The 54,200-nt window shown below is 68.4% G+C and carries 69 protein-coding genes (2 of these 69 cut by a window edge); 63 read left to right on the top strand and 6 right to left on the bottom strand.

The features are described 5' to 3' along the window. The 43 genes from BLU02_RS06760 to rplQ all read left to right on the top strand — a co-directional run. Positions 1-505, top strand: the final stretch of a protein-coding gene (locus BLU02_RS06760; RefSeq protein WP_060921241.1) for an ABC transporter permease subunit. It extends 1,100 nt beyond the left edge of the window; only the last 505 of its 1,605 coding nucleotides appear in the window; its start codon lies beyond the left edge, outside the window; it ends in the stop codon at positions 503-505. 1 nt (position 506) lies between these two features. After that, positions 507-1,421, top strand: a complete 915-nt coding sequence (locus BLU02_RS06755; RefSeq protein WP_025102417.1) for a sugar ABC transporter permease — start codon at positions 507-509, stop codon at positions 1,419-1,421. Positions 1,422-1,469: 48 nt separating this feature from the next. Continuing rightward, positions 1,470-1,796, top strand: a complete 327-nt coding sequence (locus BLU02_RS06750; protein WP_025102416.1) for a PadR family transcriptional regulator — start codon at positions 1,470-1,472, stop codon at positions 1,794-1,796. 2 nt (positions 1,797-1,798) lie between these two features. Further along, entirely contained in the window at positions 1,799-2,449 is a 651-nt protein-coding gene (locus BLU02_RS06745) for an HAAS signaling domain-containing protein (RefSeq protein WP_060921242.1), read from the top strand. A 64-nt stretch (positions 2,450-2,513) separates the two neighbouring features. Beyond that, positions 2,514-2,666: a hypothetical protein gene (locus BLU02_RS17560; protein WP_167627836.1), complete on the top strand. Its 153-nt coding sequence runs from the start codon at positions 2,514-2,516 to the stop codon at positions 2,664-2,666. 112 nt (positions 2,667-2,778) lie between these two features. Then, positions 2,779-3,879, top strand: a complete 1,101-nt coding sequence (locus BLU02_RS06735) for an acyltransferase family protein (RefSeq protein WP_060921244.1) — start codon at positions 2,779-2,781, stop codon at positions 3,877-3,879. A 71-nt stretch (positions 3,880-3,950) separates the two neighbouring features. After that, positions 3,951-4,379, top strand: a complete 429-nt coding sequence (locus tag BLU02_RS06730) for a DUF6121 family protein (protein ID WP_060921245.1) — start codon at positions 3,951-3,953, stop codon at positions 4,377-4,379. Positions 4,380-4,428: 49 nt separating this feature from the next. Further along, entirely contained in the window at positions 4,429-5,076 is a 648-nt protein-coding gene (locus tag BLU02_RS06725; protein ID WP_060921268.1) for a hypothetical protein, read from the top strand. A gap of 227 nt (positions 5,077-5,303) precedes the next feature. Beyond that, complete coding sequence (rpsL, locus tag BLU02_RS06720) at positions 5,304-5,672, top strand: 30S ribosomal protein S12 (RefSeq protein WP_018187369.1); 369 nt, start codon at positions 5,304-5,306, stop codon at positions 5,670-5,672. Positions 5,673-5,677: 5 nt separating this feature from the next. Then, positions 5,678-6,148 carry a 30S ribosomal protein S7 gene (gene rpsG, locus BLU02_RS06715; protein WP_017201608.1) on the top strand — a complete coding sequence of 157 codons (471 nt, stop codon included), beginning with the start codon at positions 5,678-5,680 and terminating at the stop codon, positions 6,146-6,148. A 96-nt stretch (positions 6,149-6,244) separates the two neighbouring features. Next, entirely contained in the window at positions 6,245-8,359 is a 2,115-nt protein-coding gene (gene fusA, locus BLU02_RS06710; protein ID WP_025102411.1) for an elongation factor G, read from the top strand. A gap of 166 nt (positions 8,360-8,525) precedes the next feature. Beyond that, positions 8,526-9,719, top strand: a complete 1,194-nt coding sequence (tuf, locus tag BLU02_RS06705) for an elongation factor Tu (RefSeq protein WP_025102410.1) — start codon at positions 8,526-8,528, stop codon at positions 9,717-9,719. A 147-nt stretch (positions 9,720-9,866) separates the two neighbouring features. Further along, positions 9,867-10,079 carry a hypothetical protein gene (locus BLU02_RS06700; RefSeq protein ID WP_025102409.1) on the top strand — a complete coding sequence of 71 codons (213 nt, stop codon included), beginning with the start codon at positions 9,867-9,869 and terminating at the stop codon, positions 10,077-10,079. Between the two features lie 858 nt (positions 10,080-10,937). Continuing rightward, positions 10,938-11,246 (top strand): 30S ribosomal protein S10, encoded by a 309-nt coding sequence (gene rpsJ, locus BLU02_RS06695; protein WP_017201594.1) that lies wholly within the window; start codon positions 10,938-10,940, stop codon positions 11,244-11,246. An 8-nt stretch (positions 11,247-11,254) separates the two neighbouring features. After that, positions 11,255-11,914, top strand: coding sequence for a 50S ribosomal protein L3 (gene rplC / locus BLU02_RS06690; protein ID WP_025102408.1), 660 nt, complete (start codon positions 11,255-11,257; stop codon positions 11,912-11,914). Between the two features lie 2 nt (positions 11,915-11,916). Continuing rightward, positions 11,917-12,579 carry a 50S ribosomal protein L4 gene (gene rplD, locus BLU02_RS06685; protein ID WP_025102407.1) on the top strand — a complete coding sequence of 221 codons (663 nt, stop codon included), beginning with the start codon at positions 11,917-11,919 and terminating at the stop codon, positions 12,577-12,579. Next, positions 12,576-12,899, top strand: a complete 324-nt coding sequence (gene rplW, locus BLU02_RS06680) for a 50S ribosomal protein L23 (protein ID WP_025102406.1) — start codon at positions 12,576-12,578, stop codon at positions 12,897-12,899. The genes rplD and rplW overlap by 4 nt, the downstream gene beginning before the upstream one ends. 20 nt (positions 12,900-12,919) lie before the next feature. After that, entirely contained in the window at positions 12,920-13,759 is an 840-nt protein-coding gene (gene rplB / locus BLU02_RS06675; protein ID WP_025102405.1) for a 50S ribosomal protein L2, read from the top strand. Positions 13,760-13,771: 12 nt separating this feature from the next. Next, a complete protein-coding gene (gene rpsS, locus BLU02_RS06670) occupies positions 13,772-14,053 on the top strand; it encodes a 30S ribosomal protein S19 (protein WP_017201589.1) in 282 nt (93 codons plus the stop codon). Between the two features lie 25 nt (positions 14,054-14,078). Continuing rightward, complete coding sequence (rplV, locus tag BLU02_RS06665) at positions 14,079-14,477, top strand: 50S ribosomal protein L22 (protein WP_025102404.1); 399 nt, start codon at positions 14,079-14,081, stop codon at positions 14,475-14,477. Next, positions 14,477-15,229, top strand: a complete 753-nt coding sequence (gene rpsC, locus BLU02_RS06660; protein WP_025102403.1) for a 30S ribosomal protein S3 — start codon at positions 14,477-14,479, stop codon at positions 15,227-15,229. Before rplV ends, rpsC begins: the two co-directional genes overlap by 1 nt. Then, positions 15,229-15,648 (top strand): 50S ribosomal protein L16, encoded by a 420-nt coding sequence (rplP, locus tag BLU02_RS06655; RefSeq protein ID WP_025102402.1) that lies wholly within the window; start codon positions 15,229-15,231, stop codon positions 15,646-15,648. The genes rpsC and rplP overlap by 1 nt, the downstream gene beginning before the upstream one ends. Continuing rightward, complete coding sequence (gene rpmC, locus BLU02_RS17855; protein WP_025102401.1) at positions 15,648-15,965, top strand: 50S ribosomal protein L29; 318 nt, start codon at positions 15,648-15,650, stop codon at positions 15,963-15,965. Before rplP ends, rpmC begins: the two co-directional genes overlap by 1 nt. Then, complete coding sequence (rpsQ, locus tag BLU02_RS06645) at positions 15,965-16,282, top strand: 30S ribosomal protein S17 (RefSeq protein ID WP_025102400.1); 318 nt, start codon at positions 15,965-15,967, stop codon at positions 16,280-16,282. The genes rpmC and rpsQ overlap by 1 nt, the downstream gene beginning before the upstream one ends. After that, on the top strand, positions 16,279-16,647 hold the full coding sequence (gene rplN, locus BLU02_RS06640; protein WP_025102399.1) for a 50S ribosomal protein L14: 369 nt from the start codon (positions 16,279-16,281) through the stop codon (positions 16,645-16,647). Before rpsQ ends, rplN begins: the two co-directional genes overlap by 4 nt. Before the next feature lie 2 nt (positions 16,648-16,649). Continuing rightward, positions 16,650-17,009 (top strand): 50S ribosomal protein L24, encoded by a 360-nt coding sequence (rplX, locus tag BLU02_RS06635; RefSeq protein ID WP_025102398.1) that lies wholly within the window; start codon positions 16,650-16,652, stop codon positions 17,007-17,009. Beyond that, a complete protein-coding gene (gene rplE, locus BLU02_RS06630) occupies positions 17,009-17,599 on the top strand; it encodes a 50S ribosomal protein L5 (protein WP_025102397.1) in 591 nt (196 codons plus the stop codon). The genes rplX and rplE overlap by 1 nt, the downstream gene beginning before the upstream one ends. A gap of 132 nt (positions 17,600-17,731) precedes the next feature. Next, positions 17,732-18,130 carry a 30S ribosomal protein S8 gene (gene rpsH, locus BLU02_RS06625; RefSeq protein WP_025102396.1) on the top strand — a complete coding sequence of 133 codons (399 nt, stop codon included), beginning with the start codon at positions 17,732-17,734 and terminating at the stop codon, positions 18,128-18,130. A 6-nt stretch (positions 18,131-18,136) separates the two neighbouring features. Continuing rightward, complete coding sequence (rplF, locus tag BLU02_RS06620) at positions 18,137-18,673, top strand: 50S ribosomal protein L6 (protein WP_025102395.1); 537 nt, start codon at positions 18,137-18,139, stop codon at positions 18,671-18,673. 2 nt (positions 18,674-18,675) lie between these two features. Continuing rightward, positions 18,676-19,035, top strand: a complete 360-nt coding sequence (gene rplR / locus BLU02_RS06615) for a 50S ribosomal protein L18 (RefSeq protein ID WP_025102394.1) — start codon at positions 18,676-18,678, stop codon at positions 19,033-19,035. Then, positions 19,032-19,730 carry a 30S ribosomal protein S5 gene (rpsE, locus tag BLU02_RS06610; RefSeq protein ID WP_025102393.1) on the top strand — a complete coding sequence of 233 codons (699 nt, stop codon included), beginning with the start codon at positions 19,032-19,034 and terminating at the stop codon, positions 19,728-19,730. Before rplR ends, rpsE begins: the two co-directional genes overlap by 4 nt. Beyond that, the gene (rpmD, locus tag BLU02_RS06605) at positions 19,730-19,915 is read left to right on the top strand and encodes a 50S ribosomal protein L30 (RefSeq protein ID WP_017201575.1); all 186 of its coding nucleotides are present in this window, start codon (positions 19,730-19,732) and stop codon (positions 19,913-19,915) included. The genes rpsE and rpmD overlap by 1 nt, the downstream gene beginning before the upstream one ends. Continuing rightward, the gene (gene rplO / locus BLU02_RS06600; RefSeq protein ID WP_025102392.1) at positions 19,915-20,532 is read left to right on the top strand and encodes a 50S ribosomal protein L15; all 618 of its coding nucleotides are present in this window, start codon (positions 19,915-19,917) and stop codon (positions 20,530-20,532) included. The genes rpmD and rplO overlap by 1 nt, the downstream gene beginning before the upstream one ends. Before the next feature lie 153 nt (positions 20,533-20,685). Next, on the top strand, positions 20,686-22,008 hold the full coding sequence (gene secY, locus BLU02_RS06595; RefSeq protein ID WP_025102391.1) for a preprotein translocase subunit SecY: 1,323 nt from the start codon (positions 20,686-20,688) through the stop codon (positions 22,006-22,008). Continuing rightward, positions 22,005-22,628 (top strand): adenylate kinase, encoded by a 624-nt coding sequence (locus BLU02_RS06590; protein ID WP_029989083.1) that lies wholly within the window; start codon positions 22,005-22,007, stop codon positions 22,626-22,628. Before secY ends, BLU02_RS06590 begins: the two co-directional genes overlap by 4 nt. Position 22,629: 1 nt before the next feature. Further along, positions 22,630-23,481, top strand: coding sequence for a type I methionyl aminopeptidase (map, locus tag BLU02_RS06585; RefSeq protein ID WP_060921246.1), 852 nt, complete (start codon positions 22,630-22,632; stop codon positions 23,479-23,481). Then, positions 23,481-24,152, top strand: coding sequence for a DsbA family protein (locus BLU02_RS06580; RefSeq protein ID WP_060921247.1), 672 nt, complete (start codon positions 23,481-23,483; stop codon positions 24,150-24,152). Before map ends, BLU02_RS06580 begins: the two co-directional genes overlap by 1 nt. 173 nt (positions 24,153-24,325) lie before the next feature. Then, a complete protein-coding gene (gene infA, locus BLU02_RS06575) occupies positions 24,326-24,547 on the top strand; it encodes a translation initiation factor IF-1 (RefSeq protein ID WP_017201569.1) in 222 nt (73 codons plus the stop codon). 97 nt (positions 24,548-24,644) lie between these two features. Then, positions 24,645-24,761, top strand: coding sequence for a 50S ribosomal protein L36 (gene rpmJ / locus BLU02_RS06570; RefSeq protein ID WP_005050492.1), 117 nt, complete (start codon positions 24,645-24,647; stop codon positions 24,759-24,761). Between the two features lie 146 nt (positions 24,762-24,907). Next, entirely contained in the window at positions 24,908-25,282 is a 375-nt protein-coding gene (gene rpsM / locus BLU02_RS06565; RefSeq protein WP_025102387.1) for a 30S ribosomal protein S13, read from the top strand. 30 nt (positions 25,283-25,312) lie between these two features. Then, complete coding sequence (gene rpsK / locus BLU02_RS06560; RefSeq protein ID WP_017829189.1) at positions 25,313-25,711, top strand: 30S ribosomal protein S11; 399 nt, start codon at positions 25,313-25,315, stop codon at positions 25,709-25,711. Between the two features lie 130 nt (positions 25,712-25,841). After that, the gene (locus BLU02_RS06555) at positions 25,842-26,831 is read left to right on the top strand and encodes a DNA-directed RNA polymerase subunit alpha (RefSeq protein ID WP_025102386.1); all 990 of its coding nucleotides are present in this window, start codon (positions 25,842-25,844) and stop codon (positions 26,829-26,831) included. Between the two features lie 34 nt (positions 26,832-26,865). Then, a complete protein-coding gene (gene rplQ / locus BLU02_RS06550) occupies positions 26,866-27,438 on the top strand; it encodes a 50S ribosomal protein L17 (protein ID WP_025102385.1) in 573 nt (190 codons plus the stop codon). Positions 27,439-27,493: 55 nt separating this feature from the next. Here the strand turns inward: rplQ and BLU02_RS06545 are convergent, their stop codons facing one another. Next, on the bottom strand, positions 27,494-28,714 hold the full coding sequence (locus BLU02_RS06545; protein ID WP_060921248.1) for a PAS domain-containing protein: 1,221 nt from the start codon (positions 28,712-28,714) through the stop codon (positions 27,494-27,496). Between the two features lie 160 nt (positions 28,715-28,874). Here BLU02_RS06545 and BLU02_RS06540 point away from each other — a divergent pair, with 160 nt between their 5' ends. The 18 genes from BLU02_RS06540 to BLU02_RS06455 all read left to right on the top strand — a co-directional run bounded on the left by BLU02_RS06540 (position 28,875) and on the right by BLU02_RS06455 (position 45,991). Then, positions 28,875-29,894: a Bug family tripartite tricarboxylate transporter substrate binding protein gene (locus BLU02_RS06540; protein WP_025102383.1), complete on the top strand. Its 1,020-nt coding sequence runs from the start codon at positions 28,875-28,877 to the stop codon at positions 29,892-29,894. A 1-nt stretch (position 29,895) separates the two neighbouring features. Next, entirely contained in the window at positions 29,896-30,456 is a 561-nt protein-coding gene (locus BLU02_RS06535) for a tripartite tricarboxylate transporter TctB family protein (RefSeq protein ID WP_082749936.1), read from the top strand. Continuing rightward, the gene (locus BLU02_RS06530; RefSeq protein ID WP_025102381.1) at positions 30,456-32,003 is read left to right on the top strand and encodes a tripartite tricarboxylate transporter permease; all 1,548 of its coding nucleotides are present in this window, start codon (positions 30,456-30,458) and stop codon (positions 32,001-32,003) included. The genes BLU02_RS06535 and BLU02_RS06530 overlap by 1 nt, the downstream gene beginning before the upstream one ends. A 46-nt stretch (positions 32,004-32,049) precedes the next feature. Beyond that, positions 32,050-32,847: a sulfite exporter TauE/SafE family protein gene (locus BLU02_RS06525; RefSeq protein WP_025102380.1), complete on the top strand. Its 798-nt coding sequence runs from the start codon at positions 32,050-32,052 to the stop codon at positions 32,845-32,847. Positions 32,848-33,038: 191 nt separating this feature from the next. Beyond that, entirely contained in the window at positions 33,039-34,043 is a 1,005-nt protein-coding gene (locus BLU02_RS06520; protein WP_060921249.1) for an SIS domain-containing protein, read from the top strand. A gap of 19 nt (positions 34,044-34,062) precedes the next feature. Continuing rightward, entirely contained in the window at positions 34,063-35,346 is a 1,284-nt protein-coding gene (locus BLU02_RS06515; RefSeq protein ID WP_167627835.1) for an ABC transporter substrate-binding protein, read from the top strand. A gap of 65 nt (positions 35,347-35,411) precedes the next feature. After that, entirely contained in the window at positions 35,412-36,293 is an 882-nt protein-coding gene (locus BLU02_RS06510) for a carbohydrate ABC transporter permease (RefSeq protein WP_060921251.1), read from the top strand. A 1-nt stretch (position 36,294) separates the two neighbouring features. Then, positions 36,295-37,137: a carbohydrate ABC transporter permease gene (locus BLU02_RS06505; protein ID WP_060921252.1), complete on the top strand. Its 843-nt coding sequence runs from the start codon at positions 36,295-36,297 to the stop codon at positions 37,135-37,137. Then, complete coding sequence (locus BLU02_RS06500) at positions 37,134-38,048, top strand: PfkB family carbohydrate kinase (protein ID WP_082749939.1); 915 nt, start codon at positions 37,134-37,136, stop codon at positions 38,046-38,048. The genes BLU02_RS06505 and BLU02_RS06500 overlap by 4 nt, the downstream gene beginning before the upstream one ends. Positions 38,049-38,062: 14 nt before the next feature. After that, a complete protein-coding gene (locus BLU02_RS06495; RefSeq protein WP_025102374.1) occupies positions 38,063-38,800 on the top strand; it encodes a GntR family transcriptional regulator in 738 nt (245 codons plus the stop codon). A gap of 93 nt (positions 38,801-38,893) precedes the next feature. Beyond that, a complete protein-coding gene (locus BLU02_RS06490; RefSeq protein ID WP_036292129.1) occupies positions 38,894-39,349 on the top strand; it encodes an FAS1-like dehydratase domain-containing protein in 456 nt (151 codons plus the stop codon). Continuing rightward, positions 39,346-39,750: a MaoC/PaaZ C-terminal domain-containing protein gene (locus BLU02_RS06485; protein ID WP_060921254.1), complete on the top strand. Its 405-nt coding sequence runs from the start codon at positions 39,346-39,348 to the stop codon at positions 39,748-39,750. Before BLU02_RS06490 ends, BLU02_RS06485 begins: the two co-directional genes overlap by 4 nt. Beyond that, positions 39,747-40,877 (top strand): UDP-N-acetylmuramate dehydrogenase, encoded by a 1,131-nt coding sequence (locus BLU02_RS06480; RefSeq protein ID WP_060921255.1) that lies wholly within the window; start codon positions 39,747-39,749, stop codon positions 40,875-40,877. The genes BLU02_RS06485 and BLU02_RS06480 overlap by 4 nt, the downstream gene beginning before the upstream one ends. After that, positions 40,874-41,584: a FadR/GntR family transcriptional regulator gene (locus tag BLU02_RS06475; RefSeq protein WP_025102370.1), complete on the top strand. Its 711-nt coding sequence runs from the start codon at positions 40,874-40,876 to the stop codon at positions 41,582-41,584. Before BLU02_RS06480 ends, BLU02_RS06475 begins: the two co-directional genes overlap by 4 nt. 136 nt (positions 41,585-41,720) lie before the next feature. Then, positions 41,721-43,148, top strand: coding sequence for a four-carbon acid sugar kinase family protein (locus BLU02_RS06470; protein WP_060921256.1), 1,428 nt, complete (start codon positions 41,721-41,723; stop codon positions 43,146-43,148). Continuing rightward, complete coding sequence (locus BLU02_RS06465) at positions 43,145-44,035, top strand: NAD(P)-dependent oxidoreductase (protein ID WP_060921257.1); 891 nt, start codon at positions 43,145-43,147, stop codon at positions 44,033-44,035. Before BLU02_RS06470 ends, BLU02_RS06465 begins: the two co-directional genes overlap by 4 nt. A 39-nt stretch (positions 44,036-44,074) precedes the next feature. Further along, positions 44,075-45,496 carry a GntP family transporter gene (locus tag BLU02_RS06460; RefSeq protein ID WP_060921258.1) on the top strand — a complete coding sequence of 474 codons (1,422 nt, stop codon included), beginning with the start codon at positions 44,075-44,077 and terminating at the stop codon, positions 45,494-45,496. 93 nt (positions 45,497-45,589) lie between these two features. Beyond that, entirely contained in the window at positions 45,590-45,991 is a 402-nt protein-coding gene (locus tag BLU02_RS06455; RefSeq protein WP_060921270.1) for a VOC family protein, read from the top strand. 86 nt (positions 45,992-46,077) lie between these two features. Here BLU02_RS06455 and BLU02_RS06450 read toward each other — a convergent pair whose 3' ends face one another. Together BLU02_RS06450 and ald are read right to left on the bottom strand one after the other, a co-directional pair. Continuing rightward, positions 46,078-47,280: a pyridoxal phosphate-dependent aminotransferase gene (locus BLU02_RS06450; RefSeq protein ID WP_060921259.1), complete on the bottom strand. Its 1,203-nt coding sequence runs from the start codon at positions 47,278-47,280 to the stop codon at positions 46,078-46,080. An 81-nt stretch (positions 47,281-47,361) separates the two neighbouring features. After that, complete coding sequence (ald, locus tag BLU02_RS06445; RefSeq protein ID WP_029989077.1) at positions 47,362-48,456, bottom strand: alanine dehydrogenase; 1,095 nt, start codon at positions 48,454-48,456, stop codon at positions 47,362-47,364. Between the two features lie 106 nt (positions 48,457-48,562). On the opposite strand from ald, the gene BLU02_RS06440 reads away from it, so the two are divergent. Beyond that, positions 48,563-49,081 carry an Lrp/AsnC family transcriptional regulator gene (locus BLU02_RS06440; RefSeq protein ID WP_029989076.1) on the top strand — a complete coding sequence of 173 codons (519 nt, stop codon included), beginning with the start codon at positions 48,563-48,565 and terminating at the stop codon, positions 49,079-49,081. A gap of 16 nt (positions 49,082-49,097) precedes the next feature. Here BLU02_RS06440 and BLU02_RS06435 read toward each other — a convergent pair whose 3' ends face one another. The 3 genes from BLU02_RS06435 to aceA form a co-directional block, all read right to left on the bottom strand. Continuing rightward, a complete protein-coding gene (locus BLU02_RS06435; RefSeq protein ID WP_060921260.1) occupies positions 49,098-49,529 on the bottom strand; it encodes a hypothetical protein in 432 nt (143 codons plus the stop codon). 89 nt (positions 49,530-49,618) lie between these two features. Beyond that, a complete protein-coding gene (gene aceB, locus BLU02_RS06430; RefSeq protein WP_060921261.1) occupies positions 49,619-51,253 on the bottom strand; it encodes a malate synthase A in 1,635 nt (544 codons plus the stop codon). Positions 51,254-51,361: 108 nt separating this feature from the next. Continuing rightward, on the bottom strand, positions 51,362-52,687 hold the full coding sequence (gene aceA / locus BLU02_RS06425; RefSeq protein ID WP_060921262.1) for an isocitrate lyase: 1,326 nt from the start codon (positions 52,685-52,687) through the stop codon (positions 51,362-51,364). A 242-nt stretch (positions 52,688-52,929) separates the two neighbouring features. On the opposite strand from aceA, the gene BLU02_RS06420 reads away from it, so the two are divergent. Beyond that, positions 52,930-54,200, top strand: the 5' portion of a protein-coding gene (locus BLU02_RS06420; protein WP_060921263.1) for a helix-turn-helix transcriptional regulator. Its footprint extends 175 nt past the window's final position; the window shows 1,271 of its 1,446 coding nt (coding positions 1-1,271); it begins with the start codon at positions 52,930-52,932; the stop codon falls past the right edge of the window.

Here is a 54,200-nt window from a genome sequence, read left to right as displayed (position 1 = left end):
CATCAACCAGGTGCTGTTCGGCGGCGCGGCCATCCCGTGGCTCACCGACCCGGTGCTGGCGAAGGTGTCCGTGCTGCTGGTGAACCTCTGGCTCGGCTTCCCGTACATGTTCCTCGTCTGCATGGGCGCGCTGCAGGGCATCCCGGACGACGTGAACGAGGCCGCCGTCATGGACGGCGCGAACGCGTGGCAGATCTTCCGCCGCATCAAGCTGCCGCTGCTGCTGGTGACCGTGGCGCCGCTGCTGATCTCGTCGTTCGCGTTCAACTTCAACAACTTCAACCTGATCTACATGCTGACCAAGGGCGGCCCGCGCTTCAGCGACGTGTCGATCCCCGTCGGCCACACCGACATCCTCATCTCGATGGTCTACAAGGTGGCGTTCACCGGACAGACCCGCGACTACGGACTCGCCTCCGCCTTCACGATCCTGATCTTCGTCGTGGTCGCGACGATCTCGATCATCAGCTTCCGCAAGACCAAGGCCCTCGAGGAGCTGAACTGACATGAGCACCGTCCCCAGCACCGCCACCGCCACCGCCCACCGCACCGCTCCGCGGCGTCGTTCGTTCGGCGCCTGGTTCGCCGACACCGGCTGGCGTCATCTCGTCGCCATCGTGGTGAGCGCCTTCGCCCTCTTCCCGCTGCTGTACGTGGTGTCGGCCTCGCTCAACCCGAAGGGCACGCTCACCGGGTCGAACCAGCTCTTCTCGGCCATCGGGATCGACAGCTACGTGCGCATCCTCAGCGACCCGCAGAATCCGTACGGGACGTGGTTCCTGAACACGCTGCTCATCGCGGTCGTGACGGGCGCGGTCACCGTCTTCATCGGGGCCTGTGCGGCATATGCCTTCTCCCGCATGCGCTTCGCGGGCCGCCGCGTGGGGCTCGTCACCATCGTCGTCGTGCAGATGTTCCCGCAGCTCCTCGCGGTCGTCGCGATCTTCCTGCTGATGTCGACGCTGGGGGACTGGTTCCCGGCGATCGGCCTCAACACGCACACCGGCCTGATCCTCGTCTATCTCGGCGGCGCGCTGGGCGTGAACACCTACCTGATGTACGGCTTCTTCAACACGATCCCGAAGGAGATCGACGAGGCCGCCCGCATCGACGGCGCCGGGCACGCGCGGATCTTCTTCACGATCATCCTGCGCCTGGTCGCGCCGATCCTCGCGGTCGTCGGTCTGCTCTCCTTCATCGGCACGGTGAACGAGTACGTGATCGCCAGCGTCATGCTCGTCGACGTGGATCAGCAGACCCTTGTCGTCGGTCTGACCAAGCTCGTCGCGAACCCCCGCTATGCCGACTGGTCGGCCTTCTCCGCCGGCGCGGTCATGGCCGCGATCCCGGTCATGGTGCTGTTCCTCTTCCTGCAGAAGTACATCGTCGGCGGTCTGACCGCCGGAGCGACAAAGGGCTGACCGAAGAACCGCTGCCGCTATCCTGCGTCACATGCTACCTTGTGAGGCATGACAGCGGACGTCGGTGCGCAGATGCGCAAGGGAGTGGTCGAGTACTGCGTACTCGGTCTGCTGTCGCGCGAGCCCATGTACGGCTGGCAGCTGTCGGATGCACTCACCGGCGCCGGGCTGATCGCCAGCATCGGCACGCTGTATCCGCTCCTCGGGCGGCTGCGCGACAACGGCTGGGTGACGACGTTCGACCGGCCGTCGGAGAGCGGTCCGGTGCGCAAGTACTACCGGCTCACGGATGCCGGTATCGATCAGCTCGCGCGCTTCCGGGCGCAGTGGGCGCCGTTCGCCCGTGCCGTCACGGGCATGGTGGGGGAAGGATGACAATGACCGAGAAGACCGCAGCCGAGCTGCGTGACGACTACCTGGCGCGGCTGGACGAGGCGATGCGCGGACTACCGCACGGTGTCGCGTCGGACATCCGCGGCGGGATCGCGGAGGAACTCGACGGGCTCGATGCGGAGGCGACCGCGGAGCGGATCGACCGGCTGGGGGACCCCCGAGGGATCGCCCGTGAGGCGGAGGACGAGGTTCCGACCGCGCCGCCCGTCGTGCTCCCTGCGCCCACGCCCGCACCCTCGGCTCCGCGCACGCCGACGACCGCGACGCGGGGCTTCGCGATCGCGGCCGCGCTCACCCTCAGCTTCGGCGGGATCGTGGTGCCGGTCGTCGGCTGGTTCGTGGGTGCGGTGCTCGTGAGCCTGAGTGCGATGTGGCGGACCTGGGAGAAGGCGGTTGCGATCCTGGTGCCCTTCGTCGCCACCGGGCTGACCGTCCTGATCGCATCGACGATGACCGGCTTCTCCACCGGATCGGCGTCCGGCAGCTCGACCGGCGGCGAAACCATGCCGGAGGTGGTGAACCCACTCGTCCCCTCCTTCGGGGAGTGGCACCTGCTCCTGCTCCTGGGGTTCCTACTGGTCCCGGCTTCCGGGCTCTGGCTGCTCTGGCGGATGCGCGGTCGTAGCGCCCGTTGAGCGACACCACCTCGACGCGGCGTTGCTCACGACCCTCGCGACGGCTCGGGCCTACGGTGAGACCATGGCACGGGTGGGTGGACGCAACCTCGGGATGAGCTGGTTCGCCGGCATCGTGTGTGCAGGGATCGTCGCCGGACTCGTCTGGCTCTCGCTGCCGATGGTGCCGATCCTCGCGCAGTTCGCCGGGGATGCGCTTCGCAGTACTTTTCCCTGAGCGGCGGAAACCGCGGGACCACGCGTATGGCGACACGACGGCACGCCTCCGGAAGCGCCGGGACAGGCGGCGGTAATCTCGCACTGCACATCCCCGATGAGAGGCGCACCCCATGAGTGATCCCGAGGCTCGTCAGCCCGAGAAGTCGAACGACGTCGACGACGTCGTCGGCAGCGCGAACGCCGGTCTCGACGCCGCGGCGGCGGCCCGCGGAGATGTCCCCGGCCACGCCGACGACGCCCGTGCGGATGATTCCCGCGCCGCAGACGTCACCGCGGCCTCCTCCGAGCCAGTGGCCGACCAGGCCGCGACCCGGCAGGAGTCCGCCGTCGACCCCGATCTCGCCGCCTTCGAGGCCGCCGAGCGGGACCACCCCGGTACTTTCAGCTCCGCCGCCCCGATGCCCTCGAGCACCGACGGCGACCGCCGTGACGCGGACCTCCGCGACGCGGACCGCCGCGATGCGACCCCCGAGACCTCGCTGTACGCGACGCCGGAGACCTCGCTGTACTCCACGCCGAGCAGCCACGCGCACGAGGAGTCGGCCATGGCCGGTGCGGCCTACGCATCGCACGCCGACGACACCGACACCCGCATCGTGCCGTCCGAACCGCTCACGAACGGCGCGGCCGCCGCGCCGCAGCAGCCGCAGCCGATCTTCGTGCAGGCGCCGGAGCCACCGCGCGAGCGTGGCAACCGCGGCCCCGCCGGGGCCATCGGCCTGCTCGCCACCGTCGCCTTCGCGCTGCTCTACCTCGCCACCACACTCGGCCTCGGCGCCCTGGCCGGCGATGTGAACGGGGAGAACATCGGCGAGGCGCTCGTCGCCCCGCTGCTCACCTGGGGGTTCTGGACCCCGGTGGTCGTGTTCTTCCTCGGCTTCTGGCTCCTGGGAGCCATCATCAACCGCGGCCGCTGGGGCCTGTGGGTGGTGTTCGGCATCGTGGTCGGGCTGATCGCCTACGCCGGACACATCCTGGGCCAGCTCTTCGAGGCGCCCTTCTGGAAGCTCACGGCGTCGCAGGGTCTCGAACTCGCGGGCGAGCAGCTACTCGCCCCGCTGGCCATCGCGGCCTTCGTCTTCGCCCGCGAACTCACCATCTGGTTCGGCGCCTGGGTGGCCCGCAGCGGTGCCCGCAAGACCGAGCTGAACGAGGAGGCGCAGCGCGAGTACGAGCGCACCCTCGAGGCCGGTCCCACCCTGTCGAGGTAATCACGAACACCACCACGCCGAACCCCCGCGGGCCCGAGTCCGCGGGGGTTTCGGCTGTCCTGGCGGCGGTCATGGCCACCATCGCCTTCTTCGCCCTCGCGGTCTTCGGCCTCGGCGCCCTCAGCGTCGCCACCGACCGCGACATCATCGACGTCCCGGGCCTGGGGCAGGTCCCCGGGGTGTCCGGCATGGTCGCGGCCGTCGTCGTGTTCGCACTCACGCTGTGGGCGACGGTGCGGAGAGGACATGCCTCCTTCGGCTCCGCTCCCGTGATCGCGCTGCTCACGGCACTCGTGCACTTGGCCACGGTCTGGATCGCCGTGCTCGTCGCGACGAGCGATGTGGTCGTGGCCACGGCCGTCGCCGGAGATCTCGTCCGCGGCGGCGCGAGCCTCGTGCTCCTCGCCGCCGCAGCGGTGGCTGCCTGGGGCGGGATAGCCCTCCGCCGGACGAGGTCCGCACAGCCGCGATGGCCGTGGGAGCGTGACGAGGCGGAGTGACACCCCGTAAATCCGCGCCGTGAGCGGCGACGCGCCGTACGCTGGTGGGGTGGAGCGCTCATTGGAGACGCAGGTCGACCAGGCCGTCGAGGCCTGGTTGCGCTGGGTGCCGCGCTGGGAGCCGGCGACCCACCGCGGAAGGACTGCGCCGTGCCGGCGCTGTCTCGGCTCGCCCGTCCTCGCCGCCGCAGGCATTGCGGGCACCACGCCGCACGGTGTCCAGCATGGGCTGTCGACGCGTGTCAAGACGATCGTCGACCACGCGGTCGCGGAGTACACGGCGCGGAACCTCCCGACCCTGCAGCGCGAGCTCGATCAGCAGGCAGCGCGCAACCGCGCCCGCAGCTACCGGCCGACGGAGGACCTCGACCCCGAGTTCGAGGGCATGCCGCTGGATCCGGAGCCGGTACCCGGCGCCCCCTTCCTCTTCACGATCGCCGGTCTCGCTGACGATTCCGCTGCGGAGTTGCCGCCGCTGCCCCCGCTGTCGGACGAGGCGAAGACCGCTCTCCGGCAGGAGGTCGCCCTGGCCGACGAGTACGCGAACCTCGTCGGGCGCGAGATCTGCGGGATCCTGCTCCGACACCGGATCACGATCCAGGCTGCGGTGTCGCGACATGTCGAGCCGCAGATCGAGGCGCTTCTCGCCGAGCTCACGGAGTCGCTGGACTCGCCGTTCGACCCCGACATCCCCTGACTTCGGGTGGCGCGGGGGAGTGCGACCATCATTTGACCGTCAGGTTACGCGGCATTACACTTGATCAGGTGTGTGCACGTCCTGACGTGCGCGCTGGGCGTCGGCACCTCGCCGGTCCGCCCCCACGGCATACCCACCACACCAAAAGCTCGTCGGTTCCGGCGTGCCGGTGGGTCATGATGTGAAACCCATCACGCTGTCACCGTGCAGCACTATGAGGAGAGAACGTGCCAACCATTCAGCAGTTGGTTCGCAAGGGTCGCTCGCCCAAGGTCACCAAGACCAAGGCGCCCGCGCTCAAGGCGAACCCGCAGCAGGCCGGGGTCTGCACCCGCGTCTACACCACCACCCCGAAGAAGCCGAACTCGGCGATGCGCAAGGTCGCTCGTGTGAAGCTCCGCAACGGGACCGAGGTCACCGCGTACATCCCCGGTGAGGGCCACAACCTGCAGGAGCACTCCCTGGTGCTCGTCCGAGGCGGTCGTGTGAAGGACCTCCCCGGTGTGCGTTACAAGATCGTCCGTGGCGCTCTGGACACCCAGGCCGTCAAGAACCGTAAGCAGGCTCGTTCCCGCTACGGCGCGAAGAAGGGTTGAGTTAGATGCCTCGTAAGGGTCCCGCCCCCAAGCGCCCCGTCGTCAACGACCCGGTCTACGGCGCTCCGATCGTCACCTCGCTGGTGAACAAGATCCTCGTCGACGGCAAGAAGTCGCTGGCCGAGTCGATCGTCTACGGCGCCCTCCGCGGTGTCGAGGCGAAGAACGGCCAGGACGCCGTCGCCACCCTGAAGAAGGCGCTCGACAACGTGCGCCCCACGCTCGAGGTCCGCAGCCGCCGCGTCGGTGGCTCGACCTACCAGGTTCCGGTCGAGGTCAAGCCGCACCGTGCGAACACCCTCGCGCTGCGCTGGCTCGTGAGCTACGCCAAGGGTCGTCGTGAGAAGACGATGACCGAGCGTCTCCAGAACGAGATCCTGGACGCGTCGAACGGCCTGGGTGCCGCGGTCAAGCGCCGTGAGGACACCCACAAGATGGCCGAGTCGAACCGCGCGTTCGCTCACTACCGCTGGTAACCCCTTCGACGGGCTCAGGGACCCTTCCGCGTTCCTGGGCCCGTCGCACCCCCTCTTCGCAGTACACCTGCTGCTCCAAAAGATAAGGACACTCCTGTGGCACAAGACGTGCTCACGGACCTGAGCAAGGTCCGCAACATCGGCATCATGGCGCACATCGATGCCGGCAAGACCACGACGACCGAGCGCATCCTGTTCTACACGGGCGTCAACCACAAGCTCGGCGAAACGCACGACGGTGCGTCGACCACCGACTGGATGGAGCAGGAGAAGGAGCGCGGCATCACGATCACGTCTGCCGCCGTGACCTGCTTCTGGAACAAGAACCAGATCAACATCATCGACACCCCCGGTCACGTGGACTTCACGGTCGAGGTGGAGCGTTCGCTCCGCGTCCTCGACGGTGCGGTCGCCGTGTTCGACGGCAAGGAGGGCGTCGAGCCCCAGTCCGAGACCGTGTGGCGTCAGGCCGACAAGTACAACGTGCCCCGCATCTGCTTCGTCAACAAGATGGACAAGCTCGGCGCGGACTTCTACTTCACGGTCGACACGATCATCAACCGCCTCGGCGCCAAGCCGCTGGTGCTGCAGCTCCCGATCGGTGCCGAGAACGACTTCGTCGGCGTCATCGACCTCGTCGAGATGCGTGCTCTGGTGTGGCCCGGCGATGCCAAGGGCGACGTGACCATGGGCGCCTCCTACGAGGTGCAGGAGATCCCGGCCGACCTCAAGGACAAGGCCGAGGACTACCGCCAGCAGCTGCTGGAGACGGTCGCCGAGACCGACGAGGAGCTTCTCGAGAAGTTCTTCGGCGGCGAGGAGCTCACCGTCGCGGAGATCAAGGGCGCCATCCGCAAGATGGTCGTCGCCAGCGAGATCTACCCGGTCCTCTGCGGCTCCGCCTTCAAGAACCGCGGTGTGCAGCCGATGCTGGACGCGGTCGTCGACTACCTCCCGTCCCCGCTGGACGTGCCCGCCATCGAGGCGCACGACCCGAAGGACGAGGAGAAGATCATCGAGCGTCACCCCGACGCGAAGGACCCGTTCGCGGCCCTGGCCTTCAAGGTCGCCGTGCACCCGTTCTTCGGTCGTCTGACGTACGTGCGCGTCTACTCGGGCGAGCTCGAGTCGGGCGCCCAGGTCATCAACTCGACCAAGGGCAAGAAGGAGCGCATCGGGAAGATCTTCCAGATGCACGCCAACAAGGAGAACCCGGTCGACAAGCTGACCGCCGGCAACATCTACGCCGTCATCGGCCTGAAGGACACCACCACCGGTGACACCCTCGCCGACATCGCGCAGCCGGTCGTCCTCGAGTCGATGACGTTCCCGGAGCCGGTGATCGAGGTCGCGATCGAGCCGAAGACCAAGGCCGACCAGGAGAAGCTGGGTCTCGCGATCCAGAAGCTCGCTGAGGAGGACCCGACCTTCCGCACGGAGCTCAACCCGGAGACCGGTCAGACGACCATCAAGGGCATGGGCGAGCTGCACCTCGACATCCTCGTGGACCGCATGAAGCGCGAGTTCCGCGTCGAGGCGAACGTCGGCAAGCCGCAGGTCGCGTACCGCGAGACGATCCGCAAGGCCGTCGAGAAGCACGACTACACGCACAAGAAGCAGACCGGTGGATCGGGCCAGTTCGCCAAGATCCAGTTCAACATCGAGCCGCTCGAGCTCGACGGCGAGAAGACGTACGAGTTCGTGAACGCGGTCACCGGTGGCCGCATCCCGCGCGAGTACATCGGCTCGATCGACGCCGGTTTCCAGGACGCCATGAACGTCGGTGTCCTCGCGGGCTACCCGATGGTGGGCGTCAAGGCGACCATCGTCGATGGTGCAGCGCACGACGTCGACTCCTCGGAGATGGCGTTCAAGATCGCGGGCTCCATGGGCTTCAAGGAGGCCGCGCGTCGTGCCAACCCCGTGCTGCTCGAGCCGCTGATGGCCGTCGAGGTCCGTACTCCGGAGGAGTACATGGGCGACGTCATCGGCGACCTGAACTCGCGTCGTGGCCAGATCCAGTCGATGGAGGACGCCGCCGGCGTCAAGGTCGTGCGCGCCGCGGTGCCGCTGTCCGAGATGTTCGGCTACATCGGCGACCTGCGCTCGAAGACCTCGGGCCGTGCCGTCTACTCCATGGAGTTCGACAGCTACGCCGAGGTCCCGCGCGCGGTGGCCGACGAGATCGTCCAGAAGGCCAAGGGCGAGTAATCGCTCTTCTGGGAGCCCTGGGTGCTGAGCAAGTCAAAGCACCCGGGGTTCCCAGGTCACCTACAACTTCACATTCCCTCTCTACTAAACTGAGAACCTAACCCGTAGAGAACCGGTCGCAAACCAGTGCCCGGCACCTCTACAACGACGTCCTGAGGAGGACCCAGTGGCTAAGGCCAAGTTCGAGCGGACCAAGCCGCACGTCAACATCGGAACGATCGGTCACGTCGACCACGGCAAGACCACGCTCTCCGCAGCGATCTCGAAGGTGCTTGCTGACAAGTACCCGTCCGACACGAACGTGCAGCGCGACTTCGCTTCCATCGACTCGGCGCCGGAAGAGCGCCAGCGCGGTATCACGATCAACATCTCGCACATCGAGTACGAGACCCCGAAGCGCCACTACGCCCACGTTGACGCCCCCGGCCACGCCGACTACGTCAAGAACATGATCACGGGTGCGGCGCAGATGGACGGCGCGATCCTCGTCGTCGCGGCCACCGACGGCCCGATGGCGCAGACGCGCGAGCACGTTCTGCTCGCCAAGCAGGTCGGCGTCCCCTACCTGCTCGTCGCGCTGAACAAGTCCGACGCGGTCGACGACGAGGAGATCCTGGAGCTCGTCGAGCTCGAGGTTCGCGAGCTGCTCTCGAGCCAGGGCTTCGACGGCGACAACGCTCCCGTCGTCCGTGTCTCCGCTCTCAAGGCCCTCGAGGGCGACGAGAAGTGGGTCGACGCGATCCTCGAGCTCATGCAGGCTGTCGACGACAGCGTTCCGGACCCGGAGCGTGACCGTGACAAGCCGTTCCTCATGCCCGTCGAGGACGTCTTCACGATCACCGGTCGTGGCACCGTCGTCACGGGTCGTGCCGAGCGTGGCACCCTGGCCATCAACTCCGAGGTCGAGATCGTGGGTCTGCGCCCGACGCAGAAGACGACCGTCACCGGTATCGAGATGTTCCACAAGCAGCTCGACGAGGCATGGGCCGGCGAGAACTGTGGTCTGCTCCTCCGCGGCACCAAGCGCGAGGACGTGGAGCGCGGCCAGGTCATCGTGAAGCCGGGTTCGGTCACGCCGCACACCAACTTCGAGGGCACGGCCTACATCCTGTCCAAGGACGAGGGTGGCCGCCACAACCCCTTCTACACGAACTACCGTCCGCAGTTCTACTTCCGCACCACGGACGTCACCGGCGTCATCTCGCTGCCCGAGGGCACCGAGATGGTCATGCCCGGCGACACCACCGACATGACGGTCGAGCTGATCCAGCCGATCGCCATGGAGGAGGGCCTCGGCTTCGCCATCCGTGAGGGTGGTCGTACGGTCGGCGCCGGTACGGTGACGAAGATCATCAAGTAAGCAGCCGCTTCCTCGCAGAGGGGTCGAGCCTTCGGGCTCGACCCCTCTGTCGTTTTCCGGATCGAGGGTTCCGTCGCCCGGTTCCGCCCGGCACAATGAGGTGTCCGGCGCGATCGTCGGAAGCACACACCTCCGAAGGGGATTCACATGGGTATCGAGGACGCCGTCAACAAGGGCAAGGACCTGTACGAGCAGAACAAGGACAAGCTGGCCGAAGCGGTCAAGAGCGAGCAGGCCGAGGACATCAGCGACAAGGTGCTCGACGGCGTCGCCGACTTCGCGAAGAAGATCGCGCCCGGTGCCGCCGAGAAGATCGATGAGATCCGCGAGAGCGCCGACAAGAGCGTGGGCAACGAGTAGATCCCGACATCTCCGTGGAGAGCGGCGGTCCCGAGAGGGGGCCGCCGCTCTTCCGTGTCGAGGGGACGCATGGCGCCCTCGGATGTGGCGGATTCTCGAAGACATCGAGTAGGATCGTGTCGACCGCCTGGGGATCTTGCGGTCGGGGTGCCGAAGGGGTTCGGCTCCCGAATCACGCGGGTTCATCCGCGTTCACACTGGGGAAAGCGATCTTGGGGATCATCGTGCGACGCGCGCACTCTCTGCGCCTGAGCGTCTCCCCGCCCGCGCGGCGGGTCTTCCGCCGCGCCCTCGGTCGAGGCATCCGGCGTCCCTTCACGCTGGATTCCTCGCGTTCGGTGTGCCCCCTCGCACCGGACGCCCTCCCCAAGCGGGGCGAGGCATGGGGATGCCTCGCCCCGCGCTCCTCCGCGGGCTGAGGCGCCCGGGAAGAGGCGTTCACTGGGAGTCCGGTGAGCGCGACACGCCCGGGTTTGCAGAAGTGAAATCCGTCGTGGCAGAATAGACAGGTTCGATATTCCGTCGCCGCTGTGCGTGCGCCGGATCACTGCCAGGGCAGTGCATAGACGGCGCCTCCTCCGGGAGGCTGCAGGGTTCTAGGCCGCGGGCAGCAGAACACAATCCCGACACCTTCATCATCGAGGGCACTGCCGTGCGCGGCGGGCGTCGGGCATCCGTCACCTTCGGGTGTGCGGCTGACAGCAGAACAGTGGTGCAGCCTCTTCGACAGGCTCCCTGACCGCGAGGTCGAGAGCCGGAGAAGACGAGTGCCGAGGCGCGAACAGCGCCGACGTGCGTCCAATGCCCCAAGGCCACCCGGTCTCGGACGGTAAGACGCTTAAAGAGAGAGAGCAGACAATGGCGGGACAGAAGATCCGCATTCGCCTGAAGTCGTATGACCACGAGGTCATCGACACGTCCGCACGCAAGATCGTCGACACCGTGACCCGTGCGGGCGCGACCGTCGTCGGACCCGTGCCCCTTCCGACCGAGAAGAACGTCGTGTGCGTCATCCGGTCGCCCCACAAGTACAAGGACAGCCGCGAGCACTTCGAGATGCGCACCCACAAGCGCCTGATCGACATCGTCGACCCGACGCCCAAGGCTGTCGACTCGCTGATGCGTCTCGACCTTCCGGCCGACGTCAACATCGAGATCAAGCTCTGAGGTCCGCCATGGTTGACATCAACTCCAAGGTTTCCAAGGGCATGCTCGGCACCAAGCTCGGCATGACCCAGGTCTGGAACGAGAACGGCAAGCTCGTTCCCGTCACCGTCATCGAGCTCGCGCCGAACGTGGTCACCCAGATCCGTACCCCCGAGAAGGACGGCTACAACGCCGTGCAGATCGCGTACGGTCAGATCGACCCCCGCAAGGTGAACAAGCCCCTCTCGGCTCACTTCGAGGCTGCCGGCGTCACGCCGCGTCGTCACGTGACCGAGGTCCGCACGGCCGACGCCGCCGACTACACCCTGGGCCAGGAGCTCACGGTGGACGGCACGTTCGAGGCCGGCCAGCTCGTCGACGTCGTCGGCACGAGCAAGGGCAAGGGCACCGCCGGTGTCATGAAGCGCCACAACTTCAAGGGCGTCTCGGCATCGCACGGTGCACACCGCAACCACCGCAAGCCCGGCTCCATCGGCGCATCGTCGACCCCGAGCCGCGTCTTCAAGGGCATGCGCATGGCCGGCCGTATGGGTGGCGAGCGCGTGACCGTCCTCAACCTCACGGTGCACGCCATCGACATCGAGAAGGGACTCATGCTCGTCAAGGGCGCCGTCCCCGGTGCTCGCGGCCGCATCGTCTACGTCCGCAACGCAGTGAAGGGTGCCTGATCATGGCTGACTCCACTCTCGCGCTCGACGTCCTCAAGGCAGACGGCAAGAAGGCAGGCTCCGTCGAGCTTCCCGCCGCGCTGTTCGACGTCAAGACGAACATCCCGCTCATCCACCAGGTCGTCGTCGCGCAGCTCGCGGCGGCTCGCCAGGGCACGCACTCGACCAAGCGTCGTGGCGAGGTCTCGGGCGCCGGCCGCAAGCCCTTCAAGCAGAAGGGCACGGGTAACGCCCGTCAGGGCTCGATCCGCGCGCCGCACATGACCGGCGGTGGCATCGTGCACGGCCCGAAGCCGCGCGACTACTCGCAGCGCACCCCCAAGAAGATGATCGCTGCCGCCCTCCTGGGCGCGCTCAGCGACCGCTTCCGCGGTGACCGTCTGCACGCGATCGACACCTTCGGCACCGACGGCGCGCCGTCGACCAAGGCCGCCGCGGGCTTCCTCGCCCAGGTCGCCACGTCGAAGAACGTCCTCGTGGTCATCGAGCGCGGCGACGAGCTCGCGCTCAAGAGCATCCGCAACCTCGGCCACGTCCACGTGCTGACGTTCGACCAGCTCAACGCCTACGACGTGCTCGTCTCCGACGACATCGTCTTCACCCAGGCCGCGCTCGAGGGCTTCATCGCCTCCAAGTCCGGCGCCAACCAGGAGGTCTCCGCATGAGCGAGCAGGCATCTGTTCTCCAGACGGCCCTGAACAAGGACCCGCGCGACATCATCCTGAAGCCGGTCGTGTCCGAGAAGAGCTACGGCCTGATCGACGAGGGCAAGTACACCTTCCTCGTCGACCCGCGCGCTTCGAAGACCGAGATCAAGCTCGCCATCGAGAAGATCTTCGGCGTCAAGGTCGCGTCCGTCAACACGATCAACCGCGTCGGCAAGGCCCGTCGCACCCGCTTCGGCACCGGTAAGCGCAAGGACACCAAGCGCGCCATCGTGAGCCTGAAGTCGGGCACCATCGACATCTTCACGGCAATCGGCTGATCCGGGGGACAAGGACAATCATGGCTATTCGCAAGTACAAGCCCACGACCCCGGGCCGTCGCGGCTCGTCGGTGGCTGACTTCGCCGAGATCACCCGATCGACGCCGGAGAAGTCGCTGCTGCGCCCGATCTCGAAGACCGGTGGTCGCAACAACCAGGGCCGCATCACGACCCGTCACATCGGTGGTGGCCACAAGCGCCAGTACCGCGTCATCGACTTCCGTCGCAATGACAAGGACGGCGTGAACGCCAAGGTCGCTCACATCGAGTACGACCCCAACCGCACCGCGCGCATCGCGCTGCTGCACTACTTCGACGGCGAGAAGCGCTACATCCTCGCGCCGGCGAAGCTGAAGCAGGGCGACATCGTCGAGTCCGGCCCCGCGGCGGACATCAAGCCGGGAAACAACCTCCCGCTGAAGAACATCCCCACGGGTACCGTCATCCACGCCATCGAGCTCCGCCCCGGCGGCGGCGCGAAGATGGCGCGCTCGGCCGGTGCGTCGGTCCGCCTCGTCGCCAAGGACGGCCCCTACGCCCAGCTGCGTCTGCCCTCCGGTGAGATCCGCAACGTCGATGCGCGCTGCCGCGCGACCATCGGCGAGGTCGGCAACGCCGAGCAGTCGAACATCAACTGGGGCAAGGCCGGCCGCATGCGCTGGAAGGGCGTCCGCCCGACCGTCCGCGGTGTCGCGATGAACCCGGTCGACCACCCGCACGGTGGTGGTGAGGGCAAGACGTCCGGTGGACGTCACCCCGTCTCCCCGTGGGGTCAGGCCGAGGGCCGCACCCGCCACGCCAACAAGGAAAGCGACAAGTACATCGTGCGTCGTCGCAACGCCGGCAAGAAGCGCAAGTAGGAGTAAGAGAAGATGCCTCGCAGTCTCAAGAAGGGCCCCTTCGTCGACGAGCACCTGCTTCGCAAGGTGGTCGTGCAGAACGAAGCCGGCACGAAGAACGTCATCAAGACCTGGTCCCGCCGGTCCATGATCATCCCGGCCATGCTGGGTCACACGATCGCGGTCCACGACGGTCGCAAGCACATCCCCGTGTTTGTCTCCGAGACCATGGTCGGTCACAAGCTGGGCGAGTTCGCGCCCACCCGCACCTTCCGCGGCCACGAGAAGGACGACAAGAAGGGCCGCCGCCGCTGACGCGGTGGCGATAGAGGAGAGAGAAATGGTGGAGTCCATCGCACGCGTGCGACACATCCGCGTGACCCCTCAGAAGGCTCGTCGTGTCGTCGCGCTCATCAAGGGCAAGCAGGCCCAGGAGGCTCTGGCGATCCTGAAGTTCGCTCAGCAGTCCGCCAGTGAGCCGATCTACAAGCTTGTCGCGTCGGCCATGGCCAACGCGCAGGTCAAGGCGGATCGTGACGGCGAGTACCTCGACGAGCAGGACCTGTACGTGAAGAACGCGTACGTGGACGAGGGCACGACGCTCAAGCGTTTCCAGCCCCGTGCACAGGGTCGCGCTTTCCAGATCAAGAAGCGCACGAGCCACATCACGGTCGTGCTCTCGACGCCGGAGGCGGCTCCTGCTGCGGCCGGCGACAGCAACAAGAAGGCGAGCAAGTAATGGGACAGAAGGTCAACCCGTACGGCTTCCGCCTCGGCATCACCACGGACCACGTGTCGCGCTGGTTCTCCGACTCGACGAAGCCGGGTCAGCGTTACGCCGACTACGTGGCCGAGGACATCAAGATCCGTCGCCTGCTGCAGACGCAGCTCGACCGTGCCGGCGTCTCGAACATCGAGATCGAGCGCACCCGTGACCGCGTCCGCGTCGACATCCACACCGCCCGCCCGGGCATCGTGATCGGTCGTCGTGGTGCAGAGGCCGAGCGCATCCGCGGCGACCTCGAGAAGCTCACGGGCAAGCAGATCCAGCTGAACATCCTCGAGGTCAAGAACCCCGAGGCCGACGCCCAGCTGGTCGCCCAGGGCATCGCCGAGCAGCTCTCGGCTCGTGTGGCGTTCCGCCGCGCGATGCGCAAGGGTCTGCAGGGCGCGCAGCGCGCCGGCGCCAAGGGCATCCGCATCCAGGTCTCGGGCCGTCTCGGCGGCGCCGAGATGAGCCGGTCGGAGTTCTACCGCGAGGGTCGTGTGCCGCTGCACACGCTGCGCGCGAACATCGACTACGGCTTCTACGAGGCCAAGACCACCTTCGGCCGCATCGGCGTGAAGGTGTGGATCTACAAGGGCGACCTCACCGCCAAGGAGCTCGCGCGCGAGCAGGCCAACGCGCCGAAGTCGCGCCGTGACGACCGTGGTGACCGCCGCCGTGCCCCGCGCAACGAGGCACCTGTTGCAGAAGGAGCTTCGGCATAATGCTCATCCCCCGTAAGGTCAAGTACCGCAAGCAGCACCACCCGGGGCGCTCGGGTCAGGCCACCGGCGGCACGAAGGTCTCCTTCGGCGAGTTCGGCATCCAGGCCCTCACCCCCGCGTACGTGACGAACCGTCAGATCGAGTCCGCTCGTATCGCGATGACCCGTCACATCAAGCGTGGCGGCAAGGTGTGGATCAACATCTACCCGGACCGTCCGCTCACGAAGAAGCCTGCCGAGACCCGCATGGGTTCCGGTAAGGGTTCCCCCGAGTGGTGGGTCGCCAACGTCAAGCCGGGCCGCGTCCTCTTCGAGGTCGCGGGTGTCGACGAGCAGCTCGCTCGCGAGGCACTGACCCGTGCAATCCACAAGCTGCCGCTCAAGGCACGCATCATCAAGCGCGAGGAGGGCGACGCGTAATGGCGATCGGCACCAAGGAGCTCGCTCCGGCAGAGCTCGACACGTTCGAAGACCAGCGCCTCGTTGAGGAGCTGCGCAAGGCCAAGGAGGAGCTGTTCAACCTCCGTTTCCAGTCGGCCACCGGCCAGCTGGAGAGCCACGGCCGCATCCGCGCCGTCAAGCGCGACATCGCGCGCCTCTACACGGTGATCCGCGAGCGCGAGCTGGGCATCCGTGCGACGCCCGCTCCGGTCGAGGCTCCCGCGAAGAAGGCGACCAAGTCGAAGGCGAAGAAGGCGGACGCCGCCGAGGACGCCCCGAAGGAAGAGGCTGAGTGATGGCCACCAAGAAGGAAGCCGCCGTCGAGGCTGAGCACGCCGCTCACGACGTGCGCGACGCCGACGCCCGCGGGTACCGCAAGGCCCGTCGTGGCTATGTCGTCAGCGACAAGATGGACAAGACGATCGTCGTCGAGGTCGAGGACCGCGTGAAGCACCCGCTTTACGGCAAGGTCATCCGCCGCACGTCGAAGGTCAAGGCGCACGATGAGGCGAACTCCGCCGGCATCGGCGACCTGGTCCTGATCAACGAGACCCGCCCGCTGAGCGCCACCAAGCGCTGGCGTCTGGTGGAGATTCTGGAGAAGGCCAAGTGATTCAGCAGGAGTCCCGTCTCAAGGTCGCCGACAACACCGGCGCCAAGGAGCTGCTCACGATCCGCGTCCTCGGTGGCTCGCGCCGCCGGTACGCCGGTCTGGGCGACACCATCGTCGCGACCGTCAAGGACGCGATCCCCGGTGGCAACGTCAAGAAGGGCGACGTCGTCAAGGCGGTCATCGTCCGCACCAAGAAGGAGACCCGTCGTCCCGACGGCTCCTACATCAAGTTCGACGAGAACGCCGCCGTCATCCTGAAGAACGACGGGGAGCCCCGCGGCACCCGTATCTTCGGGCCGGTCGGCCGTGAGCTTCGCGACAAGAAGTTCATGAAGATCGTCTCGCTGGCACCGGAGGTCATCTGATCATGGCGAAGATCAAGAAGGGCGACCTGGTTCAGGTCATCTCGGGCGCCAAGCCCGAGCGTGGTGGCGACCGCGGCAAGCAGGGCAAGGTCCTCGACGTCCTCGTCGAGCAGAACCGTGTCGTCGTCGAAGGCGTCAACTACGTCACCAAGCACACGCGCGTCGGTCAGACGCAGCGTGGCACGAAGACGGGTGGCCTCGAGACCGTCGAGGCGCCCATCCACATCTCGAACGTCGCACTCGTCGACCCCTCGACCAAGAAGCCGACCAAGGTCGGCCACCGGGTCGAGGAGCAGACCAAGGACGGCGTGAAGCGCACCGTCCGCGTGCGCTTCGCGAAGAAGAGCGGTAAGGACCTCTGATGGCAACGACCGACGCTGCGGTGGCTGGCAAGATCCAGCCCCGCCTGAAGGCGAAGTACAACGCCGAGATCAAGAAGGCTCTGCAGGACGAGTTCGGCTACGAGAACGTCATGCAGATCCCCGGCCTGGTCAAGGTCGTCGTGAACACCGGTGTCGGCGAGGCTGCTCGCGACAGCAAGGTGATCGATGGTGCGGTCGACGACCTCACCAAGATCACCGGCCAGAAGCCGATCGTCACCAAGGCCCGCAAGTCCATCGCGCAGTTCAAGCTGCGTGAGGGCCAGGCCATCGGTGCGCACGTCACCCTCCGTGGCGACCGTGCGTGGGAGTTCGTGGACCGCCTGGTCTCGCTCGCGCTGCCCCGCATCCGCGACTTCCGCGGTCTGTCGGCCAAGCAGTTCGACGGCAACGGCAACTACACCTTCGGTCTCCAGGAGCAGAGCGTGTTCCACGAGATCGATCAGGACAAGATCGACCGCGTCCGTGGTTTCGACATCACCGTCGTGACCTCGGCGAAGACGGACGACGAGGGCCGGGCACTGCTCCGTCACCTCGGCTTCCCGTTCCGCGCGGACGACGCCCAGGCGTGACCCTTCGACGGGCTCAGTGGTCTCGTGTCACTGAGCCCGTCGATGTGCACGTACAATTGAAGATTGCGTGCTCATCGCAGGCCGTCTGTCGTGTAACGGCAGCCGGAACCTCATGAACGAAAGTAGACAACAATGACAATGACAGACCCGGTCGCAGACATGCTGACCCGTCTGCGCAACGCGAACTCGGCGCACCACGACACCGTGACGCTGCCGTCGAGCAAGCTCAAGACGCACATCGCAGAGATCCTCCAGCAGGAGGGCTACATCGCCGGTTGGGAGACCTCCGACGCGCGCGTGGGCAAGAACCTCACGCTGACGCTGAAGTACGGCCCGAACCGCGAGCGCTCGATCGCGGGCATCAAGCGCGTGTCGAAGCCCGGCCTCCGCGTGTACGCGAAGTCGACCGAGATCCCCACGGTCCTCGGCGGCCTCGGCGTGGCCATCCTGTCCACCTCCTCCGGTCTCCTCACGGACCGCCAGGCTGAGCAGAAGGGCGTGGGCGGAGAAGTTCTCGCCTACGTGTGGTAATCCGAAATGTCGCGTATTGGACGACTTCCCATCGACGTTCCCGCGGGCGTGACCGTTTCGGTCGACGGCCGTGAGGTCGCGGTGAAGGGCCCCAAGGGTGAGCTCACCCTCACGGTGGCCAGCCCCATCGAGGTGTCGGTCGAGGAGAACCAGGTTCTCGTCACCCGCCCCGACGACGAGCGCGAGTCCCGGTCGCTTCACGGCCTGACCCGCACGCTCATCAACAACAACATCATCGGCGTGACCCAGGGCTACACCAAGGGTCTCGAGGTCGTCGGCACCGGTTACCGCGTGCAGCAGAAGGGCAACTCGGTCGAGTTCGCCCTCGGCTTCTCGCACCCGGTCCTGGTCGACCCGCCCGCCGGCATCACGCTCACGGTCGAGGGCACGAACAAGCTCACCGTCAGCGGGATCGACAAGCAGGCCGTCGGTGAGGCGGCTGCGAACATCCGCAAGATCCGCAAGCCCGAGCCGTACAAGGGCAAGGGTGTGCGCTACGCCGGCGAGGTCGTGCGTCGCAAGGCCGGAAAGGCTGGTAAGTAACCATGGCTGTGAAGTCGAAGTCCGACGCCCGCGCGCGTCGTCACGCCCGTCTTCGCAAGAAGATCGTGGGCACCGAGGTGCGTCCGCGCCTCGTCGTCAACCGTTCGGCGCGTCACGTCTTCGTGCAGCTCGTCGACGACAGCAAGGGCCACACGGTCGCCTCGGCCTCGACGCTCGAGACCGACCTGCGTTCGCTGGATGGCGACAAGACCGCCAAGGCCCGCAAGGTCGGCGAGCTCCTCGCCGAGCGTGCGAAGGCCGCAGGCGTTTCCGAGGCAGTGTTCGACCGTGGCGGCAACCGCTACGCGGGTCGTGTCGCCGCCATCGCCGACGGCGCCCGTGAAGGGGGTCTGGCACTGTGAGTGACAACAAGGAGAACGAAGTGACCGAAGCGGCTGCTGCCACTTCCGAGACGGCCGCCGGTACCGCGCAGGCTGAGCCCACTCGCGACCAGCGGGACGGCCGCCGCGGCGGACGTGACCGCAACCAGGGCGGCCGCGACCGCAACTCGCGCGACCGCGGCGACAACCAGTTCCTGGAGCGCGTCGTCACCATCAACCGCGTCTCGAAGGTCGTGAAGGGTGGTCGTCGCTTCAGCTTCACCGCTCTCGTGGTCGTCGGCGACGGCAACGGTCTGGTGGGCGTCGGCTACGGCAAGGCCCGTGAGGTCCCCCTGGCGATCTCGAAGGGTGTCGAAGAGGCGAAGCGCAACTTCTTCCGCGTCCCGCGCGTCGGCAGCACCATCCCGCACCCCGTGCAGGGTGAGTCGGCCGCCGGTGTGGTGCTCCTGCGCCCCGCCGCCGCCGGTACCGGTGTCATCGCCGGTGGTCCGGTCCGCGCCGTGCTCGAGTGCGCCGGCATCCACGACGTGCTGTCCAAGTCGCTCGGCTCGTCGAACACGATCAACATCGTGCACGCGACGGTCACCGCCCTGAAGGAGCTCGAGGAGCCCCGCGCCGTCGCCGCACGTCGTGGTCTCGAGTTCGACCAGGTCGCCCCGGCCCGGCTCGTCCGCGCCGAGGCCGAGGCCATCGCCGCACAGAAGGTAGGTGCCTGATGGCCGCGCGACTCAAGGTCACGCAGATCAAGTCCAAGGTGAGCGAGAAGCAGAACCAGCGCGACACGCTGCGCAGCCTCGGTCTCAAGCGGATCGGTGACACCACCGTCCGCCCCGACGACGCGCAGACGCGCGGCTACGTCAAGACCGTCGCCCACCTCGTCAAGGTTGAGGAGATCGACTAATGGCTGAGAAGAACGAGGCCGTCGAGGCCGAGAAGGCCACCAAGAAGGCGGCGGCTCCCAAGGCCGACGCCGCCAAGAAGCCGGCCGCGAAGAAGGCACCGGCCAAGACCGCTGCCGCCGACGCCAAGGCCGACGGCTCCGCCAAGGCTGCGCCGAAGAAGGACGCCCCGGCGTCCCGCCCCGGTGTGCTGAAGGTCCACCACCTGCGTCCCGTCCCCGGCTCCAACACCGCGAAGACCCGTGTCGGTCGCGGTGAGGGCTCGAAGGGCAAGACGGCCGGTCGCGGCACGAAGGGCACCAAGGCCCGCAACACCGTGCGCGTCGGCTTCGAGGGTGGCCAGATGCCGCTGCACATGCGCACGCCGAAGCTGCGCGGCTTCAAGAACCCGTTCCGCGTCGAGTACCAGGTCGTGAATCTGGAGAAGCTCGCGGAGCTCTACCCCCAGGGTGGCGACGTCACCGTGAGCGACCTGGTCGCCAAGGGTGCGGTTCGCAAGAACGAGAAGGTCAAGGTTCTCGGAGGCGGCGACATCGCCGTGAAGCTCACCGTCGCGGTCGACAAGGTCTCGGGTTCTGCCGAGCAGAAGATCGTGGCTGCGGGCGGATCCGTCAAGTAACCACTGCGGAAGAGGGGTCGGAGATTCTCCGGCCCCTCTTCTGGTTCGGCGGGGGAGAAGCCGACCGCTCGCATTCCCCGGACCTCGGAGTGGGTTACCCTGGTGTTTCAGCCGCCCCTCGAGGGTTCGGCCACCTTTTCAGGAGGAACGTTCTTGTTTAGCGCCATCGCGCGGATCTTCCGCACGCCCGACCTGCGTCGGAAGATCGGTTTCACTCTCGCGATCATCGCGATCTACCGTCTGGGCTCGAACGTCCCTGCGCCGTTCGTCAACTTCCCGAACGTCGAGCAGTGTCTCGCTGCCAACGCCGGCACCGAGGGCCTGCTCGGACTCGTCAACCTCTTCTCCGGCGGCGCGCTGCTGCAGCTGTCGATCTTCGCGCTCGGCGTCATGCCGTACATCACCGCGACGATCATCACGCAGCTCCTGCGCGTCGTCATCCCGCACTTCGAGGCCCTGCACAAGGAAGGCCAGGCCGGACAGGCCAAGCTGACCCAGTACACGCGGTACCTCACGATCGCGCTCGCGCTCCTGCAGTCGACGACACTCGTCACTGTGGCCCGTACAGGCCAGCTCTTCGGCACGACCGACATCGGGGCGTGCACGCAGCTCCTCACGAACGACGTGTGGTGGGCGCAGGTGCTCATCATCATGGCGATGACGGCCGGCACCGGTCTTATCATGTGGTTCGCCGAGCTCGTCACGGAGCGGGGCATCGGCAACGGCATGTCTCTGCTGATCTTCACCTCGATCGCTGCGACCTTCCCCGGCGCGATGTCGATCATCTGGCAGACCCGCGGCTTCGAGGTGTTCCTCCTCGTGCTGCTCGTCGGCATCATCGTGATGGGGCTCGTGGTCTTCGTCGAGCAGTCGCAGCGGCGCATTCCCGTGCAGTACGCGAAGCGCATGGTGGGCCGCCGCACGTACGGTGGGACGAACACGTACATCCCGATCAAGGTCAACATGGCGGGCGTGATCCCGGTCATCTTCGCCTCGTCGCTGCTGTACATCCCGGCGCTCATCGCGCAGTTCAACACCCCGCAGGACGGCTCCACGCCGCCCGCGTGGGTTAGCTGGATCAGCGCGAACTTCACCACCGGCAACAGCCCGATCTACATGGCGGCGTACTTCCTGCTGATCATCGGGTTCACCTACTTCTACGTCGCGATCACGTTCAACCCGGTCGAGGTCGCCGACAACATGAAGAAGTACGGCGGCTTCATCCCCGGGATCCGGGCCGGCCGTCCGACCGCGGAGTACCTGGACTACGTGCTCACCCGCATCACGCTCCCCGGTTCCCTCTACCTGGGTCTGATCGCCCTCATCCCGTTGATCGCCCTCGCCACGGTCGGCGCCAACCAGAACTTCCCGTTCGGTGGCGCGTCGATCCTCATCATCGTCGGCGTGGGTCTCGAGACGGTCAAGCAGATCGATGCCCAGCTGCAGCAGCGACACTACGAAGGACTTCTCCGATGACGGTTCGACAGGCTCACCGACCCACTGCCCGTTTGCTCATCGTCGGCCCCCAGGGTTCCGGCAAGGGCACGCAGGGTGTGCGCATCGCCGAGTCCTACGGGATCCCCGTCGTCTCGACCGGCGACATCTTCCGCGCGAACATCAAGGAGGGGACGGCTCTCGGCCAGCAGGTCACGGCGATCCTCGACAAGGGCGACCTCGTTCCGGACGAGCTGACGAGCGAGATCGTGCGCGACCGGCTGAGCCAGGACGACGCGCAGAACGGCTTCCTCCTCGACGGCTACCCCCGCAACACCGCTCAGGTCGCGCACCTGGACGCGTTCCTCGAAGGACGCGGCGAGGCGCTGGACGCGGTGATCCTCCTCGACGTCCCGCGCGAGGAGAGCATCGCCCGCCTCGCGCTCCGGGCCGCCGAGCAGGGGCGTTCCGACGACACGGACGAGGCCATCGCGCACCGACTCGACATCTACGAGAAGGAGACGGCGCCGATCATCGAGGTCTACAGCAGCCGCGGCATCGTCGACCGCATCGACGGTGTGGGCTCCCTCGAGGAGATCACGGAGCGCATCTCCGCCGCCCTGGCCGCTCGTGGGCTGCGTTCCACCACGTCCGCCGTCTGAGATGTTCCGCCGCTCGATCTACAAGACCCCGGCTCAGCTGCGAGCCATGGTCGAACCCGGCCTCATCACCGCCGAAGCCCTCGATGCCGTCCGGGCCCTCATCAAGCCGGGGGTGAAGACGATCGAGCTCGACGCCGCCGCGAACCGCGCCATCCTGCAGCGGGGGGCGGAGTCGAACTTCCAGCTCGTCAAGGGGTACCACCACACGATCTGCGTCTCGGTCAACGAGCAGGTCGTGCACGGCATCCCGGGGGAGCGGGTCCTCCAGCCCGGCGACATCGTCTCGGTGGACTGCGGCGCCCAGTTCGAGGGCTGGAACGGTGACAGTGCGATCACGGTCGTCGTCCCCGATCCCGAGCGCCCCGAGCTCGTCGCGCGCCGCGAGGAGCTCTCCCGCGTGACCGAGGGGTCCATGTGGGCGGGGATCGCCGCGATGGCCACGGCCTCGTCGATCGACGAGATCGGCGCCGCCATCCAGGACTACATCGAAGCGCAGGGGCCGTCCGCCGTGAGCGGTGAGCCCTACGGGATCCTCCGCGAGTACGTCGGACACGGCATCGGGCGGAAGATGCACGAGGCCCCCAGCGTCTTCAACTACCGGACGCCCGACCGCGGCGCGGACGTGAAGCCCGGGCTCGTGCTCGCCATCGAGCCCATGGTCACCGCCGGCGGCGAGGCGACGTTCGTGGAGGATGACGACTGGACCGTCACGACGGTCGACGGCACTGACGGCTCACATTGGGAACATAGCGTCGCCCTGCATGATGGGGGCATCTGGGTGCTCACCGCGCCCGATGGTGGAAGAGCCGGACTCGCCCCGTTCGGGGTCGAGCCTCGAGAGATCGGAAAGTAATGGCAGCGGCGAAGAGCAACACCAACTGGTTCGCGATCGGCGTCTCCATCGCCGTCGTCGTGGTCCTGGTGGCCCTCGGCGGACTCGTGGTGTTCCTCAACAACCAGGCGACCTCTCCCGGCGCCACCCCGACCGCTAACGAGAACTTCGACGCCGAGGCCGGCTCCATCTCCATGGGTGACGGCGACACGACGGTGTCGGTCTTCCTCGACTTCCAGTGCCCGGTCTGCAAGTCCTTCGAGGACCAGTTCGGCGCCGCCCTCGAGGCCAAGGCGCAGAGCGGCGAGATCACCCTCGAGCAGCACCCCATCGCGATCCTGGACCGCTTCTCGCAGGGCACCGAGTTCTCCTCCCGTTCGGCCGGTGCCGCGTTCTGCGTCGCCGAGTCGGACTCCGACCTCTACTTCGACTACGCGAAGGTCCTGTTCGAGAACCAGCCGGCGGAGAACACCCCCGGCCTCACGAACGAACAGCTCGCCGAGTTCGCCACCCAGATCGGCGCGGGCGACGACGTCGTGTCCTGCATCACGGACGAGACGTACCGCAAGTTCGGTGCCGCGCAGGCGAAGGCCAACGACATCCAGGGCACGCCGACCGTCGAGATCGACGGCGAGCGGCTCGACCTCCAGAACCAGGAAGACATGAAGCGGTTCACCGACCTGCTCCGCTGAGACCCGCTCACCCGCTCGACGCCCCATTCGGCCAAGTTGCCGGATGGGGCGTCGTCGGATAACATAGATCTTTGGTGCCTTGTGCCATGCGTTCGGCGTGTCCGATCCGGCCCGGTACCGCACACCACCCACCCACCGCAGATCGACCGATCTGCAGAAGCGTCAGCGAGGCTATGGCTAAGAAAGACGGTGTCATCGAGATCGAGGGCGTGATCTCCGAGGCTCTTCCCAACGCGATGTTCCGCGTTGAGCTCAGCAACGGACACAAGGTCCTGGCAACGATCTCCGGAAAGATGCGGCAGAACTACATCCGTATCATCCCCGAGGACCGTGTGGTCGTGGAGCTCAGCCCCTACGACCTGACCCGCGGCCGCATCGTCTACCGCTACCGCTGATCGGTCGAGAAGTAACGGCTGCCCTTCGACGGGCTCAGGGACCCCGGTCTCGGAGGTCGGACATCGGGCAGCACGAAGACAGCGAACAGGAAACATCATGAAGGTCAACCCCAGCGTCAAGCCGATCTGCGACCACTGCAAGGTGATCCGCCGCCACGGCCGCGTGATGGTGATCTGCAAGAGCAACCCGCGCCACAAGCAGCGCCAGGGCTGAGCCCCCGCTGCGTGAGCGCCGCTCTCGCAATCTCATAACTCAATACGAAACGGCAGGATCAGAGCCCGCGGAAGCGGGGGACACCTCGGGGCGGAGGCCCGGGCACCGATCCTGCTCCACACCTCCACAACACCCAGGAGAACCGCATGGCACGTCTTGCCGGCGTTGACATCCCGCGCGACAAGCGCGTGGTGATCGCCCTTACCTACATCTACGGCGTCGGCCGTACCCGCTCGGTCGAGATCCTCAAGGCGACCGACATCGACGAGAGCATCCGCGTGAAGGACCTCAGCGATGACCAGCTCATCGCCCTCCGCGACTACATCGAAGGCAACTACAAGGTGGAGGGTGACCTGCGCCGCGAGGTCGCCGCAGACATCCGCCGCAAGGTCGAGATCGGCTCCTACGAGGGCCTCCGCCACCGTCGTGGCCTTCCGGTCCGCGGTCAGCGCACCAAGACCAACGCCCGTACCCGCAAGGGCCCGAAGCGCACCGTCGCCGGCAAGAAGAAGGCCCGCTAAGCAGCGGCCAGGGACTAGGAGAACACTTTCATGGCTGCACCCAAGGCCGCCGCGCGCAAGCCGCGCCGCAAGGAGAAGAAGAACATCGCGCTGGGCCAGGCCCACATCAAGTCGACGTTCAACAACACCATCGTTTCGATCACCGACCCGTCCGGCGCCGTCATCGCCTGGGCTTCGTCGGGTGGCGTGGGCTTCAAGGGCTCCCGCAAGTCGACCCCCTACGCCGCAGGCATGGCAGCGGAGTCCGCTGCCCGCCAGGCCGCTGAGCATGGCGTGAAGAAGGTCGACGTCCTCGTGAAGGGTCCGGGCTCCGGCCGCGAGACCGCGATCCGCTCGCTGCAGGCCGCCGGCCTCGAGGTGGGTTCGATCCAGGACGTCACCCCGCAGGCGCACAACGGCTGCCGTCCGCCGAAGCGCCGCCGCGTCTGATGCGTGTGCCGAGCCGCTCGTCCTTCGGGTCGAGCGGCTCGGCGCCCCGCGTGGGGCATCGACTTCCACAACTCAAGACCTCACCCCACCACATGTCATATAGCGGGCATGTGATCGAAAGGAACACAGAGTGCTTATTGCACAGCGTCCCACACTGACCGAGGAAAAGATCGTCGAGAACCGGAGCCGGTTCATCATCGAGCCTCTGGAGCCCGGCTTCGGCTACACGATCGGCAACGCGCTGCGTCGCAGCCTGCTGTCGTCGATCCCCGGCGCCGCTGTCACCAGCGTCCGCATCGACGGTGTGCTGCACGAGTTCAGCACGATCCCCGGCGTGAAGGAGGATGTCACCGAGATCATCCTCAACATCAAGCAGCTGGTCGTCTCCAGCGAGCGCGACGAGCCCATCACCGCGTACCTCCGCAAGACCGGTGCCGGTGAAGTGACCGCCGCCGACATCTCGGCTCCGGCCGGTGTCGAGGTGCACAACCCCGAGCTCGTCATCGCGACGCTCAACGACACCGCCAAGTTCGAGCTCGAGCTCACCATCGAGCGCGGCCGTGGCTACGTCTCCGCGACGCAGAACCGCAACGAGTACGCCGAGGCCGGTCAGATCCCGATCGACTCGATCTACTCGCCCGTGCTCAAGGTCAGCTACCGCGTCGACGCCACCCGTGCCGGTGAGCGTACCGACTTCGACAAGCTCATCCTCGACGTCGAGACCAAGTCGGCGATCAGCCCGCGCGACGCCGTCGCCTCGGCCGCCAAGACGCTCACCGAGCTGTTCGGTCTCGCCCGCGAGCTGAACGTCGAGGCCGAGGGCATCGAGATCGGCCCGGCGCCGGTGGAGGCTGTGAACTCCAGCGAGCTGTCGATGCCGATCGAGGACCTCGACCTGTCGGTCCGCTCGTACAACTGCCTGAAGCGTGAGGGCATCAACACCGTTTCTGAGCTCGTCGCCCTGTCGGAGACGCAGCTCATGAACATCCGCAATTTCGGCCAGAAGTCGGTCGACGAGGTGCGCGACAAGCTCATCTCGCTCGGTCTGTCGCTCAAGGATTCGGTGCCCGGTTTCGACGGCGCCCACTTCTACGGCGGCAGCGAAGACGAGTCCTTCTGATACCCGACCCTTTCTGACCAGGAGTTAGACGATTATGCCCAAGCCCACCAAGGGTCCCCGCCTCGGAGGCGGCCCCGCCCACGAGCGCCTGCTGCTTGCCAACCTCGCGGCTGCGCTGTACACCCACAAGTCGATCAAGACGACCGAGACGAAGGCCAAGCGCCTGCGTCCGCTCGCCGAGCGCCTCATCACCTTCGCCAAGCGCGGGGACCTGCACGCCCGCCGTCGCGTGCTGTCGGTCATCGGTGACAAGGAAGTCGTGCACGTCCTGTTCAACGAGATCGCTCCGCTCGTCGCGGACCGCGAGGGTGGCTACACGCGCATCACCAAGGTCGGCAACCGCAAGGGCGACAACGCTCCCATGGCCGTGATCGAGCTCGTCCTCGAGCCCGTCACCCCGAAGGCGAAGTCGACCAAGAAGGCCGCCGCGGCTCCGAAGGACGAGAAGCCCGCTGCCGAGGAGGCTCCCGCTGAGGAGGCCGTCGAGGCGCCCGCGGACGAGACCGCTGCCGACGACACGGCTGCCGAGGCCGGCGCCGAGTCGCAGGCCGAGGGCGAGGCCGCTGAGGCCGCCGCCGAGGACGCTGTCGAGAAGAAGTCCGAGTAAGGACCGCTCTCCCACGAAGCCCGCCGCCCCTCTTGGGGGTGGCGGGCTTCGTCGTTCAGCGGGGATCGGTGACCCGATAGCGCGCTCCGGGGCGCCCCTTGGTCGAGTAGTCCAGGGACCGCACGGCCTGGCCCGTGGCGGCGAGGTGCTCGAGATAGCGACGGGCGCTGACGCGGGAGATGGCGAGGTCGTCCCCGATCTCGGTCGCTGAGGCATCCGGTCGGGCGGCGAGGGCGGCGGAGACCCGTTCCAGGGTCTCCGCACTCAAGCCCTTCGGCAACCCGTACCGCTCCCGGAAGGCGATGATGGCGTCGGCCGCCTCGACCCGGCGGACGACGTCGTGCAGCTCGGTGTGGTCGCGGAGCAGGAGCGTCGCCCCCACGTCGGCGGATCCGTCTCCGGAGGCGGTGCTGCGGGCGACGAGCACATGCGAGCCGACGATGACGGGGCGGCCCGCGGCCTCGCCTTCCCGGAGCACGGTGGCGAGCTCCTCCCCGAGGACCTCGTCCGCGGGAGCGCCGTCGAGATCGGCGGCATCGCGGCCGAGGAACCTCGCAGCCGCGTCGTTGACCAGGGTGATCCGACCGGCGCCGTCCACGGTGACGACGCCTTCGCTGAGCCCGTGCAGGGTCGTCTCCTGGTTCTTGACCAGCGCCGCGATCTGGTGCGGCTCGAGCCGGTAGATGCGTCGCCGGATGAACGACGTCACCCACGCGGCCCCGAAGACCCCGAGGACCGCTGCCACGAGCATGGCGGAGATGAGACCCACGAGGTTGCTGGTGAACTCCTCGTTCAGCTCGGACTCCAGGATGCCGACGGAGGCCGTGCCGATGACGGCACCGTCCTCGTCGCGGATGGGCACCTTCACCCGCCACGAGGTCCCGAGCGTGCCGGTCTGCGTGCCGACGAAGATCTCGCCGCCGAGCGGGATCGACGGGTCGGTGGACACCCGCTCGCCGATGCGGTCGGTGTTCGGATGCGAGTACCGGATGCCCTCGTCGTTGGCGACCACGACGTACGCGAGGTCGGAGGCCTCGCGGATGACCTCGGCGACCGGCTGGATGGCAGCGGCCGGGTCCTCGTCGTCGAACGCATCGAGGACGACGGGGAGAGCGGCGACGGACTGGGCGACCGCCTGCATGCGGTCCTTGTAGGCCTCGCGAAGCGCGTTCTCCTGGAACGCTCCGGCGGCGATGCCGGTGCCGAGGGTCACCAGGAACACGATCAGCGCCTGCAGCGCGAGCAGCTGCACACGGAGCGTCATCTTCGAGGCCACGGATCCATTCTCCCGGGTGGGTGGACGGGCCGCGAGCCGGCGCCGGAGCTGTTCGCGACCAATAGTTACGGAACGCGACCAATGGTTTCCGAAGCTTGAGCGGGCGCATCGGCGCCTCGACAGTGGACGGATTGCACTCGAACGCTCAAGGAGGAGCGCCATGAATCACGCCCGCATCGGGACCCTCGCCGCGGCAGTCGCCGCGACCGCCCTCGTCCTCACCTCGTGCTCGACCGCCGACGGCGGAACGGCCGGCTCCGACGGCGGCGACGACGCGGCCGCCATCACCGACGTCAACATCGTCGTCCCCGCCGACCCGGGCGGCGGCTGGGACCAGACCGGCCGCGCCCTCTCGCAGCTGCTCACGCAGGAGGACATCGTCGGTTCGGCGCCCGTCACCAACGTCGGCGGCGCGGGAGGCACGGTGGGTCTCGCGCAGCTCGCCAACGAGAAGGATCCGGCGACCCTCATGGTCATGGGCCTCGTGATGGTGGGCGCGGTGGAGACCAACGCCTCCGCCGTCCGCATCGAGGACATGACCCCGATCGCCCGACTCACGGACGAGCCCCTCGTCGTGGTCGTCCCCGCGGACTCGGAGTACGACACGCTGGAGGACCTCGTCGAGGATGTCGTGGACAAGGGCCAGGAGGTCACGATCACGGGCGGCTCCGCCGGGGGAGCCGATCACATCCTCGCCGGGCTGCTGCTCGAGGAGGCGGGACTCGACGGCGCCGAGATCGCCGAGAAGCTGAACTACACGCCCAACTCGGGCGGCGGCGAGGCCACCTCGCTGATCCTCGGAGGCAAGGTCTCGGCCGGCATCTCCGGCGTGGGCGAGTTCCTGCAGCACATCGAGGCCGGCACCATGAAGGCCCTCGCCGTCTCGTCGGAGGAGCCGGTCACGCAGCTGCCGGACGTCGACACGATCACCGAGTCCGGGTACGACGTCGTGCTCACCAACTGGCGCGGCGTGATCGCTCCGGGTGGGATCAGCGACGCCGAGCGCTCGGAACTCGAGCGCCTCGTCACCGAGCTGGAGGCGTCCGACGCGTGGAAGGACGAGCTGGAGACGCGAGGGTGGGCGGACGCGTTCCTCACCGGCGCGGAGTTCGACGAATTCCTCGACGGCAACATCGCCGAGGTCACCACGACGCTGCAGAACATCGGGCTGGTCGGCTGAGATGACGACCGGGTCTTCCGGACCCGGCGAGGAGGTGCGGACCGACGCCCGTCGGTCCGCACGTCTCGTCGCGTCCCTGCCGCGGGGGGAGCTCGTCTTCGCCCTGCTCATGGTGGCCCTCGGCGTATTCGCGTTCGCCGGTGTGTTCACCATCCATGTGCCCGCGGGTGGCCAGGTCGGGCCGACGGTCTTCCCGCTGTTCGTCTCGGTGCTGCTTCTGGGCTCGTCTCTCGCCGTCGTGGTGAGCATCCTCCGCGGCTACCGCGGTGTGCCCGAGGAGGGGGAGGACGTCGATCAGAGCCTGCCGACCGACTGGCTCACGCTCGTGAAGATCGTGGCGCTCGTGGTCGCTCATCTGCTCCTCATCGAGCCGCTCGGCTGGGCCCCGGCGGCGGCTCTGCTGTTCGGCGGCGTCGCGTGGGCGCTCGGCGCCCGCCGCTGGTGGATGGCGCTCCTCATCGGCAGCATCCTCGCGCTGGTCGTCCAGGTGGTGTTCGGCGGTCTGCTCGGGCTGTCGCTCCCCTGGGGACCGGCGCTCGGCTGGCTGGGAAGGATGTTCTGATGGACAGCTGGAGTCTGCTCCTCGAGGGGTTCGCGACCGCGCTGCAGCCCCAGTACCTCGTGTTCGCCTTCTTCGGCGTGCTGATCGGCACCGCCGTTGGAGTGCTCCCCGGGATCGGGCCGGCGATGACCGTCGCCCTGCTCCTTCCCCTCACCTACACGTTGGAACCGGCCGCAGCGCTCATCACGTTCGCGGGGATCTACTACGGCGGCATGTACGGCGGGTCGACCACGAGCATCCTGCTGAACACCCCGGGGGAGTCGTCGTCGATCGTGACGGCGATCGAGGGCAACAAGATGGCCAAGCTCGGGCGGGGCGCGGCGGCGCTGGCCACCGCGGCGCTCGGGTCGTTCGTCGCGGGGACCCTCGCCACCGTGGGCCTGACGCTGCTCGCACCGGTGCTCGCGCAGTTCGCCGTGAACCTCGGGCCCGCCGACTACGTGGCTCTCATCGTCGTAGCCTTCGTCACCGTCGGTGCGCTGATGGGGTCCTCCGTGCCGCGCGGCCTGCTGTCGCTCGGCGTCGGCTTGTTCCTCGGCCTGGTCGGCACCGACTGGCTCTCGGGCCAGCAGCGGTACACGCTCGGCCTGCTGCCCCTGGCGGACGGCATCGACGTGGTGCTGGTGGCGGTGGGGCTCTTCGCGGTCGGCGAGACGCTGTACGTCGCGGCCCGGCTGCGGCACGGCGCGATCGACGTGATCCCCGTGTCGCGCGGGTGGCGCAGCTGGATGACGAAGGACGACTGGCGCCGCTCATGGAAGCCGTGGCTCCGCGGCACCGCCATCGGCTTCCCGATCGGCACGATCCCGGCCGGCGGTGCCGACGTGGCGACCTTCCTGTCCTACGCCACCGAGCGCAAGCTCTCGCGCCGCAAGGACGAGTTCGGCCGCGGGGCCATCGAAGGCGTCGCGGGCCCGGAGTCGGCGAACAACGCGGCGGCCGCGGGCGTGCTCGTGCCGCTGCTGACGCTGGGACTTCCGACGACGGCGACGGCCGCGATCATCCTCACCGCGTTCCAGACGTACGGTCTGCAGCCCGGGCCGCAGCTGTTCACCGGACAGGCTGACCTCGTCTGGGCACTGGTGGCGAGCCTCTACATCGGCAACGTGATCCTGCTCGTGCTGAACCTGCCGCTCGTGGGCATGTGGGTGAAGCTCCTGCAGATCCCGCGGCCGTACCTGTACGCGGGCATCCTCCTGTTCGCCGCCTTCGGCGCGTACGCGCTGAACTTCGCGGTCGTCGACATCCTGATCCTGCTGATCATCGGCGTCCTCGGCTACTTCCTGCGGCGGTACGGGTTCCCGGTGGCGCCGCTGGTGGTGGGCATGATCCTCGGGCCGATGGGGGAGGAGCAGCTGCGGCGCGCACTGCAGCTCAGCCAGGGCGACCTGACGACGCTCATCGCGCAGCCGTTCTCCGCAGTCGCCTACGTCATCCTCGCGCTGCTCATCGTCGGCGGGCTGTGGCTGCGGCGCCGACAGCGCCGGTACGAGCAGGCGCTCACGGAGTCCATCGCGGTGCCCGTCAAAGCGGACTCGGAGGTTTGAGCCCGCTCGATTCGAGGAGGGGAGAGGCCGGGAGTAGGCTGATCCGGTGAGCGATGCGACGGTCCTGAAGCGCGGGCCCCGCGCCTACGCCACGTTCATCGGCATCGGCCTCCTCGCCGGCCTCCTCTCCGGTCTCTTCGGCGTCGGCGGCGGCACGGTCATCGTCCCCCTGCTGGTGCTGCTGCTCGCGTTCGACCAGCGGCTCGCGGCCGGGACCTCGCTGGCGGCGATCGTCCCGACGGCGACCGTCGGGGTCATCTCCTACGCCGCGTCGGGCTCCGTCGCCTGGATCCCGGCGCTGATCCTCGCCGCCGGAGCCGTGGTCGGAGCGCAGATCGGCACCCGCCTGCTCCCGCGGATCTCGCAGACCGCCCTCCGCTGGGGGTTCGTCGGCTTCCTCGTCGTCGTGATCGTGAGCCTCTTCCTCGTCATCCCCTCGCGCGACGCCGTCTTCGAGCTCACCTGGCTCACCGGGATCGCCCTGGTGGTCGTGGGAATCGGAACCGGCATCCTGGCCGGGCTCATCGGCGTGGGCGGCGGTGTGATCGTCGTCCCGGTGCTCATGCTCGCGTTCGGCACGAGCGACCTCGTCGCGAAGGGCACCTCGCTACTCATGATGATCCCGACCGCGCTCTCCGGCACGGTCGGCAATCTCCGCAACCGCAACGTCGATCTCCTCGCCGCGCTGCTGATCGGCGTCTCGGCGTGCACCACGACGGCCCTCGGCGCCTGGCTGGCGACCATCGTCGACCCGACCGTCGGCAACCTCCTCTTCGCCGCGTATCTCGTCGTGATCGCGGTGCAGATGGCCCTCAAGGCCGTCCGCGGGCGCCGGCGCGGCTGACGCCGCGGCCGCCGTTCCTGCGGCGCGAGCCGACCGCTGAAGCGCGCCGGACCCGTCCCTTTCCCTGACTCCCGCGAACGATTTTCGCCGCGCCTCTTTACAGGCGGTGCTGCGCTCGCTATCGTCAGTCATCACATGACGTCATATAACGAGTCATGATGTTTGATCGAAGGTCATCAGAAGGGACCATCTTGTCTGCCACCGCTCTGTTCGTCGACTCCGCCGCTATCGAGAACCAGCTCGCTGCGGCCCGCCAGGCGATCGCGACCCGAGACACCATCTCGCGCGTCGTGCTCACCGCCTGCGGCGGCTCCTTTGCCGTCATGCAGCCCATCGAGTACCTGTTCGGCACCAAGGCGGTGTCGCTCGAGGCGACCGCACTCAATGCTGCCGAGTTCACCAGCCGCGCCTCGTCGCGCGTCGACGCCGACACCCTCGTCGTGCTCTGTTCGCACTCCGGCACCACGCCGGAGACGGTCGCCGCGGCGAAGCACGCACGCGAGCGCGGTGCGCTCACGGTCGCCTTCACGTTCGACCCGACGTCGCCGCTCGCCGAGGCATCGGAGCACGTGGTGGCGTATCAGCACGGCGAGGGGAAGAGCGAGGCCCACGTCGGCCCCGCGCTGCTGCTGCGCCTGGCGGCCGGCATCCTGGACGACCGTGAACAGGCCGGCATCGTCGGTGCGGTCGACGAGGCCGTCGCCCAGTTGCCGACCCTCGTGCCGGCAGCGCGCGAAGCGCACTCCGCAGCCGCCGATGCCTGGGGATACCGCCACCGTCGCGAGTCCCTCATCTACACGATGGCGGCAGGCTCCAACTACGGCTCCGCGTACTCGTTCGCCATCTGCCTGCTGCAGGAGATGCAGTGGGTGCACTCCGCCGCCATCCACGCCGGCGAGTACTTCCACGGCCCCTTCGAGATCACCGAGGAGGATGTGCCGTTCATCGCGCTGCTCGGACTCGATGAGACTCGGTCCGTCGAGCAGCGCGCGGTGGACTTCGTCACGAAGCACTCGGATCGGGTGCTCGTCATCGACGCCCAGGAGTTCGGCCTCGATGTCGTCGCTCCGGAGGTGCGCGGCATCGTCGCCCACCTCCTCTTCAACGTCGTGCTCCGCGCGTACGCGGATGCACTCGCCGACCACCGAGGACACCCCCTCAGCGTGCGCCGCTACATGTGGCGCATGGAGTACTAGGAACGAAAGGATCGCAACGATGCGAACATCAGCCCGGATCGGCGTGGCGGCTGCGGCCGCCGCCGCCCTCGTCCTGCCCCTGGCCTCGTGCGCCGGCGGCGAGAGCGAGGCCTCGGACGGCCAGGTGGAGATCAGCTTCTTCCACCGCTGGCCCAACGAGCCGAAGAACTCGTACTACACCGACATGGTGGCGGAGTTCGAGAAGGAGAACCCCGACATCAAGGTCTCCGTCGAGAGCGTGCTCAACGACGCCTACAAGGACAAGGTGAAGGTCGTCGCGGGCTCCGCCAACGCTCCGGACGTCCTGTTCACCTGGAGTGGCTCGTTCGTGGACGAGCTCGTCTCCAACGACGCCCTGCTCGATCTCGGGCCGTGGCTCGAGGAGGACACGGACTTCCGGGACAGCTTCTACCCGAGCCAGCTGGAAGCCTTCGAGGTCGACGGCACCTCCTACGGTCTGCCAGTGGGGATGCAGTCGAAGCTGTTCTTCTACAACAAAGACGTGTTCGAGGAGCTGGGTCTCGAGCCGCCGGCGACGTGGGACGAGTTCATCGACGTCCTGGAGACGATCCAGGACGCCGGCATGACCCCGATCGAGTACGGCGCGCAGGAGCAGTGGACGATCGCGCACTACGTCGGCACGCTGAATCAGCGTGTCGTCGATCCGGAGGTGTTCGCAGCGGATCAGGATCCGGCGACCGGCGCGTTCACGGACGAGGGGTATGTCCGGGCGCTGGAGCGCTTCCAGGAACTCGCCGAGTACATGAACGACGACCTCACGGCCGTCGGGCATGAGATCGCGCGTAACGCCTGGATCGCGGAAGAGGCGCCGATCATGTACATGCAGAGCGCCGAGGTGGGGTACTTCGGCGACGCGCAGTTCGAGTACGGCACGTTCAACTTCCCTGCGGTCGAGGGCGGCAAGGGCGATCCGGCGGAGCTGACCGGAGCTCCGGAGGGCTTCGCGATCTCGAAGACCACGAAGCACCCCGAGGAGGCGCAGCGGTTCCTCGAGTTCCTGCTCAGCAAGCAGAGCGGCATCGCCTATGCGGAGCGCGCGGGCGAGCTGAGCCCGGTCAAGGGTGCGGTCGAGGAGGCGGACGTGCCCGAGATCTCACGGGAGCTCGCCCAGGGGATCGTCGACGCCTCGGCGATGACGACCTGGCTCGACAACGCCTACGATCCGCAGATCGTGCAGGCGTACCTGTCCGAGACTCAGCTGATGCTCAGCGGCCAGCAGACCCCCGAGGGGGTCATGGCCGCCGTGCAGGAAGCCGCGAAGCGCGTGCGCGACGCCTCCTGATCCGCACCGGGGCCGCCGGCATCCTCGGCCGGCGGCCCCTCCCACCTTTCGGAAGAGACACCGTGATGAGAACACGCTCTCGAGCCTGGTCGAACCTGCTCTACGTGCTTCCCGCGATCATCCTGATCGGGGTGTTCGTGTACTACCCGCTGGTCGCCAATGCGGCCTTCGGCTTCTTCTCGTTCAGCGCCGGCAGCGGTGAGATGCGCTTCGTCGGCCTCGACAACTTCGCGCGGCTCCTCAGCGATCCGATCATCGCGACGGCCCTGGGCAACAACATCCTGTACGCGATCGTCTCGATCGTGTGCCAGGTGGGTGGTGCCCTCGTGATCGCCGCCTGGCTGACCCGGCTGCTCGGTCCGCGCATGGGCGCATTCCTGCGCAGCGTGTACTTCTTGCCCGCCGTGATCTCGATGACGGTGATCGCGCTGCTGTTCACGTTCGTGTACAACGCCCGCGGCGGACTCCTCAACGCTCTGCTGGAGGCGATCGGACTCGGCAGCCTGCAGACGGCGTGGCTCGCCGATGTCGACACGGCGATGGGAGCGGTCATCGGCGTCTCCCAGTGGCAGAGCATCGGCTACGTCTGCATGCTCTACGTCGTCGCACTGCAGCAGATCCCGGAGGAGTACTACGAAGCCGCGTCGCTGGACGGCGCCGGACGGGTTCGCCAGTTCTTCAGCATCACCGTCCCGCAGGCCAAGGAGATGATCTTCGTCGCGATGATCCTCACCGTCTCCGGCGCTTTCACGGTGTTCAACGAGCCTTACATCCTGACCAAGGGCGGTCCGGGAAACACCACCCAGGTCCTCGCGACCTATATGTACAACCAGGGTTTCTTCCAGAACGAGATGGGCTACGCCTCGGCCATCGCGAGCCTGATCTTCGTGATCACGCTCGTGCTGTCCGTCGTGCAGATGGTCTCGTTCCGAAGCGGGAGGCAATGACATGAGCAGTACCCGGCTTCGTCCGGCGGAGCGTTTCCGCCGTGCTCCGGTCCAGGTGATCCTGGCCGTCTACGCCGTCGTGATCGCCTACCCCCTGCTCTGGATGGTGATCTCTTCGTTCAAGTCCTCGTCCGAGATCTTCGCCGATCCGTGGGGGCTGCCGTCGGTCTGGCTCGTCCAGAACTATGCCGCCGCCTGGGATCGCGGGATCTCCGACTACTTCCTCAACTCCGTCATCGTCACGGTCATCTCCACCGCCGCGACCGTCGCACTCGCGGCACTGTGCGCCTACGGCATGGTGAGGCTGTCGAGCCGCGTGGCGACCATCGTGCTGATCGTGGCGATGGGCGGGCTGGTGGTGGCACCGCAGGTGAGCCTCATCCCGCTCTACCGCCTTCTCGACACGATGGGACTGCTGAACACGTACTGGGCGATGATCCTCCCTTATGTGGCGTTCCGTCTGCCGATGGCGATCCTGCTCATCCGTTCGGTCTTCCTCGGCATCCCCCGCGAGCTCGAGGACGCCGCGACCATCGACGGCTGCCGCTCGTTCGGCGTCTTCCGGCACGTCTACCTGCCGCTGAGCGCGTCCGTGCTGACGACCGCCGCCGTCCTCACCGGTTACTTCGCCTGGAATGAGTTCCTCTTCGCGATCGTCTACATCGACGCTGATGCGCTCCGCACCATCCCCGCGGGACTCATGTCGTTCCGCGATTCCCTCTCCACGGAGTGGGGTGTGCTCCTGGCAGGATTGACCATCGCGGCCCTGCCCATCGTGGTGGTGTTCCTCGCGCTGCAGCGGTACTTCGTCGCCGGCGTCGCGGCGGGGAGTGTGAAGGGATGACGATGGATACGGATCAGCTCCGGGATGCGCTCGCCGCGGTCCCACCGCCCTCGCTGGTCGGCGTCGGGGACAACGTCCTCGACTGCTATCTGCATGAGGACCTGGCCTACCCCGGGGGCAACGCCCTGAACGTCGCCGCGTACAGCCGGCTCTTCTTCGGCGGCACAGCCGGATTCGTCGGGATCATGGGAGACGACCGTTTCGCGGACCACGTGCGGGGCGTCCTCGACGAGGTCGGAGTGGACGGCGCCCGCATCAGACGCGTGCGTGGCGCGAACGGCATGGCTTTCGTCGCGTTGGACGAGGACGGCGACCGGCGCTTCGTCGCCTCGAACCGCGGGGGAGTCCAGGCCGAGCTGCGGCTGCGTCTGAGCGAGGCCGATCACGAGTACCTCTCCGGCTTCGACCGCGTGCACACCTCGGTCTACTCGTCGTTGGAGCCGGAGCTTCCGGCCATCGCGGAACGGGGGAGCCGCGTGTCGTACGACTATTCCGACGACGCGTCGCCGGATATGATCCGGGCGACAGCTCCGCACGTCGACGTGGGGTTCTTCTCCGGCGGCCACCGCAGTGATTCCGAGATCGACGCCCTCGGCCGCTTCGCCGTGGCCTGCGGTATGGGGTCGGCCGTGGTGACGCGGGGTGCCCGCGGCTCTGTCGGCTTCGACGCCACTTCCGTGCGGCGTACCGGTATCCGCGAGGTCGACGCCGTCGATGCGCTCGGCGCCGGGGACGCCTTCCTCACCGGGTTCCTCGCGGCGCGGGCGGGCGGGGCCGATCTCGCCGAAAGCCTCGATATCGCCGCTGTCAGCGGAGCGCTCGCCTGCACGTTGCGCGGGGCGTTCGGATACCCTGTGCATGCGGGGGACGACGCACGCGCGCAGATGCTGCGACGATACCCGGCGCCGTAGAGGAGGACTCCGACGTGACTCAGCTGTCGTCAGCCGTCGGTTCGACCCCGCTGCACGAACAGGTGCGAAGCCTGCTGATGCGGGAGATCGACGCCGGGACCTATGCCGAAGGCGAGCGGCTTCCGTCCGAACCCGAGCTGTGCGAGCGCTTCGGCGTCAGCCGGATCACCGTGCGGCGGGCGGTGGCCGACCTCGAGGGCCTCGGCATCGTGCGTCGACAGCAGGGCCGTGGGACCTTCGTCGCTCCGCGACGCGAGGTGATCGGCGCCATGACCCTCGGTGGCTTCGCGGACACCGTGGTGGCAGACGGGGTCAAGTCCCGACGGATCATGCGCGCTGAGACGACCCCCGCCGACGAGAAGCGCGCGCGCCGCCTCGGCGTCCCCGTCGGCGACCCGGTGTTCCGGCTGGTACGCGTCTTCGCTCTCGACGGCATCCCGCTCTCCATCGACGACAGCCGGTATTCTCTGACGCGCTTCCCGGATTTCGATCGGCACATCGACCACGACACCTCCACGTATCAGGTGCTCCGCGACGTGTACGGCGTCGAGTTCTCGGAGATGTACCGCGAGATCGACGTCGGCTTCACGACCGCGCAGACCGCGGAGTGGCTGGCCCGCCCGGAGCACGATCCGCTCATCGTCGTCCGGAAGCGCGCACTCGACCGGGCTGGTGAGGTCGTTCACACGTCACGGGTGAAGGTCGTTCCGAGTCGGATGACGCTGAACATGGTGGTTCGCTCCCAGGGGTGAGGGCAGCCCGGGTCTCGCGATGCCGCATATCGTCCGGGTTTCCGCCGGCCCCGCCCGGACCGGACTGTCGGCGTGCCTCGGTAGGATCGACGGGTGGCAGTGAACCAAGAACTCGTCGGCCGGGAGTTCCCGCCGACCGCCCCCTACCTCGTCGGGCGGGAGAAGGTGCGCGAGTTCGCGCGCGCCGTCTTCGCCGACGCCCCGCAGCACACCGACGTCGAGGCCGCCCGTGCGGCCGGCTTCGCCGACGTCGTCGCGCCGCCGACCTTCGCGATGGTCCTGCAGGACCTCACGCTGCAGCAGCTGCTGGCCGAGCCGGATTCCGGCATCGTCTTGGCGCGCACCATCCACGCCGAGCAGCGGTTCCGCTACACCAGGCCGATCGTCGCGGGAGACGAGCTGACGGCGCAGCTGCGCGTCACCGGCATCCGCATGATGGGCGGCAACGCCATGATCACGAGCGAGGCCGAGATCACCGACGACGGGGGCGCGCACGTCGTCACCGCCACCAGCGTGCTCCTCGTCGGCGCCGAGGAGGAGACCGCATGAGCGCGTTCACCGTGGGAGACGTGCTCGCCGAGCGCACCGTGCACCTGACGAGGGAGTCGCTCGTCCGCTACGCCGGGGCTTCTGGAGACTTCAACCCGATCCACTATCGCGACGACGTCGCCGCCGCCGTGGGTCTGCCCGGCGTGCTCGCGCACGGCATGCTGACCATGGGCATCGCCTCCTCTGTGGTCGTGGCCGCGCTCGACCCGCAGACCCGGATCCTCGACTACGGTGTGCGCTTCACGAAGCCCGTGGTGGTCGACCCCGAGACCGGCGCCGACGTGCACGTCGTCGCGACGGTCGGCGCGGTGGACGATGAGTCCGCGCGCATCGACCTCAAGGTCACGACCGGCGACACCACCGTGCTCGTCAAGGCGCAGCTGCGCGTCGCCGTCCGATGAGCGACGTCGAGCCGATCCGGCTGGCCGAGCTCACGACGCTCCGCACCGGCGCCGCCCCCGCGCGCATGCGCGAGGCGACGACGACGGCGGAGCTCGTCGCGGTCCTCCGGGAGACCTGGGCGGAGGGCGACCCCTGGCTGGTGCTCGGCGGGGGTTCGAATCTCTTCGTCGGCGACGAGCCGTTCGAGGGCACCGTCATCCGCATCCGCACGAGCGGGATCGAAGAGCTCCCGTCGCCGCATGCCGGCCGCATCCGCCTGCGCGCGCAGGCCGGACACGGCTGGGACGATCTGGTGTCGTACGCGGTCGAGCGGGGCTATGCCGGACTCGAGGCCATGAGCGGCATCCCCGGCACGGTCGGCGCTGCGCCCGTGCAGAACATCGGCGCCTACGGGCAGGAGATCCAGGAGACCCTGGTCGAGGTCGAGCTGATCGATGAGGGTTCCGGCGAGATCTCCACTGTTCCGGCGACCGAGCTCGGGCTCGGATTCCGCACCTCGGTGCTCAAGCACCATCACGGGAGCGAGCCGCAGCGCCGGGCCGTGATCCTGTCCCTCACGGTCGATCTCCTCGTCGCTCGCGAACGCGTGGTCCGTGGGGAGCAGCTGCGCCGCGCTCTCGGTCTGACCGACGACACCCCGGTGCCGCTGACATGGGTCCGAGAGCGCATCCTCGCCACGCGCGCATCGAAGGGCATGCTGCTCGATGCCGACGACCCGGACACGCACGGGGTCGGCTCCTTCTTCCAGAACGCGATCGTCACGGCCGCGCAGGCCCGGTCCCTCCCGCCAGAGTGCCCGCGCTGGCCGGTCGCCCCCGACCTCGACGCCGTGACCGTCATCCCCCTCGCCTCCTACGACGGACACGTGCCGCCGACGAAGACCGAGGCCCCGGACGTGAAGGTGAGCGCCGCCTGGCTGATCGAGCAGGCGGGCATCCGCAAGGGGTTCAAGCTGCCCCGCTCGCGGGCGTCCGTCTCGACCAAGCACGCCCTGGCCCTGACCAACCGGGGCGACGCCACGGCGGCCGAGGTCGCCGAGCTCGCCCGATTCATCCAGCACCGTGTGCACGCCGAGTTCGGTCTGGTGCTGCAGCCGGAACCCGTTCTGGTGGGCGTCGACCTGTGACGAAGCTCGAGCGGGTGTCGCGGACGCAGGCCGTCGTGGACGGACTGCTCGACGCCATCATCACGGGTCGGCTCGAAGCCGGACAGCCGCTGCCGCCCGAGGGGGAGCTCGCGGAGCAGTTCGGGGTCTCCCGCCTCACGATGCGCGAGGGCGTCCGCCTCCTGCAGGCGCAGGGCGTGATCGTCGCGGTGCCCGGCACCCGACACCGCATCGCGCCGACCGACGAGTGGACGGGCCTCGACGCGGTCGTCCGGCACGCCCAGAGCGCAGGCGCCCGAGAGCGCTCCTCGCTGGAGATGCTCGAGATGCGCATGATGTTCGAGACCGGGGCGGCGGAGTTCGCGGCGGGGCGCCGCACCGAGGAGCACCTCGCCGAGATGGCCGCGCTCCTCGAGGAGATGCAGGCGGCGCACGAGCGGGCCGACGTGGACGCCTTCGTGGCCGCCGACCTCGCCTTCCACGACGTGATCATCCGCGCGGCGGAGAACCGCATCCTCGTGGCCTCGATGCGTCCGCTGACGACGATGCTGCAGGCCACCCGCAGCGAGACGAGTGCCATCCCGGACATCCGGGAGCACGCGCTGGCGGAGCACGCGGCGGTGCTGGAGGCGATGCGGACCGGGTCCGGCGCGGCTGCCCGCCAGGCCATGCGCAGCCACATGCGCCAGACCCGCGACGACCTGCTGCGCTACGTACACGGGCGCTGAGCAGCACGCACTCCGTCGGTTTGGAAGGACGGTGATCGTGAGGTACGCTCGTCGCTATCTGATATCGGATAGCGATGCAGATTCCCCTGGCCCGTGTCCCCCACCACGGGCCATCTTCCGGAACGAAGGAGTTCGTGTGCACATCGACGACCTGCTGGCCCCCCTGCCTGCACCCGTCGCCGTCACCGCGGCCGACGTCCGCACCGAGGTCGACCCCGCCGCCGTGCTCCTCGTCCTCGACGACGACCCGACCGGCACGCAGTCGGTCGCGAACCTCCCGGTCCTCACCCGATGGGAGCGCGCCGACCTGGACGAGGCGCTCGCGACCGGCGCCGCCGCCGTCTATGTGCTCACGAACACCCGGTCCCTCGACGAGGAGGCCGCGGCCGCCCGCAACCGCGAGATCGTCGACGTGGCCCTCGCCGCCGCCGAGGCCCAGGGGCGGCGCGTGACGTTCGTGTCCCGGGGCGACTCGACGCTGCGCGGCCACTTCCCGCTCGAGACCGACGTCCTCTCCGCGGAGATCGGCTCCCGCTCCGGTCGCACCCCCGCACTGACCCTGCTCGTCCCCGCGTTCCCCGACGCCGGGCGCATCACGGTCGACTCCGTGCACTACTGGGTGACCGACGGCGAGGCCACCCCGGTCGGCGAGACGCCTTTCGCGGCGGACGCGACCTTCGGCTACGGCTCTTCCGACCTGCGCGAGTGGGTCGCCGAGAAGACCGGCGGACGCATCCCGGCGTCCGCGGTCGCGGGTCTCGACATCCGCACCATCCGCGCCGGGGTGGACGCCGTGGCCGGCTTCCTCGAGGGACTGACCGACGGCACGGTCGTGGTGGTCGACGTGGTCGAGGAATCGGACATGCGCGTCGTCGCGCTCGCGCTGCACCGGTTGCGGGACCGCGACGTGCTCCTCCGAGTCGGCCCGCCCTACGTGCGCGCGCACATCGGACAGGAGATCGCCGAGCCGGTGCGCGCGGAGGACATCCCCTTCGCGCATGACCGCGGTGGCCTCGTGGTCGTCGGCAGCCACGTGCCGCTCACCACCGCTCAGCTCGAAGCTCTCACAGCGGCCCGGCCGAACACCCGCACGATCGAACTCGACGTGCGTGCCCTCATCGGCTCCGAGCGCGAGACCCACCTCGAGACGCAGGCGCACGCCGTCGCCGAAGCGCTCGCCACGGGGACCGTGATCGTGCACACCACCCGCGAACTCGTCACGGGTGCCGACGGCGACGAGAGCCTCGCGATCGCCCGCCGCATCTCCAGCGGCGTGGTCGAGCTCGTGCGTCGGGTCCTCGCCATCGCTCCGCCCCGCTTCGTCATCGCGAAGGGCGGGATCACCTCCAGCGATGTCGCGAGCGAGGCCCTCGAGATCCGCCGGGCCACCGTGCTCGGTCCCATGCTGCCCGGCCTCGTGTCGCTGTGGCAGCCGGAGACCGGCCCTGCCGTCGGTATCCCGTACGTCGTGTTCGCCGGCAACGTCGGCGACGCGGACTCCCTCGTCACGGTCGTCGCCACGCTCGCAGGCGACGATGGAAACAACCCGGAAGGACACTCATGACATCCACCGTCGCTGTCATCGGACTCGGCGCCATGGGGCTGCCGATGGCCACCCGCCTCGCCGAGCGCTTCGCGGTGCGTGGCTTCGACATCGCTGCCGAACGCGTCGCCCTCGCCGCAGAGGCGGGTGTCACGCCGGCGGCGTCCGCAGCCGACGCCGTGGACGGTGCCGACGCGGTGCTGGTCGCCGTCCGGACCGGCGCGCAGCTCGAGGCGCTGCTCTTCGGCGAGGACGGGCTCGCCCCGCACCTCGCGGACGGCGCGGTCGTGATCCTCACCAGCACGGTGGGCACGGACGGCATCGATGCCATCGCCGCCCAGCTCGCCGCGCACGGTGCGCAGCTCGTCGACGCTCCGCTGTCCGGAGGGCCGGTCCGTGCCGGGGAGGGCGACCTCCTCATCGTCGTCGGCGCCACCCCGACCGCTCTGGAGACCGCGCGGCCCGTGCTCGACCAGCTCGCCTCGACGCTGTCCATCGTCGGCGACAAGCCCGGGGACGGCCAGGCGCTGAAGACCGTCAATCAGCTCCTCTGCGGCGTGCACATCGCCGCGGCCGCGGAGGCGCTCGCGCTCGCCGACGCCCTCGGACTGGATCGCGCCCGCACACTGGACGCGCTGACGGCCGGTGCCGCGAACTCCTTCATGCTCGGCAACCGCGGTCCGCGCGCCCTGCAGGCCTACGACGAGGACGGCGCCGAGGTGCTCAGCCGCCTCGACATCTTCGTCAAGGACCTCGGCATCGTCGGCGACGCCGCCCGCCGTGCGCACCTGTCCACGCCGGTCGCTGCCGCGGCCGAGCAGCTGTTCCTCCTCGGCGAAGCGCAGGGCCTCGGGGCCCTGGACGACTCCGCCGTCATCCGCGTCGTCGCACCCGAACGACTGTCCTGAGCGCGACGTCGCGCCCTCACTGAAAGAAGAGATCCAGAGATGCTTCCTCTTCCGATCCTCATCCTGATCGGCCTGGCAGGCCTCGGCCTGCTGCTCCTGCTCATCATCCGGTTCAAGATGCAGGCGTTCTACGCCCTCATCCTCGTGTCCATCATCGTCGGCATCGCGGCAGGTCTGCCGCTGACCACGATCCCCGCCGACGGTGACACCCCCGAGCAGCTCGGTGTCATCCAGGCGATCATCGCCGGTGTCGGCGGCACCCTCGGCTCGGTGGCCGTGCTCGTCGCCCTCGGCTCGATGCTCGGCAAGATCATCGAGCTGTCCGGCGGCGCCGAGTCGCTCGCCGGACGCTTCACCAGCTGGCTGGGCCCGAAGCGCGTGGGCATCGCGCTCGTCATCGCCGCCGGCATCCTGGCGATCCCGGTGTTCTTCGATGCCGGCTTCATCATCCTCATCCCCATCGTGTTCGCCTTCTCGAAGGTGGCCGGTCTCAACCCGATCAAGTTCGGCCTGCCGGTCGCGGGCATCATGCTCGCGGTGCACGTCGCGGTGCCCCCGCACCCGGGCATCGTCGGCGGTTCCGCGATCCTCGGTGCCGACATCGGCTGGGTGACGATCTTCTCCCTCGCGATCTCCGTGCCGCTCGGCGTGCTGTCCTACCTGGTGGCGAAGTGGATCAACACCCGCGAGTTCGCGATGCTCGCGGCCACGAAGGAGATGTACGACAACTTCGGCACGGAGAAGTCGACGCTCACCGGCGGACTCGGCGAGGGCGAGAAGGCGCCGGGCGCCGGCACCGTCCTCGGCCTCATCCTCCTGCCGCTCGTGCTCATCATGCTCGGCACCGCCGTGGCGCCGCTGTTCGAGGCCGGGACGTTCTGGAACGGATTCCTCAGCATGGTCGGCCAGCCGATCTTCGCCCTCATGGTCGCGATCGCCGCCGCGATGTACCTGCTCGGCGTGCGTCGCGGCTGGTCGGCCTCCCACCTCGGCGAGGTCATGGAGTCGGCGCTGCCGGCCGCCGCCGTCATCATCCTCGTCACCGGTGCCGGTGGTGCCTTCGGGCGTATCCTCACGGAGACCGGGATCGGTGGAGCGGTCGCCGAGGTGCTCGCCTCCAGCGGCATGCCCCTGCTGCTCGCGGCCTTCCTCATCTCCCTCATCATGCGTGCCGCCCAGGGATCCGCGACCGTCGCGATCGCCACCACCGCGGGGCTCCTGCTGCCGTCGGTCTCCGCGATGGGGCTCGACACCGTGCACACCGCGCTGCTCGCGGTCGCGATCGGCTACGGCGGCCTCGGCCTCAGCCACGTGAACGACTCGGGCTTCTGGGTGGTCACGCGGTACCTCGGCCTGTCGGTGAAGGACGGTCTGCGCACCTGGACGCCGCTCACGACGGTGCTCGGCGTGACCGGCTTCGCGTTGACCTGGATCCTCTACGCGGTGATCCCCGTCTCCTGACCCGTCCGCACGAACGGCCGTCGCCTCCGGGTGGCGGCCGTTCGGCGTCTCCGGCGGGTGGTGACCGGGGCCACGGCGGACTACGCTCGCGGGATGAGCGGACTGATCCCGTACCTGCTGTTCCCCGGCAATGCCGCAGAAGCGCTCGGCCACTACCGCGACGTCTTCGGCGGCGAGCTCCAGCTGATGGACTACGCGAGCGCCGGTCGTCACGACGGCCCGGGCGAGGCGGTCGCGCACGGACAGCTCAGCGGGCTGGTCGAGCTCGCCGGGGCCGACGCGGGAGCCGATGACGACGCGGTCCAGATGAGCGGGATGTTCCTCTCGCTCCTCGGCACCGCCGCCCCGGGGACGCTCACCCGCTGGTACGACCGCCTCGCCTCCGGCGGCCGCGTGATCGACCCGCTGCAGCAGCGCCCGTGGGGAGACGTCGACGGCACCCTCGTCGATCGCTACGGCGTCCGCTGGCTGATCGGCTTCCACCCCGAGGACTGACTGACCCGAGACCCCGGATTCACGCCGAGACCCCCTCGTACCTGCGCAGGTACGAGGGGGTCTCGGCGCTAAAGCGGGGTCTCGGGTCAGGAGGAGAACAGACGCTGCAGGCGCTGCACGCCCTCGAGGAGCTGGTCGTCGCCGAGCGCGTACGACATGCGGATGTAGCCCGACGGACCGAACGCTTCACCGGGGACGACGGCGACCTCGGCCTGGTCGAGGATGAGGTCGGCGAGCTCCAGCGAGGTGGTCGGGGTCACGCCGCCCCAGGTGCGACCGAGCAGGCCCTGAACGTCGGGGTAGACGTAGAACGCGCCGAGCGGGTTCGGGACCACGAGTCCGTCGATCTTGGACAGTTCCGACACGATGAGCTGGCGGCGGCGGTCGAAGGCCTCGCGCATCTTCTCGGCCTCGTCCTGCGGACCGTTGAGCGCCGCGATCGCCGCCTTCTGCGCGACGTTGTTCACGTTGCTCGTGAGGTGCGACTGCAGGTTCCCGGCGATCTTGATGGCGTCGGCCGGACCCACCATCCAGCCCACACGCCAGCCGGTCATCGCGTAGGTCTTGGCGACCCCGTTGACGAGGATCGTCTGGTTCGCAGCCTCCGGCACGGCCTCCACGATCGAGGTCGCCTTCACGCCCTCGTAGGTGAGGTTCTGGTAGATCTCGTCGCTGATGATCCAGATGCCGTGCTCCACCGCCCACTCGCCGATGGCCTTCGTCTCCTCTGCGGTGTACACGGAGCCGGTGGGGTTCGACGGCGACACGAACACGAGGACCGTCGTACGATCGGTGCGCGCCGCCTCGAGCTGCTCGACAGTGACCTTGTACTCCTGGTCGGCGCCGGCGAAGACCTCGACCGGGGTGCCGTCGGCGAGACGGATCGCCTCCGGGTAGGTCGTCCAGTACGGAGCCGGCAGCAGCACCTCGTCGCCGGGGTTCACGACCGCCTGGAACGCCTGGTACACCGACTGCTTCCCGCCGTTGGTGACGATGACCTGACCGGGGGAGACCTCCAGGCCGGAGTCGCGGAGCGTCTTGGCGGCGATCGCCTCGCGCAGCGCCGGGAGGCCGGGAGCAGGGGTGTAGCGATAGCTCGCCGGGTCGGCCAGCGCCTCGGCCGCCGCATCGACGATGAACTGCGGCGTGGCGAAGTCGGGCTCGCCCGCGGCATACGAGATGACGGGCTTGCCCTCGGCCTTGAGGGCCTTGGCCTTGGCATCGACCTTGAGGGTCGCGGACTCGGCGATGGCGGACAGCTTGCGGGAGAGAGGAGCGCGTTCGGTCACGGTTACGAGCGTACTCGGGTCGATACGGCGGGGGAGGTGTGGGATGCCGCCAAGATCCGAGGTTCTTTCGGGTTCGACAGGTCAGTCGGTGGAGAGGCCGTGCGCCTGGGCGACGGCGTCCAGCGTGATGCGTCCGCCCTGCACGTTGAGCCCCTTCGCGAGGGCAGCGTCGTCGGAGGCCGCCCGCTCCCAGCCCTTGGCCGCGATCGCCGAGACGTAGGGGAGGGTGGCGTTCGTGAGCGCCCGGGTCGCGGTCGTCGGCACGGCTCCCGGCATGTTCGCGACGCAGTAGTAGATCGAGTCGTGCACCGCGAAGGTCGGGTCGTCGTGCGTGGTCGGACGGGAGCCCTCGAAGCAGCCGCCCTGGTCGATCGCGATGTCGACGAGCACGGACCCCGGCTTCATGGCCGCGACCATGTCGTCGGTCACCAGCTTGGGAGCCGCGGCGCCGGGGATCAGGACGGATCCGATGACGAGATCCGCCGTCGTCAGCTCCTCGGCGATGTCGTACCGGCTGGAAGCGCGCGTCTCCAGAGCGCCGCCGTAGCGGTGCTCGAGTTCGCGCAGCCGGGGGAGCGCCACGTCGACGACGGTGACCTTCGAGCCGAGTCCGAGCGCGTTCGCCGCGGCGTGCTCACCTGCGACGCCGCCGCCGATCACCACGGTCTTCGCCCGCGGGGTGCCGGCGATGCCACCCAGCAGCATGCCGCGACCGCCCTGCGAGCGCAGCAGCGAGTGGGACCCCATGATGACGGAGAGGCGGCCGGCGATCTCGCTCATCGGCACGAGCAGCGGCAGGGTGCGATCCGGCAGCTGCACGGTCTCGTAGGCGACGGCGGTCGTGCCGGCCGCCACGAGCGCCTCGGTCAGCGGGCGGTCGGCCGCAAGGTGGAGGTAGGTGAAGAGCGTGAGGTCGGGACGCAGGAAGCCGTACTCCTCGGCGACGGGCTCCTTGACCTTGATGAGCAGGTCGGCCTCTCCCCACGCGTCGGCGGCGGTCGCCACGATCTCGGCACCGGCCGCGCGGTACGCGTCGTCGTCGATGCTCGACCCGACGCCGGCACCGGACTGCACGAGCACGCGGTGCCCTTCCCGCACGAGCCGATCGGCGCCGGCCGGGGTGAGGGCGACGCGGTTCTCGTTGTTCTTGACTTCGGTCGGGACGCCGATCTTCATCGATCCTCCAGGTGTCGGGGCGCAGGGTGCAGCCAAGGATCGCAGAAACGTCGAGTCATCGACGGATTCGATGAAGACTCTTCGGCGAAGGCTCGAATCCTGAATAATGCTTCGTATGACCACCGCCGCCGCGTCATCCGAGCCGAACAGCGTTCGGGCGCCCGCGCTCGACCCCACCGACGCGCGCATCGTGCAGCTCCTCACCGCCGACGGGAGGATGACGAACGCCGAGCTGGCCGGACGGCTGGGAGTCGCCCCGTCGACGGCGCACGCACGGCTGCGCGGGCTGATCGAGCGCGGGGTCATCACCGGGTTCCATGCGAGCGTCGACGAACGCGAGCTCGGCGCCGGACTCCAGGCGATCATCGGCGTCAGCCTGCGCCCGGCCGCCCGACGGGAGAGCATCGTGGAGTTCGCGGATCGTGTGCGCGCGCTGCCGCAGGTGATCCAGGTGTTCTTCCTCGGCGGAGACGACGACTTCCTCCTGCACATCGCGGTCGCCGACTCGTCGGAGATGCGCGAGTTCGTGCTCGAGCACCTGTCCGCTCAGAGCAGCGTGGCATCGACCCGCACGAGCATCGTGTTCGACTACCACCGCAACTCGGTCGCCGCGTCGTTCCACTGAGTCGCCGCGCGGCGACTCAGGTCTCGAACGAGGAGGGGACGGCGCAGTAGTCGGCGAAACGCCGGGTGGGATGGGCCGGGTCGGTCACGTCGACCAGGGCGTTCGCCGCGGTGTGCGGGGGCTCGTCTCCGGCGAGCTGCCAGAGGACGTAGTTCCACATCCCGCGTGCGCTCGGCGACACGATCGCGCCCGGTCCGGACACGAGGAGCACGGCGTCGCTGTCGGTGGCGCGGAACGGCGCCACGACGTCGGCGCGGAGGGCGGCTTCCTCCCCGTCCGCGGTGTGTGCGCGCTCGACGGTCTGGCCGGCAGCGGTGAGCGCGGCGGCCAGGCCATCCGCGGCCACGCGCGAACGCTCGGCGTCGGCCCCGGCGACCGCGACCAGCCGTTGCCCCCGCGGATAGAGGTGCAGGAACTCCTCGGCGATGCTGTCCCATACGGCGCTCATGGCTCCAGGCTACGCCCGGCAGGGAGCGTGCGGGCCGGGTGGGACGTGAGGATGCCGCGGACCTCGCGGCCCGCGGCATCCCGGCGTCGTCAGTCCTCGTCGACCAGGAACCGGCTGTAGGCGCCCAGGGTGAGGAAGGTCGGGAACTCCTCGCGGAGGGCGACCTCGCGGAAGATCTCGGCGGCGTCGTCGAAGCGGTCGCCCTCGCGTCGCTCGACCTCGTCCAGCACCTCGCCGATCAGCCCTTCGACGTACTCGACCGTGATGGGGGTGCCGTCCTGCGTGGCGCGGTCCTGGTGGATCCACTGCCACACCTGGGAGCGGCTGATCTCCGCGGTCGCCGCATCCTCCATGAGGTTGTCGATCGCCACGGCGCCGAGCCCGCGCAGCCAGGCCTCCAGGTAGCGGATGGCGACCGAGACGTTGTCCCGCACGCCCTGCGCCGTGATCGGGCGACCGATGTGCAGGTCGAGCAGGTCGCGTGCGTCCACGTGCACGTCGTCGCGCTGGCGGTCGATCTGGTTCGGGCGGTCTCCGAGCACGGCGTCGAACTCGGCCTGCGCCGTCGGGATCAGGTCCGGGTGGGCGACCCAGGTGCCGTCGAAGCCGTCGCCGGCCTCGCGCTTCTTGTCAGCCGACACCTTCTCGACCGCGCGTGCCGTCACCTCGGGGTCGCGGCGATTGGGGATGAACGCGCTCATGCCGCCGATCGCGAAGGCGCCGCGCTTGTGGCATGTCTGCACCAGCAGCTCGGTGTAGGCCCGCATGAACGGCACCGTCATCGTGACCTCGCTGCGGTCGGGGAGCACGAAGCGGGCGCCGCGGCCGCGGTAGTTCTTGATGATGGAGAAGATGTAGTCCCAGCGCCCGGCGTTGAGGCCCGCGCAGTGGTCGCGCAGCTCGTACAGGATCTCGTCCATCTCGAACGCGGCAGGCAGCGTCTCGATCAGCACGGTCGCGCGGATGGTGCCATGCGGGATGCCGATGTACTCCTCGCTGAAGGAGAACACGTCGTCCCACAGCTTGGCCTCTTCGCTCGACTCCAGCTTCGCGATGTAGAAGTACGGTCCGCGTCCGCCCTCGATCAGCGCCTGCGCGTTGTGCAGGAAATAGAGGCCGAAGTCGACCAGGGAGCCGGACGCCGAGGTGCGGCGGCCGGAGCGGTCGATGAAGGCGAGGTGCTTCTCCGGCAGATGCCACCCGCGCGGGCGCATCACGATCGTGGGGGTGCGCTCGGCGGTGACGCGGTACTCCTTGCCCTCGGGGGAGGTGAAGGAGAGCTCGCCCCGGATCGCGTCGCGGAGGGACAGCTGCCCTTCGATGACGTTCTTCCAGGTCGGGCTCGTGGCGTCCTCCTGGTCGGCGAGCCAGACGCGAGCCCCGGAGTTCAGGGCGTTGATCGTCATCTTCGGGTCGGTGGGGCCGGTGATCTCGACGCGGCGGTCCTCGAGCCCGGGGCCGGCGCCGGCGACGCGCCAGGTGGTGTCCTGACGGATGTGCGCGGTGTCCTCGCGGAACTGCGGGTCGTGCCCGTTGCCGATCTCGAAGCGGCGGCGCATCCGGTCGGCCAGCCGGTCATGGCGGCGGGAGGCGAATCGGTGGTGGAGCTCGGTGAGGAAGGCGATCGCCTCCGGGGTGAGGATCTCGTCGTAGCGATCGCGCATCGGCCCGGCGATCTCGATCGCGGGCCCCTGCCGGGTCGTCTGCATCGGTGCGGTGGTCATGATGGTGTCCTTTGCCTTATGCCGAGCCCCCGGGGTGTCGTCGAGACCCCGCGCTCCCGGCGTGTGCGGGGCGGGGTCTCGACGAGAACCGGGGGTCTCGGGGGAGATTCAGTGGAACTGGGCGGTCTCGGTGGAGCCGGCCAGGGCGAGGGTCGCGCTGTCGGGGTTGAGCGCGGTGGAGATGACGTCGAAGTAGCCGGTGCCCGCCTCGCGCTGGTGCTTGGTGGCGGTGTAGCCGTCGGCCTCGGCGGCGAACTCGGCTTCCTGCAGCTCGACGTAGGCGCTCATGGCGCGCTCGGCGTAACCGCGGGCGAGATCGAACATGGAGTGGTTCAGGGCGTGGAACCCGGCCAGGGTGATGAACTGGAACTTGTAGCCCAGGTCTGCCAGCTCCTGCTGGAACGTCGCGATCTCGGCGTCCGACAGGTGGCGCTTCCAGTTGAAGCTCGGCGAGCAGTTGTAGGCCAGGAGCTTACCGGGGAACTGTGCGTGGATCGCGGTGGCGAACTCCCGTGCCAGCGCGATGTCCGGCTCCCCGGTCTCGACCCAGAGCAGGTCGGCGTAGGGGGCGAACGCGAGGCCGCGGCTGATGACCGACTCGATGCCCGGGCGGATCCGGTAGAAGCCCTCGGACGTGCGCTCGCCGGTGGTGAACTCCCGGTCGCGCTCGTCGACGTCGCTCGTGAGCAGATCGGCGGCGAGGGCATCCGTGCGGGCGATGATGACGGTCGGAACGCCGGCGACGTCCGCCGCGAGTCGTGCCGCGTTCAGCGTGCGGATGTGCTGCTGCGTGGGCACGAGCACCTTGCCGCCGAGGTGGCCGCACTTCTTCTCGCTCGCGAGCTGGTCCTCCCAGTGGATGCCGGCGGCACCGGACTGGATGAGGGACTGCGCGAGCTCGTAGGCGTTGAGCGGACCGCCGAAACCCGCCTCGGCGTCGGCGACGATCGGCGCGAGCCAGTCCTGCGTGATCTCGCCCTCGGCGTGCTCGAGCTGGTCCTGCCGGAGCAGGGCGTTGTTGATGCGGCGCACGACCGCCGGGACCGAGTTCGCGGGGTAGAGCGACTGATCGGGGTAGGTCTGTCCTGCGAGGTTGCCGTCCGCGGCGACCTGCCAGCCGGAGAGGTAGATGGCCTTCAGCCCGGCGCGCACCTGCTGCACGGCCTGGCCTCCGGTGTAGGCGCCGAGAGCCCGGATGTAGTCCTCCGTGTGCAGGAGGTTCCAGAGGTTCTCCGCGCCGCGGTGGGCGAGGGTGGCGTCCTCGCGGACCGAGCCGCGGATGCGGATGACGTCCTCCGCGGAGTAGGTGCGCTCGACGCCGTCCCACCGCGGGTCGGTGTCCCAGATCTCCTGAAGCTCCGCGGCCGTCTGGACCTGGTCGCCGGCGCGCAGGCCGGCGGGGCGCGGGGTGGGGGTCGCTGCGGTGTTCGTCATGGTGTCTCCTCGGATGGGAATCGGCGTCGGTGCCGATGGCGTGCCTCCACTCTGTGTGAAGTTCCCCTGCTCTCCCGCGCCGGATCGAGGAGAAGTTTGCGCGAATTTCTGTTTTTGTGACAGACTCGGCCCTCACGCCCCGCTCACCCGGCCTGCCGGGATCAGAAAAGACCCCGGCGCGGTCTCGCGCGGAGCGTTCCCGATCCCGCACCGACGCGGACGGTGGGCCGAGAGGATCCGACATGGACGACACCACGGAAGACGCCGACGCCCTCACCGTCGGCCGACGCATCCGCCAGCTGCGCACAGCACGGGGCCTGACGCTCGAGGAGCTCGCCGCCGCGGTCGATCGCGCGCCGAGCCAGATGTCGATGATCGAGACGGGCAAGCGCGAGCCCAAGCTCACGCAGCTGCAGGCCATCGCCCGCGCGCTCGGGGTGACCATCGACGCGCTGCTTTCCGGGGAGCCGCTCGACGAGCGCAGCGCGATCGAGATCGCCCTGGAACGCGCGATGAAGGGGCAGACGTTCCAGGCGCTGGGCATCGCGCCGTTCCGCATCGCCAAGAGCGTGCCGACGGAGGCGCTCAAGGCGCTGCTCGCCCTGCAGGGCGAGATCGACCGCCTCAAGGACGAGCGCGCCGCGACGCCCGAGGAGGCGCGGCGCGCCAATGTGGACCTCCGGCACTTGATGCGGCGACAGGACAACCACTTCGCCGACCTCGAGGCGAAGGCGGCCGAGATCCTCGCAGCCGTCGGTCATCCCGGGGGGCCGCTGACCCAGCGCACCGCATCCGAGATCGCGGCGTACCTCGGCTTCACCCTCCACTACGCCGCCGACCTGCCGCAGACCACCCGCAGCGTCGCCGACCTCGCGAACGGCCGGCTGTACCTGTCGAGCAGCGTGCCGGCCAAGGGGGATGCCCGCACCGCGGTCCTGCAGGCGCTGTCGAGTCGCATCCTGGGGCACGCCGAGCCGCGCAGCTACGCCGAGTTCCTCCGCCAGCGCGTCGAGACGAACTACCTCACCGGCGCCCTGCTGATGCCGGAGGCCGACGTCGTCCCTGCCCTGCAGGACGCGAAGCAGCGGCGCGCGATCTCCATCGAAGACCTCCGTGACGCGTACTCGGTGTCGTACGAGACGGCGGCGCACCGCTTCACGAACCTCGCCACCCGGCACCTCGACATCCCCGTGCACTTCCTCAAGGTGCACGAGTCGGGCACGATCACCAAGGCGTACGAGAACGACGACGTGAACTTCCCGACCGACCGGCTCGGCGCCATCGAGGGGCAGATGTGCTGCCGCCGGTGGACCTCCCGGGTGGTCTTCGACGAGGACGACCGCTTCAATCCGTACTACCAGTACACCGACACCGGAAACGGCACCTACTGGTGCACCGCCCGTGTGGAGGCGTCGAGCGAGGGCCTGCACTCGGTCAGCGTGGGCGTGCGGTTCGACGACACGAGGTGGTTCGTCGGCAGGGACACCCCGCACCGCGGCGTCTCGAAGCACTC

It is taken from the genome of Microbacterium paraoxydans, from assembly GCF_900105335.1.
GTDB classification, from domain to species: Bacteria; Actinomycetota; Actinomycetes; order Actinomycetales; family Microbacteriaceae; genus Microbacterium; species Microbacterium paraoxydans.
The sequence above is the reverse complement of the archived record's forward strand: the minus strand, read 5'-3'. Positions and strand labels throughout refer to the sequence as shown.

Excerpts from the sequence above, each read along its gene's own strand:
- rplO (WP_025102392.1), top strand. The coding sequence starts at position 19,915 with ATGGCTGAGAAGAACGAGGCCGTCGAGGCCGAGAAGGCCACCAAGAAG.
- BLU02_RS06505 (WP_060921252.1), top strand. The coding sequence starts at position 36,295 with ATGAGCAGTACCCGGCTTCGTCCGGCGGAGCGTTTCCGCCGTGCTCCG.
- BLU02_RS06735 (WP_060921244.1), top strand. The coding sequence starts at position 2,779 with ATGAGTGATCCCGAGGCTCGTCAGCCCGAGAAGTCGAACGACGTCGAC.
- rplR (WP_025102394.1), top strand. The coding sequence starts at position 18,676 with ATGGCTGTGAAGTCGAAGTCCGACGCCCGCGCGCGTCGTCACGCCCGT.
- rplV (WP_025102404.1), top strand. The coding sequence starts at position 14,079 with ATGGTGGAGTCCATCGCACGCGTGCGACACATCCGCGTGACCCCTCAG.
- rpmC (WP_025102401.1), top strand. The coding sequence starts at position 15,648 with ATGGCGATCGGCACCAAGGAGCTCGCTCCGGCAGAGCTCGACACGTTC.
- BLU02_RS06745 (WP_060921242.1), top strand. The coding sequence starts at position 1,799 with ATGACCGAGAAGACCGCAGCCGAGCTGCGTGACGACTACCTGGCGCGG.
- aceA (WP_060921262.1), bottom strand. The coding sequence starts at position 52,687 with ATGACGAACACCGCAGCGACCCCCACCCCGCGCCCCGCCGGCCTGCGC.
- BLU02_RS06750 (WP_025102416.1), top strand. The coding sequence starts at position 1,470 with ATGACAGCGGACGTCGGTGCGCAGATGCGCAAGGGAGTGGTCGAGTAC.
- rplD (WP_025102407.1), top strand. The coding sequence starts at position 11,917 with ATGGCTGACTCCACTCTCGCGCTCGACGTCCTCAAGGCAGACGGCAAG.
- rplQ (WP_025102385.1), top strand. The coding sequence starts at position 26,866 with ATGCCCAAGCCCACCAAGGGTCCCCGCCTCGGAGGCGGCCCCGCCCAC.
- rpmD (WP_017201575.1), top strand. The coding sequence starts at position 19,730 with ATGGCCGCGCGACTCAAGGTCACGCAGATCAAGTCCAAGGTGAGCGAG.
- ald (WP_029989077.1), bottom strand. The coding sequence starts at position 48,456 with ATGAAGATCGGCGTCCCGACCGAAGTCAAGAACAACGAGAACCGCGTC.
- BLU02_RS06535 (WP_082749936.1), top strand. The coding sequence starts at position 29,896 with ATGACGACCGGGTCTTCCGGACCCGGCGAGGAGGTGCGGACCGACGCC.
- rplW (WP_025102406.1), top strand. The coding sequence starts at position 12,576 with ATGAGCGAGCAGGCATCTGTTCTCCAGACGGCCCTGAACAAGGACCCG.
- BLU02_RS06455 (WP_060921270.1), top strand. The coding sequence starts at position 45,590 with ATGAGCGGACTGATCCCGTACCTGCTGTTCCCCGGCAATGCCGCAGAA.
- infA (WP_017201569.1), top strand. The coding sequence starts at position 24,326 with ATGGCTAAGAAAGACGGTGTCATCGAGATCGAGGGCGTGATCTCCGAG.
- BLU02_RS06480 (WP_060921255.1), top strand. The coding sequence starts at position 39,747 with ATGAGCGACGTCGAGCCGATCCGGCTGGCCGAGCTCACGACGCTCCGC.
- BLU02_RS06435 (WP_060921260.1), bottom strand. The coding sequence starts at position 49,529 with ATGAGCGCCGTATGGGACAGCATCGCCGAGGAGTTCCTGCACCTCTAT.
- map (WP_060921246.1), top strand. The coding sequence starts at position 22,630 with ATGTTCCGCCGCTCGATCTACAAGACCCCGGCTCAGCTGCGAGCCATG.
- BLU02_RS06465 (WP_060921257.1), top strand. The coding sequence starts at position 43,145 with ATGACATCCACCGTCGCTGTCATCGGACTCGGCGCCATGGGGCTGCCG.
- BLU02_RS06540 (WP_025102383.1), top strand. The coding sequence starts at position 28,875 with ATGAATCACGCCCGCATCGGGACCCTCGCCGCGGCAGTCGCCGCGACC.
- BLU02_RS06730 (WP_060921245.1), top strand. The coding sequence starts at position 3,951 with ATGGCCACCATCGCCTTCTTCGCCCTCGCGGTCTTCGGCCTCGGCGCC.
- rplF (WP_025102395.1), top strand. The coding sequence starts at position 18,137 with ATGTCGCGTATTGGACGACTTCCCATCGACGTTCCCGCGGGCGTGACC.
- rpsC (WP_025102403.1), top strand. The coding sequence starts at position 14,477 with ATGGGACAGAAGGTCAACCCGTACGGCTTCCGCCTCGGCATCACCACG.
- rpmJ (WP_005050492.1), top strand. The coding sequence starts at position 24,645 with ATGAAGGTCAACCCCAGCGTCAAGCCGATCTGCGACCACTGCAAGGTG.
- BLU02_RS06485 (WP_060921254.1), top strand. The coding sequence starts at position 39,346 with ATGAGCGCGTTCACCGTGGGAGACGTGCTCGCCGAGCGCACCGTGCAC.
- BLU02_RS06755 (WP_025102417.1), top strand. The coding sequence starts at position 507 with ATGAGCACCGTCCCCAGCACCGCCACCGCCACCGCCCACCGCACCGCT.
- rpsH (WP_025102396.1), top strand. The coding sequence starts at position 17,732 with ATGACAATGACAGACCCGGTCGCAGACATGCTGACCCGTCTGCGCAAC.
- BLU02_RS06580 (WP_060921247.1), top strand. The coding sequence starts at position 23,481 with ATGGCAGCGGCGAAGAGCAACACCAACTGGTTCGCGATCGGCGTCTCC.
- rplE (WP_025102397.1), top strand. The coding sequence starts at position 17,009 with ATGGCAACGACCGACGCTGCGGTGGCTGGCAAGATCCAGCCCCGCCTG.
- BLU02_RS06500 (WP_082749939.1), top strand. The coding sequence starts at position 37,134 with ATGACGATGGATACGGATCAGCTCCGGGATGCGCTCGCCGCGGTCCCA.
- BLU02_RS06510 (WP_060921251.1), top strand. The coding sequence starts at position 35,412 with ATGAGAACACGCTCTCGAGCCTGGTCGAACCTGCTCTACGTGCTTCCC.
- rpsJ (WP_017201594.1), top strand. The coding sequence starts at position 10,938 with ATGGCGGGACAGAAGATCCGCATTCGCCTGAAGTCGTATGACCACGAG.
- BLU02_RS06700 (WP_025102409.1), top strand. The coding sequence starts at position 9,867 with ATGGGTATCGAGGACGCCGTCAACAAGGGCAAGGACCTGTACGAGCAG.
- rpsS (WP_017201589.1), top strand. The coding sequence starts at position 13,772 with ATGCCTCGCAGTCTCAAGAAGGGCCCCTTCGTCGACGAGCACCTGCTT.
- rplX (WP_025102398.1), top strand. The coding sequence starts at position 16,650 with ATGGCGAAGATCAAGAAGGGCGACCTGGTTCAGGTCATCTCGGGCGCC.
- BLU02_RS06440 (WP_029989076.1), top strand. The coding sequence starts at position 48,563 with ATGCTTCGTATGACCACCGCCGCCGCGTCATCCGAGCCGAACAGCGTT.
- rpsG (WP_017201608.1), top strand. The coding sequence starts at position 5,678 with ATGCCTCGTAAGGGTCCCGCCCCCAAGCGCCCCGTCGTCAACGACCCG.
- BLU02_RS06515 (WP_167627835.1), top strand. The coding sequence starts at position 34,063 with ATGCGAACATCAGCCCGGATCGGCGTGGCGGCTGCGGCCGCCGCCGCC.
- rpsK (WP_017829189.1), top strand. The coding sequence starts at position 25,313 with ATGGCTGCACCCAAGGCCGCCGCGCGCAAGCCGCGCCGCAAGGAGAAG.
- BLU02_RS06460 (WP_060921258.1), top strand. The coding sequence starts at position 44,075 with ATGCTTCCTCTTCCGATCCTCATCCTGATCGGCCTGGCAGGCCTCGGC.
- BLU02_RS06530 (WP_025102381.1), top strand. The coding sequence starts at position 30,456 with ATGGACAGCTGGAGTCTGCTCCTCGAGGGGTTCGCGACCGCGCTGCAG.
- rplP (WP_025102402.1), top strand. The coding sequence starts at position 15,229 with ATGCTCATCCCCCGTAAGGTCAAGTACCGCAAGCAGCACCACCCGGGG.
- rplB (WP_025102405.1), top strand. The coding sequence starts at position 12,920 with ATGGCTATTCGCAAGTACAAGCCCACGACCCCGGGCCGTCGCGGCTCG.
- BLU02_RS17560 (WP_167627836.1), top strand. The coding sequence starts at position 2,514 with ATGGCACGGGTGGGTGGACGCAACCTCGGGATGAGCTGGTTCGCCGGC.
- rpsQ (WP_025102400.1), top strand. The coding sequence starts at position 15,965 with ATGGCCACCAAGAAGGAAGCCGCCGTCGAGGCTGAGCACGCCGCTCAC.
- aceB (WP_060921261.1), bottom strand. The coding sequence starts at position 51,253 with ATGACCACCGCACCGATGCAGACGACCCGGCAGGGGCCCGCGATCGAG.
- rplC (WP_025102408.1), top strand. The coding sequence starts at position 11,255 with ATGGTTGACATCAACTCCAAGGTTTCCAAGGGCATGCTCGGCACCAAG.
- rpsM (WP_025102387.1), top strand. The coding sequence starts at position 24,908 with ATGGCACGTCTTGCCGGCGTTGACATCCCGCGCGACAAGCGCGTGGTG.
- BLU02_RS06590 (WP_029989083.1), top strand. The coding sequence starts at position 22,005 with ATGACGGTTCGACAGGCTCACCGACCCACTGCCCGTTTGCTCATCGTC.